The 55,714-nt window shown below is 64.5% G+C and carries 58 protein-coding genes and 1 tRNA gene (1 of these 59 cut by a window edge); 16 read left to right on the plus strand and 43 right to left on the minus strand.

The genetic code is table 11. From position 1 onward, the window contains the following. Positions 1–110 precede the first annotated feature (110 nt). The 4 genes from CT676_RS26580 to CT676_RS26590 form a co-directional block, all read right to left on the minus strand. A complete protein-coding gene (locus tag CT676_RS26580) occupies positions 111–452 on the minus strand; it encodes a hypothetical protein (RefSeq protein ID WP_135215683.1) in 342 nt (113 codons plus the stop codon). 802 nt (positions 453–1,254) lie between these two features. Further along, positions 1,255–1,587, minus strand: a complete 333-nt coding sequence (locus CT676_RS45390; protein WP_244623273.1) for a hypothetical protein — start codon at positions 1,585–1,587, stop codon at positions 1,255–1,257. Next, the gene (locus tag CT676_RS26585; protein ID WP_244623275.1) at positions 1,518–2,132 is read right to left on the minus strand and encodes an RNA ligase family protein; all 615 of its coding nucleotides are present in this window, start codon (positions 2,130–2,132) and stop codon (positions 1,518–1,520) included. The genes CT676_RS45390 and CT676_RS26585 overlap by 70 nt, the downstream gene beginning before the upstream one ends. Before the next feature lie 245 nt (positions 2,133–2,377). Next, the gene (locus tag CT676_RS26590) at positions 2,378–2,611 is read right to left on the minus strand and encodes a hypothetical protein (RefSeq protein ID WP_135215684.1); all 234 of its coding nucleotides are present in this window, start codon (positions 2,609–2,611) and stop codon (positions 2,378–2,380) included. A 332-nt stretch (positions 2,612–2,943) separates the two neighbouring features. Here CT676_RS26590 and CT676_RS26600 point away from each other — a divergent pair, with 332 nt between their 5' ends. The 3 genes from CT676_RS26600 (at position 2,944) to CT676_RS26610 (ending at position 4,041) form a co-directional block, all read left to right on the plus strand. Further along, on the plus strand, positions 2,944–3,216 hold the full coding sequence (locus CT676_RS26600; RefSeq protein ID WP_135215686.1) for a hypothetical protein: 273 nt from the start codon (positions 2,944–2,946) through the stop codon (positions 3,214–3,216). A 94-nt stretch (positions 3,217–3,310) separates the two neighbouring features. Beyond that, complete coding sequence (locus CT676_RS26605) at positions 3,311–3,688, plus strand: ester cyclase (RefSeq protein WP_135215687.1); 378 nt, start codon at positions 3,311–3,313, stop codon at positions 3,686–3,688. 122 nt (positions 3,689–3,810) lie between these two features. After that, the gene (locus CT676_RS26610; protein ID WP_135215688.1) at positions 3,811–4,041 is read left to right on the plus strand and encodes a hypothetical protein; all 231 of its coding nucleotides are present in this window, start codon (positions 3,811–3,813) and stop codon (positions 4,039–4,041) included. A 1,097-nt stretch (positions 4,042–5,138) separates the two neighbouring features. On the opposite strand, the gene CT676_RS26615 is transcribed toward CT676_RS26610, so the two are convergent. The 7 genes from CT676_RS26615 to CT676_RS26645 form a co-directional block, all read right to left on the minus strand. Next, positions 5,139–5,216, minus strand: a tRNA-Pro gene (locus tag CT676_RS26615). A gap of 110 nt (positions 5,217–5,326) precedes the next feature. Further along, on the minus strand, positions 5,327–5,911 hold the full coding sequence (locus CT676_RS26620) for a MerR family transcriptional regulator (RefSeq protein ID WP_071913245.1): 585 nt from the start codon (positions 5,909–5,911) through the stop codon (positions 5,327–5,329). 24 nt (positions 5,912–5,935) lie between these two features. Continuing rightward, the gene (locus tag CT676_RS26625) at positions 5,936–6,277 is read right to left on the minus strand and encodes an integration host factor subunit alpha (RefSeq protein ID WP_028152484.1); all 342 of its coding nucleotides are present in this window, start codon (positions 6,275–6,277) and stop codon (positions 5,936–5,938) included. Between the two features lie 134 nt (positions 6,278–6,411). Next, complete coding sequence (locus tag CT676_RS26630; RefSeq protein ID WP_038957963.1) at positions 6,412–7,392, minus strand: beta-ketoacyl-ACP synthase III; 981 nt, start codon at positions 7,390–7,392, stop codon at positions 6,412–6,414. Beyond that, positions 7,389–8,450, minus strand: coding sequence for a phosphate acyltransferase PlsX (gene plsX / locus CT676_RS26635; protein WP_063982863.1), 1,062 nt, complete (start codon positions 8,448–8,450; stop codon positions 7,389–7,391). Before plsX ends, CT676_RS26630 begins: the two co-directional genes overlap by 4 nt. Positions 8,451–8,748: 298 nt before the next feature. Next, positions 8,749–9,318, minus strand: coding sequence for a DUF177 domain-containing protein (locus CT676_RS26640; RefSeq protein WP_135215689.1), 570 nt, complete (start codon positions 9,316–9,318; stop codon positions 8,749–8,751). Continuing rightward, a complete protein-coding gene (locus tag CT676_RS26645; RefSeq protein WP_135215690.1) occupies positions 9,315–9,896 on the minus strand; it encodes a ubiquinol-cytochrome C chaperone family protein in 582 nt (193 codons plus the stop codon). The genes CT676_RS26640 and CT676_RS26645 overlap by 4 nt, the downstream gene beginning before the upstream one ends. 98 nt (positions 9,897–9,994) lie before the next feature. On the opposite strand from CT676_RS26645, the gene bamE reads away from it, so the two are divergent. Both bamE and CT676_RS26655 read left to right on the plus strand, forming a co-directional pair. Beyond that, entirely contained in the window at positions 9,995–10,480 is a 486-nt protein-coding gene (bamE, locus tag CT676_RS26650) for an outer membrane protein assembly factor BamE (RefSeq protein WP_028152489.1), read from the plus strand. A 117-nt stretch (positions 10,481–10,597) separates the two neighbouring features. Beyond that, entirely contained in the window at positions 10,598–11,599 is a 1,002-nt protein-coding gene (locus CT676_RS26655; protein ID WP_039147814.1) for a tripartite tricarboxylate transporter substrate binding protein, read from the plus strand. Positions 11,600–11,767: 168 nt separating this feature from the next. Here CT676_RS26655 and CT676_RS26660 read toward each other — a convergent pair whose 3' ends face one another. The 13 genes from CT676_RS26660 to CT676_RS26720 all read right to left on the minus strand — a co-directional run bounded on the left by CT676_RS26660 (position 11,768) and on the right by CT676_RS26720 (position 23,335). Then, positions 11,768–13,888, minus strand: coding sequence for a sodium-translocating pyrophosphatase (locus tag CT676_RS26660; protein ID WP_071913231.1), 2,121 nt, complete (start codon positions 13,886–13,888; stop codon positions 11,768–11,770). Between the two features lie 283 nt (positions 13,889–14,171). Beyond that, the gene (locus CT676_RS26665) at positions 14,172–14,780 is read right to left on the minus strand and encodes a hypothetical protein (RefSeq protein ID WP_135215692.1); all 609 of its coding nucleotides are present in this window, start codon (positions 14,778–14,780) and stop codon (positions 14,172–14,174) included. A gap of 121 nt (positions 14,781–14,901) precedes the next feature. Beyond that, positions 14,902–15,900, minus strand: coding sequence for a thiamine-phosphate kinase (gene thiL / locus CT676_RS26670; protein ID WP_135215693.1), 999 nt, complete (start codon positions 15,898–15,900; stop codon positions 14,902–14,904). 202 nt (positions 15,901–16,102) lie between these two features. Continuing rightward, positions 16,103–16,600, minus strand: coding sequence for a transcription antitermination factor NusB (gene nusB / locus CT676_RS26675; protein ID WP_063982855.1), 498 nt, complete (start codon positions 16,598–16,600; stop codon positions 16,103–16,105). A 2-nt stretch (positions 16,601–16,602) separates the two neighbouring features. Beyond that, positions 16,603–17,094, minus strand: a complete 492-nt coding sequence (ribH, locus tag CT676_RS26680) for a 6,7-dimethyl-8-ribityllumazine synthase (protein ID WP_135215694.1) — start codon at positions 17,092–17,094, stop codon at positions 16,603–16,605. Between the two features lie 186 nt (positions 17,095–17,280). Further along, positions 17,281–17,889 carry a riboflavin synthase gene (locus CT676_RS26685; protein ID WP_028152495.1) on the minus strand — a complete coding sequence of 203 codons (609 nt, stop codon included), beginning with the start codon at positions 17,887–17,889 and terminating at the stop codon, positions 17,281–17,283. Further along, a complete protein-coding gene (gene ribD / locus CT676_RS26690) occupies positions 17,889–19,037 on the minus strand; it encodes a bifunctional diaminohydroxyphosphoribosylaminopyrimidine deaminase/5-amino-6-(5-phosphoribosylamino)uracil reductase RibD (RefSeq protein WP_135215695.1) in 1,149 nt (382 codons plus the stop codon). The genes CT676_RS26685 and ribD overlap by 1 nt, the downstream gene beginning before the upstream one ends. Beyond that, entirely contained in the window at positions 19,034–19,516 is a 483-nt protein-coding gene (gene nrdR / locus CT676_RS26695) for a transcriptional regulator NrdR (protein WP_007603426.1), read from the minus strand. Before nrdR ends, ribD begins: the two co-directional genes overlap by 4 nt. A gap of 16 nt (positions 19,517–19,532) precedes the next feature. Continuing rightward, positions 19,533–20,831 (minus strand): serine hydroxymethyltransferase, encoded by a 1,299-nt coding sequence (gene glyA, locus CT676_RS26700; protein WP_028152497.1) that lies wholly within the window; start codon positions 20,829–20,831, stop codon positions 19,533–19,535. Between the two features lie 259 nt (positions 20,832–21,090). Then, positions 21,091–21,312: a hypothetical protein gene (locus CT676_RS26705; RefSeq protein ID WP_008131709.1), complete on the minus strand. Its 222-nt coding sequence runs from the start codon at positions 21,310–21,312 to the stop codon at positions 21,091–21,093. Between the two features lie 37 nt (positions 21,313–21,349). Further along, positions 21,350–21,586 (minus strand): hypothetical protein, encoded by a 237-nt coding sequence (locus CT676_RS26710; protein WP_028152498.1) that lies wholly within the window; start codon positions 21,584–21,586, stop codon positions 21,350–21,352. 199 nt (positions 21,587–21,785) lie between these two features. After that, positions 21,786–22,304 (minus strand): MarR family winged helix-turn-helix transcriptional regulator, encoded by a 519-nt coding sequence (locus CT676_RS26715; protein ID WP_011087797.1) that lies wholly within the window; start codon positions 22,302–22,304, stop codon positions 21,786–21,788. 527 nt (positions 22,305–22,831) lie between these two features. Continuing rightward, positions 22,832–23,335 carry a DUF6163 family protein gene (locus CT676_RS26720; RefSeq protein WP_028155097.1) on the minus strand — a complete coding sequence of 168 codons (504 nt, stop codon included), beginning with the start codon at positions 23,333–23,335 and terminating at the stop codon, positions 22,832–22,834. Positions 23,336–23,473: 138 nt separating this feature from the next. Between CT676_RS26720 and hemB the strand changes: the two genes are divergently transcribed. The 4 genes from hemB to CT676_RS26740 all read left to right on the plus strand — a co-directional run bounded on the left by hemB (position 23,474) and on the right by CT676_RS26740 (position 26,849). Beyond that, positions 23,474–24,535 carry a porphobilinogen synthase gene (hemB, locus tag CT676_RS26725; protein WP_063986325.1) on the plus strand — a complete coding sequence of 354 codons (1,062 nt, stop codon included), beginning with the start codon at positions 23,474–23,476 and terminating at the stop codon, positions 24,533–24,535. 275 nt (positions 24,536–24,810) lie between these two features. Beyond that, a complete protein-coding gene (locus CT676_RS26730) occupies positions 24,811–25,350 on the plus strand; it encodes an RDD family protein (RefSeq protein ID WP_135215696.1) in 540 nt (179 codons plus the stop codon). A 130-nt stretch (positions 25,351–25,480) separates the two neighbouring features. Beyond that, the gene (locus tag CT676_RS26735; RefSeq protein ID WP_014494765.1) at positions 25,481–26,257 is read left to right on the plus strand and encodes an arginyltransferase; all 777 of its coding nucleotides are present in this window, start codon (positions 25,481–25,483) and stop codon (positions 26,255–26,257) included. Between the two features lie 43 nt (positions 26,258–26,300). Beyond that, complete coding sequence (locus CT676_RS26740) at positions 26,301–26,849, plus strand: hypothetical protein (protein WP_135215697.1); 549 nt, start codon at positions 26,301–26,303, stop codon at positions 26,847–26,849. On the opposite strand, the gene CT676_RS26745 is transcribed toward CT676_RS26740, so the two are convergent. After that, entirely contained in the window at positions 26,800–28,152 is a 1,353-nt protein-coding gene (locus CT676_RS26745) for an Nramp family divalent metal transporter (RefSeq protein WP_135215698.1), read from the minus strand. The two genes, CT676_RS26740 and CT676_RS26745, sit on opposite strands and share 50 nt — an antisense overlap. A 167-nt stretch (positions 28,153–28,319) precedes the next feature. Between CT676_RS26745 and CT676_RS26750 the strand changes: the two genes are divergently transcribed. After that, complete coding sequence (locus CT676_RS26750) at positions 28,320–29,564, plus strand: MFS transporter (protein WP_135215699.1); 1,245 nt, start codon at positions 28,320–28,322, stop codon at positions 29,562–29,564. Here the strand turns inward: CT676_RS26750 and CT676_RS26755 are convergent. Continuing rightward, positions 29,561–31,045: a PLP-dependent aminotransferase family protein gene (locus CT676_RS26755; RefSeq protein ID WP_166097070.1), complete on the minus strand. Its 1,485-nt coding sequence runs from the start codon at positions 31,043–31,045 to the stop codon at positions 29,561–29,563. The genes CT676_RS26750 and CT676_RS26755 overlap by 4 nt on opposite strands. A 162-nt stretch (positions 31,046–31,207) precedes the next feature. On the opposite strand from CT676_RS26755, the gene CT676_RS26760 reads away from it, so the two are divergent. Then, on the plus strand, positions 31,208–31,771 hold the full coding sequence (locus CT676_RS26760) for a pyridoxamine 5'-phosphate oxidase family protein (protein WP_063982847.1): 564 nt from the start codon (positions 31,208–31,210) through the stop codon (positions 31,769–31,771). On the opposite strand, the gene CT676_RS26765 is transcribed toward CT676_RS26760, so the two are convergent. After that, the gene (locus CT676_RS26765) at positions 31,768–33,027 is read right to left on the minus strand and encodes an adenylate/guanylate cyclase domain-containing protein (protein ID WP_071913209.1); all 1,260 of its coding nucleotides are present in this window, start codon (positions 33,025–33,027) and stop codon (positions 31,768–31,770) included. The two genes, CT676_RS26760 and CT676_RS26765, sit on opposite strands and share 4 nt — an antisense overlap. 175 nt (positions 33,028–33,202) lie before the next feature. Between CT676_RS26765 and CT676_RS26770 the strand changes: the two genes are divergently transcribed. Both CT676_RS26770 and CT676_RS26775 read left to right on the plus strand, forming a co-directional pair. Further along, the gene (locus tag CT676_RS26770) at positions 33,203–34,360 is read left to right on the plus strand and encodes an MFS transporter (protein ID WP_135215701.1); all 1,158 of its coding nucleotides are present in this window, start codon (positions 33,203–33,205) and stop codon (positions 34,358–34,360) included. 31 nt (positions 34,361–34,391) lie between these two features. Further along, positions 34,392–34,583 carry a hypothetical protein gene (locus CT676_RS26775; RefSeq protein WP_014494760.1) on the plus strand — a complete coding sequence of 64 codons (192 nt, stop codon included), beginning with the start codon at positions 34,392–34,394 and terminating at the stop codon, positions 34,581–34,583. On the opposite strand, the gene CT676_RS26780 is transcribed toward CT676_RS26775, so the two are convergent. From CT676_RS26780 to dmeF, 3 genes are all read right to left on the minus strand, one after another. Next, on the minus strand, positions 34,580–35,458 hold the full coding sequence (locus CT676_RS26780; protein WP_135215702.1) for a DMT family transporter: 879 nt from the start codon (positions 35,456–35,458) through the stop codon (positions 34,580–34,582). The genes CT676_RS26775 and CT676_RS26780 overlap by 4 nt on opposite strands. A gap of 81 nt (positions 35,459–35,539) precedes the next feature. Further along, a complete protein-coding gene (locus CT676_RS26785; RefSeq protein WP_135215703.1) occupies positions 35,540–36,373 on the minus strand; it encodes an N-acyl homoserine lactonase family protein in 834 nt (277 codons plus the stop codon). 86 nt (positions 36,374–36,459) lie between these two features. After that, positions 36,460–37,422, minus strand: coding sequence for a CDF family Co(II)/Ni(II) efflux transporter DmeF (gene dmeF / locus CT676_RS26790; RefSeq protein WP_135215704.1), 963 nt, complete (start codon positions 37,420–37,422; stop codon positions 36,460–36,462). A gap of 194 nt (positions 37,423–37,616) precedes the next feature. On the opposite strand from dmeF, the gene CT676_RS26795 reads away from it, so the two are divergent. Beyond that, entirely contained in the window at positions 37,617–38,435 is an 819-nt protein-coding gene (locus CT676_RS26795; RefSeq protein WP_135215705.1) for a chromate resistance protein ChrB domain-containing protein, read from the plus strand. Continuing rightward, positions 38,435–39,820 (plus strand): chromate efflux transporter, encoded by a 1,386-nt coding sequence (chrA, locus tag CT676_RS26800; protein ID WP_135215739.1) that lies wholly within the window; start codon positions 38,435–38,437, stop codon positions 39,818–39,820. The genes CT676_RS26795 and chrA overlap by 1 nt, the downstream gene beginning before the upstream one ends. On the opposite strand, the gene CT676_RS26805 is transcribed toward chrA, so the two are convergent. Further along, positions 39,817–41,442 carry a hypothetical protein gene (locus CT676_RS26805; RefSeq protein WP_135215706.1) on the minus strand — a complete coding sequence of 542 codons (1,626 nt, stop codon included), beginning with the start codon at positions 41,440–41,442 and terminating at the stop codon, positions 39,817–39,819. The genes chrA and CT676_RS26805 overlap by 4 nt on opposite strands. A gap of 208 nt (positions 41,443–41,650) precedes the next feature. Between CT676_RS26805 and CT676_RS26810 the strand changes: the two genes are divergently transcribed. Next, the gene (locus CT676_RS26810; RefSeq protein WP_244623276.1) at positions 41,651–42,529 is read left to right on the plus strand and encodes an outer membrane beta-barrel protein; all 879 of its coding nucleotides are present in this window, start codon (positions 41,651–41,653) and stop codon (positions 42,527–42,529) included. Positions 42,530–42,531: 2 nt separating this feature from the next. Here CT676_RS26810 and CT676_RS26815 read toward each other — a convergent pair whose 3' ends face one another. The 12 genes from CT676_RS26815 to CT676_RS26870 all read right to left on the minus strand — a co-directional run. Next, entirely contained in the window at positions 42,532–44,076 is a 1,545-nt protein-coding gene (locus tag CT676_RS26815) for a GMC family oxidoreductase N-terminal domain-containing protein (protein ID WP_135215707.1), read from the minus strand. A gap of 4 nt (positions 44,077–44,080) precedes the next feature. Beyond that, the gene (locus CT676_RS26820) at positions 44,081–45,631 is read right to left on the minus strand and encodes an ABC transporter substrate-binding protein (protein WP_135215708.1); all 1,551 of its coding nucleotides are present in this window, start codon (positions 45,629–45,631) and stop codon (positions 44,081–44,083) included. Positions 45,632–45,926: 295 nt separating this feature from the next. Then, entirely contained in the window at positions 45,927–48,185 is a 2,259-nt protein-coding gene (gene parC, locus CT676_RS26825; RefSeq protein WP_135215709.1) for a DNA topoisomerase IV subunit A, read from the minus strand. A gap of 60 nt (positions 48,186–48,245) precedes the next feature. Beyond that, positions 48,246–48,524: a hypothetical protein gene (locus CT676_RS26830; protein WP_135215710.1), complete on the minus strand. Its 279-nt coding sequence runs from the start codon at positions 48,522–48,524 to the stop codon at positions 48,246–48,248. Between the two features lie 105 nt (positions 48,525–48,629). Beyond that, positions 48,630–49,382 carry a DNA repair protein RecO gene (gene recO, locus CT676_RS26835; RefSeq protein ID WP_063982836.1) on the minus strand — a complete coding sequence of 251 codons (753 nt, stop codon included), beginning with the start codon at positions 49,380–49,382 and terminating at the stop codon, positions 48,630–48,632. Positions 49,383–49,522: 140 nt separating this feature from the next. Then, complete coding sequence (locus CT676_RS26840; RefSeq protein ID WP_135215711.1) at positions 49,523–49,903, minus strand: hypothetical protein; 381 nt, start codon at positions 49,901–49,903, stop codon at positions 49,523–49,525. 21 nt (positions 49,904–49,924) lie between these two features. Further along, positions 49,925–50,851 carry a GTPase Era gene (gene era / locus CT676_RS26845; RefSeq protein WP_085399877.1) on the minus strand — a complete coding sequence of 309 codons (927 nt, stop codon included), beginning with the start codon at positions 50,849–50,851 and terminating at the stop codon, positions 49,925–49,927. Next, positions 50,841–51,707, minus strand: coding sequence for a ribonuclease III (gene rnc / locus CT676_RS26850; RefSeq protein WP_135215712.1), 867 nt, complete (start codon positions 51,705–51,707; stop codon positions 50,841–50,843). The genes era and rnc overlap by 11 nt, the downstream gene beginning before the upstream one ends. Then, positions 51,704–52,468, minus strand: a complete 765-nt coding sequence (lepB, locus tag CT676_RS26855; RefSeq protein ID WP_014494746.1) for a signal peptidase I — start codon at positions 52,466–52,468, stop codon at positions 51,704–51,706. Before lepB ends, rnc begins: the two co-directional genes overlap by 4 nt. 217 nt (positions 52,469–52,685) lie before the next feature. Then, positions 52,686–53,138, minus strand: a complete 453-nt coding sequence (acpS, locus tag CT676_RS26860) for a holo-ACP synthase (protein WP_135215713.1) — start codon at positions 53,136–53,138, stop codon at positions 52,686–52,688. Further along, positions 53,135–53,887 (minus strand): pyridoxine 5'-phosphate synthase, encoded by a 753-nt coding sequence (locus tag CT676_RS26865; RefSeq protein WP_135215714.1) that lies wholly within the window; start codon positions 53,885–53,887, stop codon positions 53,135–53,137. Before CT676_RS26865 ends, acpS begins: the two co-directional genes overlap by 4 nt. Before the next feature lie 45 nt (positions 53,888–53,932). Then, positions 53,933–55,714: the 3' portion of a bifunctional (p)ppGpp synthetase/guanosine-3',5'-bis(diphosphate) 3'-pyrophosphohydrolase gene (locus CT676_RS26870; RefSeq protein ID WP_071913178.1), read on the minus strand. It continues 504 nt past the right edge of the window; only the last 1,782 of its 2,286 coding nucleotides appear in the window; its start codon lies off the right edge, out of view; it ends in the stop codon at positions 53,933–53,935.

Genomic DNA, 55,714 nt, shown 5'->3' on the forward strand with positions numbered 1-55,714 from the left:
CGCCCCGGGCGACATCAAATCGGAAGGGTGGGCGAGATCATCTCGGAATCCTGGGCGAGATCAAATCGGTACACCCGGGCGAGATCATCGGAATCCGCACCGGTGTCACCTCAGTTCTCTACAACCAGTAGGCTTGTATGGTTGTCGGTGTGGCCAATGTACAAACGCGTCAGGCGCTCGATGCGCTTGTTCAATTGAATGATCGGCTTGGCGATGGCCAGTATCGCGGAGGTTCCGGCTAAAGCGCCCCACACCCAAGGACCGTATGGTTCGAACTTCCATATTGTGAAGGCGGAAATTCCGCTTCCGGCAGTTCCTACGGTGATCAAGATTTCAAGTACATCGTTTAGTCTCTGCGTCCTATGCAGCTCAGCGCCAAAGTACTCTTTGTTCATCGCACTGCGACAGAGCAGAGCGTAGATTTCTGCGATATACGCCTCTGTTTTACTCATTTTGTGGTGCAGTACGGTGGACAGAGCTAAAACGGGCTTTCTTCAATGAGCTGAGTGTCGCCACCGAAAGTTCCTGGGCAATTCCCGAGTCCACGATAACAGTCTGCTGGATCGGTCTGGGTAGGCCCCAGCGGCTGGGGAAGCTGCGGAAACGGCTGAGGTAACCGAGAGGGAAGTTGCTGAGGTAACGAAGGCTGCTCAGGCAACGGCGACGGCTGCGGCAGAAAGTTCTTCGGATCTACAAACGAGAAGCCGCCGACGGTCCCGCAACGACAGGACGTTCCGTTTGGCGCGGCAGGACCAAAAACGCACACCAAGAACTTGGAGTTTGACAGATTATGCGCACCTGTGCCTCTGCGACCGCAGGCATCAGCGAATGACTAAGACGATGAACCATCGTTTTCGAGCGCCAAAAACCAGGCCGCTGCAAAAGCATGCGAGACAAAAGGGACGCCGCAACATTGCCCCTCCAATCCGCGGGAGAGCCACGATCGGCAGTCCGCGCAGTCATAAATCCTTAAATGCAATCATACGTTAGATCTTGCTTGACCCACGCGCAAGCACCCCCTTGGATTGTCCGACCTTCCTGCCAATCTTCCTGCTCGGGCGAGGCTCGCGGTACTTTGCCCAACGCCTTTCCACCGCCCGAGCTTGCATTACTGCCGCTAGCAATCCGGCACTTCATTCACTTCCGCTCGAGACGTTTCTAAGAGTGTCTATTGAACTATGCTCCAACGCAGTAGACCGGCAGCTTCGCAAGAGTGGCCGGTCGTTCTTGCAACCTTTCCCGGTGCCGGCGTTCCTATTTGCGGGTCAGACCCTTGAATGAACTAGCGCGAAGCAGCCCTTCTGAAGTGATGTCCCGGTACTCGATCTCGGCAAAGTATCTTGGCACTACCCAGGTGGCCTTAGGCTTCTTGATGGGCTTGGTGAGCTTGGTTTTCAGGCTGACAACGGTCTCTAGCTTTTTGCGGATGTCACTGGAGACGGTCCGAGACCAGCCGGTCCTTACCTTACCTCTATAAACCAGATCCTTGCCCTCCTTCTTGCCGAGGTAAAGAGCGGCTACCCCGGTGGGTCTTTGACGAACCCGACCACGGGAAATTCCGTGCGCTGGACGGTCTTCATCTTCCACCAGGCTTCAGTCCGCTCCGATCGGTACGGAGCGTCAACACGCTTGGAGACGATGCCTTCGAAGTTCAACCGTGCAGCGGCCTCGAACAGCTCCTGCCCGTCACCCTCGGCGTGCTCGCTGTACAGAGCGGGCGGTTCTATGCCATGCGTGTCGAATAACTCCCTCAACAGCTCTTTCCTCGCAAGCTGGGAGGTCTTCCGAAGGTCCCGGCCATCCAGCCAAAGGAGATCAAAGGCGTAATACTGCAAACGATCCTGACGGCCCCCTGCGAGCTCGGCCTGCAATTCGGAAAAGTTGGTACGGCCTTCGTGAACGACTACGACCTCGCCGTCGATGATGGCCTGAGATGAAAGGTCAAACGCGCCGGCAATGACGGAGAAGCGCTCAATCCAATTGTGACCGTTGCAGGTGAAGGCCTTGCGAGTGTCACCGTCGATATGGAATTGAACGCGGTAACCGTCGTATTTAATTTCGTGAATCCAGTCCTCGCCCGAGGGAGCCTTCTTCTTGAGGGTGGCGAGCTGAGGCTTGATGAAGCCCGGCATCACCGGTCTGGTACGCCTTGCCACTTACGCAACTCACAGTAAAAAACCGCCGCCAGGGGCCGTGGGCGGGCAGTCTGCCTACCTTACTCGACGAGTCTGCAACTGGGGAAGCGGAGACGTGTTCCATGAGTGAATACACTCTGGCTCTCCTACAACCGCGAGTGCCTTTGCAGGTTGTATTTTTGAGAACGCTTCTCGAACAGCGGGCGAACGCGATGTGATAAAGAGAACGGCGCTCGGATCGTTTAGGGAATCTCACTCTTGCTTCGGCTCGGCCCGATGCTATGCGGCTTGTTCAAGAAGAACTCACGATTGCCCATTGCTGCCTCAGCATACTGGTCAATCGCAACCTGGATGGCTTCGATGTGCGCCCGGCACCATCCCTCGCGGCACGAGAGCCGGCGCGTCTCGTCGAGCGACTTCAGGAATTCCGGTGGGTCCTGCATGTCGGAAAAATACTTCGGTCGCTCAGCTACCACTTCCGGCCTCCTAACTCTTAAGTCCTAACTTCCCCTGGCTCGGACTTCTTCTTCTCGTCACGCTGGGCGCAGAGGTCATCGACCTTCGCCTGCATTCGGCTCAGGAGGGCTTCGGCTGAAGCTGTCGCTACCCCAGCCCGCCGTAACTGGAGGATCTCTTTGCGCTGGCGGCCTATTTGCACGCGCATGCGCTCGATCTCCGAGCGGATGTAGTTGAGGTCAGGCATGGGCATCCTGTGAAATGCCCACAAGAACAGAGCAGGAACATCGAGTCAATAGGAACATGATTTCAGCGCTCTCGTTGGCCCGTACAATCCAAACAGGAGTATTCGATGGAGAAGATCATTATCGCTGCCGCCGCCCTCGGTCTCATGTGCGGCTCCGCCTTCGCTCAGACTTCCGGCCCCGCTCCGCAGTCCGGCAGCATGCAGAAGCCTGGCATGCACAACACGGAGAAGGGTTCGATGACCAAGGGCACCACCGGCATGAGCAAGGACGGCATGGCCAAAGGCAGAATGGTGAAACCCGACGCGTCCGGCCAAGGCGGCTCCGGCCCCGGTAGCGACCAGGGCGGTACGAAGGTGGCGCCAGGCGACATGAAGTAAGCTCGGTTCCTGTAAGGTTTACTTCTCGGCCGCGTCGCTCCCCATAAGATGGCGCGGCCGTCCTCTGCGGTCTGGTTGCCAAAGGTTGCCAGTAATGGACTTAAAGCAGATTTATCGCGACTATATCGACTGCCTGAATGAGCAAGCTTGGTTGCGCTTGGGCACGTTCGTCGCCGACGACGTTATCCATAACGACAATCCCCTTGGCCTGTCCGGGTATCGTGAAATGCTGAAACGGGATTACGCGGCAATTCCCGACCTTCGCTTCAACGTGGAAATGATGATTAGCGATTATCCCTATCTGGGAAGTCGGCTCCGGTTCAATTGCTCTCCAATAGGCGTATTTCTCGGCTTGCCGGTGAACGGCAGGCGCGTTTCATTCCACGAGAACGTCTTCTACCAGTTCGGCAACAACAAGATCGTACGTGTTCGATGGATTATCGATAAGGCAGCCTTGGAGGCCCAACTGTAGACGGTTGGGGCAAACGGTTGGCGATCAAACCGGCGGGTCTCGAGCACGCCGTGCAGTCACCCCAAATATGAAATGTCCTTTGCACGAGAGGCCAGTTCACCCTCCACTTTGTCGATCTCAGCTTGGTTGCGCTCGATGAAAGCAGCGAGCTCGTACGCCAAGCTTATGAGGCTCTGGCACGGAGGAACCTGGCGCGCGGCGAGCAGCATCCCGACGGAACGCGCGATCTGCGGACACATGAGGCGCTTGCAGCCTTCCGCGAAGACACTGTGCTCGGCTTGTTGCGAGATTTCCCGAGTGCGAACACTTGTCCGCTTCATGAACTGCTGATGGCGGCTTTTCGATTTGCGTGACTTCAGCGGCTACAGCCGCAACGAGGCGCGCCGGGGCCTACACCTTCGCTGGGGCAGATTGAGGCCCTTATTCGCCTCGCCGGCCTCGCTCTACCCTCCCACAGGATATCCGACCGGCGGTTGGAGCGGTGACCGCCACGCCTGGGATGCGGTCGATTACGTTCGCGACCTGGGTCAATGGCCTGTCTGCGAACCCCACGCCGGCGGCCACCAACGCGCTGTCTCGTCTCGAGTCAGATGCCATCCTTGGCGCCTATCGGCCTGAATACAGCACGCGCTAGCAAACCAGCGCGCTCGCCGACGGGAGGCCGAATATGATCGTCCTGACTGGCCTCGAACTGTGCGCGCGCTCGACAACAAGCAGCCCGCCACCGTCGCGGACCTCCATGCGGTGCTCGTCAGCCATCTTGACGACCTGCGCAATCGCATCCGCACCGATACCACATATACCGCAGGTTCTGGAACCTCGACGGCCACGGGCGGTTCGTGTCACCGCGGCCCGAGGAGGCCTGCCGCGACGACCTAGTCACGCTCTTGCGGCTGCGCCTAGCGGCGCTAGGGATAAGCCTCGAATCTGAAAGGGCACATGGCGGGTGACCGCCGCGCCGATATTTCGGTGACGATGCCAGGTCGCAAGATTCTCTGCGAGATCAAGCGAGACTATCACTCCGATGTGGACGACGCCCGACGGTGGGCTGGAGAGGTTCTACGCCCACAATCCAGAGGCGCTCGGCGTCGGCATCTATGTCGTCTTTTGGTTCGCGGATGGTCGGCCCACGACGATTCCCCTCCCTCCGGACGCTCAGCCGCGCCTCACGTCGCCGACGAAATGGAAGCGGTGTTGCGTGCACGTCTTCCGACCGACCATGCGGCGCGAACCGTCGTTTTGGTGACCGACGTGACAAAGCCGGATTAGATCAGGTCCGATCAGGTCCGGCTCTCAAGGCAGCAAGCGCGGCCGCGGACTCAACATTAAATTAATCGTCGAGACAAAGGAGGTCTGACTGACATCACAGCGAAGGTTGGCAGAGTTTCCCCAAGGTTTCCCCAGGGTAAGAATTGCCCCTGCCCGCCCGAGAATAAGTCCTTGATTTTATTGGTCGGAGCGAGAGGATTTGAACCTCCGACCCCTAGTCTCCCAGACTAGTGCGCTAACCGGGCTGCGCCACGCTCCGAACGTCGTTCCATTAGCTAGGATCGCCGCTTTGCGCAAGGCGAGGTCGCAGCATTTTGGCGTCCGCGCCCACAGCCCCCGGAACTGCCGGCAAAGCTCGCAAAAAGTCCCCTAGCCGTCCTTCAGCGCCTGATCCAGCATCTCCCGGCACGCGACGAGGTCAGCGAGCACCCGTCCGAGCCGCTCCCGGTCGATGGCGCTGGGCCCGGCAGGTGCGGCGGGAGTGCCGCCCTTGCGGAAGGTGGTGAGGATGTCCTCGTCGTCGACCTCCGTGAAGCGGAAGTCGATGCCTTCCTCCTCGTCGCCCTGGTAGTCGTCTTCGTCGGCATCCGTGACGCCCTTGATGGGCGCCTCGTCGTCATCGTCGGGCTCCATCAGGCTGGCGCCGATGGCGTCCTCGATGGCCCCGAACGAGACCGCGGCCGCGCCGTCGGCGAGGCCCTGCACCGACTTGACGCCGTGCTCCTTGAGGATCCGCTGCACCCCGCGGATGGTGTAGCCCTCCCCGTAGAGCAGGCGGCGGATGCCCTTGAGCAGATCGACGTCGTCGGGGCGGTAGTAGCGGCGGCCGCCGCTGCGCTTCATCGGCTTGATCTGGGAGAATCGGGTCTCCCAGAACCGCAGCACGTGCTGCGGAATGTCGAGTTCCTGCGCTACTTCGCTGATGGTTCGGAACGCATCCGGCGCCTTGTCCAAATGCCAAATCCTTCGCGCAGGCGGTTAAGCCTCGGGTTGAGCCTTGCTGGCGTCGCCATTGCCGCGATGCTGGGTGTTGATCCGCTGCTTCAGGATAGCCGACGGCTTGAACACCATGACGCGGCGCGGCGAGATCGGCACCTCGGTGCCGGTCTTCGGATTGCGGCCGATACGCTGACCCTTCTTGCGGACCATGAAGGAGCCGAAAGAGGACAATTTCACCGTCTCGCCCTTCTCCAGGCAGTCGGTGATCTCCTTCAGGACGAGTTCCACGAACGCAGACGATTCCGTGCGCGACAGGCCCACCTTCTGGTAGACGGCCTCGCAGAGATCAACACGCGTTACGGTTTTGCTTTGGTCGGTCATCGCCCTGCCCCACATCACGGCGAACAATTGTTGTCTGAAATTATGAGGTTACGATACGCCGGTCAACAGCGCTCATCAATGCAGGCGCATCGATAATCGCGGCTAATTCCGGCAAAATTTTATCGAATGTGGCGCTACCAGCGCACCAGCGCGGAGCCCCAGGTGAAGCCGCCGCCCATCGCCTCCAGCAGAACCATGTCGCCGCGCTTGATGCGGCCGTCCTTGCGCGCCACCGACAGCGCCAGCGGGATCGAGGCCGCCGAGGTGTTGCCGTGGCGGTCCACCGTCAGCACCACCTTCTCCGGCGCGATGTGGAGCTTGTGGGCGGAGGCGTCGATGATTCGCTTGTTGGCCTGGTGCGGCACAAACCAGTCGATGCTGTCGGCATTGAGCCCGGTGGTCTGGAAGGCGTCGACGATCACGTCGGTGATCATGCCGACCGCGTGCTTGAAGACCTCGCGGCCCTCCATGCGCAGATGGCCGACGGTCTGGGTCGAGGACGGACCGCCGTCGACGAACAGCTTTGCCTTGTGGCGGCCGTCGGAGCGCAGGTGAGTGGTCACGACGCCGCGGTCGGTCGCGGCATTGCCCGGCTGCTCCTGTGCCTCCAGCACCACCGCGCCGGCACCGTCGCCGAACAGCACGCAGGTGCCGCGATCATTCCAGTCGAGGATGCGCGAGAAGGTCTCGGCGCCGATCACCAGCGCGCGCTTGAAGGCGCCGGTGCGCAGGAAATTGTCGGCGGTGGCGAGCGCGAACACGAAGCCCGAGCACACCGCCTGGAGATCGAACGCCGCGCCATGGTTGATGCCGAGCGCGTGTTGCACCGCGACCGCGGTTGCGGGGAAGGTGTTGTCAGGCGTCGAGGTCGCAAGCACGATCAGCTCGATCGACTGCGCGTCCACGCCGGCGTCGCTGAGCGCAGCCTGCGCCGCCTTGATCGCCAGATGCGAGGTGAACTCGCCCTCGGCCGCGATATGCCGCTCGCGAATGCCGGTGCGCTGCACGATCCATTCGTCGGACGTGTCGATGCGCGCCGCCAGCTGGGCGTTGGTCACCACCTGCTCCGGCAAATAAGAGCCGCAGCCCAGCACGACCGAACGAATTTGAGTCACGAAACAGCCTCCTGCGCGGTCTGCACGGAACTAAGTGCACCACCCTCGCGGTTGAGCATCTGATTGATCTTGTTCAGGAGATCGTAGTGAGCCATCTCATAGCCAACATCGATCGCATAGGCAAAGCCTTCGGAGCTGATTCCACCATGGCTCTTGACCACGATCCCGTTCAATCCAAGGAACACGCCGCCGTTGGACTTGTTCGGGTCCATCTTGTCCCGCAGGGCCTTGAAGGCGCTGCGCGCCAAGAGGTAGCCGAGCTTGGACAGCCAGCTCCGCTGCATCTCGTTGCGGAGTAATTCCGCCATCTGCCGTGCGGTTCCCTCGGCGGCCTTGAGCGCGATATTGCCGCTGAAGCCTTCGGTGACGATGACGTCGGCCAGCCCTTTGCCGATACCATCCCCCTCGACGAAGCCGAGATAATCGAGCTCCGGCAGGTTCACCGCACGCAGCCTGTCCCCGGCCTCGCGGATCTCCTCGTGCCCCTTGATCTCCTCGGTCCCGATATTGAGCAGGCCGACCGTGGGCCGGGGCTTGTCGAACAGGACGCTCGCCATCGCGGCGCCCATGACGGCGAGCGACACCAGATGGTGTGCGTCGCCACCGATGGCGGCACCGAGGTCGAGCACGACCGATTCGCCGCGCTTGGTCGGCCATACCCCGGCAATCGCCGGGCGGTCGATGCCCGGCAGCGTGCGCAGGTGGAAGCGCGACATCGCCATCAGCGCGCCGGTATTCCCGGCGGAGATCACGACATCCGCCTCGCCCTTCTTCACCGCGTCGATGGCGAGCCACATCGAGGATGTCTTGCGGCCGCGCCGCAGTGCCTGGCTCGGCTTATCATGCATGGCGACGGCGACGTCGGTATGGATGATCTTCGAAGCGGCCTTGAGGGCGGGATGCTTCTCGAGCTCGGGCTCGATCTTGGCGCGGTCCCCGACCAGCAGGAATTCGATCTCGCGATGCCTGTGAAGCGAGATGGCGGCGCCTGGAATGACCACGGCGGCGCCGACGTCGCCCCCCATGGCGTCAAGCGCGATGCGAACCTTGCTTGGCATAAAAGTCCTGGAAACCTGGTCTGGTGCGGTCTTGAACGAGCGGTGCCGCAAAATGGGTCCGCCATGGACATGGCGACCGGTCAGGCGCCACGCGGCGCCCGGACCGGGGCGCGACAATAGCGTTTTGTTATCCCGAAACAACCTCTTGCCCCCAGCCTTTTGCATTCGGGGCGACCCGCGGGCGGCGGCGAAAATTCACAATAAGCGCATTGAAATCAAACAGATATAAGCTCCTTTCAAAGCATCCGGACAGGCATCTCACGCTCCCCGCAAAGCGATCCCCACCGGGAATGCCCAGCTATTTGCCTTTCTTCTTGTCCTGGAGCGCCTTCAGCGCCGCGAACGGATGGTCCTCGGGGTCCAGCGCGGTGACCTCGGCCTCGAACTTGACGCCCGGCTTGCGCGGATAGGGATCGACCGCCAGGAACAGGGCATCGGTGGCAATCCGGCCGAGATCGATGATGCCGTTCACGATTGCCTCCGGCGGATCGATCACCTCCGGCGGCTCCGCGTCGTCCTGCCCCTCCTCGATCAGGTCGGCCATCTTCCGAACCTCGGCTTCCGGGGCAAACACCAGGTCGACGTCTTCCTCGATCTCGCTCTCGATCGGATCGAGGGTGACGACGCAGGTCTGGCCGATCCGGGCGCGGACGTGCCCCGTAACCTGGATCCGGCCGCCGCTCTTGGGGACGACCTCGAAAGCAGCCTGGGCGGAGAGCACCTCCCGCAAGCCGCCGACCTCGGCGATGGCCTGCAGTTCGGCGACTGAAGCCTCGAGCTTGCGGTGCAGGCCGGTGTCGGGGATCTGCGCGACGATGACGGGGGACCGCCAGGGATCGGGTCTGGATTCGGCGTTCGGTCGGCTCATCGGGTGATGTCCTCAGTGAGCGCTGGGGGATACTTGAAGGATGCGCACAGCAGCGTGGCCGCGTCGGTCCGGCCGAGATCGGCCTCGGTGGCCCGGGCGTAGGCCGCGAGCCGCCGCGCCTGGTCCATGCCGGTCCCATTCAGGATATTCTTGCAGATGGCGGCTGCCAGCGCCTCGCCGCCGCCTTCGATGGCCTGGTCATAGGCCTGGACGCGGCCGTAAAACGCCTCGCCGAAGGCCCGCATCCGCTTCGGCACGGTCTGGTCGCCTATCCCCATCTCGCGCAGATTGTCGTCCATATCCTCGCAGAAACGGTCGAACAGCGCCTGCGACAGCTCCGTGGCGCCTTGGCCCTGGTTGGCGCCTTGGTTGACGCTCTGGACCGTGCGCAGGCGTCGCAGCAGCAGCCAGAGATGCAGCAGCAACAGATCGAAACGCCCGTTAACCGTATCGGGCACGCCCAAGTCGCGGTAAAATATGGGTTCTCGCGCCTGCGTCACGATCATGCCATAGATGGCTTCAATGGTGCCGCGCGGGGCTTGCCGGGGTTTCCTGAAGTGATTGAACGGCCAAACCATTGTGGGTTCCGCAAGCGGGCGTGCGCGTGTTGCAATTGCAGTCTCCGCCCGGTACTTCAGCGCCTCGCGCGACGCAAGGGGACGGAATCAGTTCCACGATGACGATAACGAACCAGACCAGCCTGCGCGCCAACAAGCCGCGCGGCCTTCATGCACGCTGGCGCGGTTTGCGCATGCTCGCGGCCGTCGCCCTGGTCGGCGCCGCCCTTGCCGGCTGCACCGGCGAGCAGTTCCAGAAGGGTTACATCCTGCCGCCCGGCGCGCTGGAGCAGATTCCGATCGGCGCGAGCCAGGACCAGGTGCTGATCGTGATGGGCACCCCCTCCACGGTCGCAACCCTCGACGGCGAGGTGTTTTACTACATCTCGCAGCGCTCGGAGCGGATGGTCGCCTTCATGAACCAGAAGGTGGTCGACCAGCGCGTCATCGCGGTCTATTTCGACAAGAATCGGCGCGTGCGCCGGCTGGCGAATTACGGCCTTCAGGACGGCAAGATCTTCGACTTCATCAGCCGGACCACGGCGACGTCGGGTCAGGAGATGAACTACCTCACGCCGCTGTTCAAGCTGCTCAGCTTTAACTGAGTCTTCAGCCTGCGGCGTCGTGCCGCCCTCCGCGCGGCACTTGCCGTCGCGTGCGGCTTGCCGTTGCGCGCCCGGTTCCATACGCTCCCTGCAAAACAAGAAGCAGGGAGTGGATTCGTGCCCAAGACTTTGTTGTCCCGCCGTCGCGTGCTCGCCGGTGCTGCCGGCCTCTCGGCCGCAGCGATCCTGCCGCGATCGAGCCTGGCGGACTGGAAGCCCACTGAAAACGTCCGCATCATCGTGCCGGCCGCGGCCGGCGGCTCGACCGACGTCATGGGCCGGCTGCTGGCCGCGCATCTGCAGACCGCCTGGGGCCAGTCGGCGGTCGTGGAGAACCGCTCCGGCGGCGGCGGTACGATCGGCACGGCCGAGGCCGTCCGCGCCAAGCCTGACGGCCACACCATCCTGATCGGCAACCCCGGGCCGAACGCGATCGCCTACAGCATCTTCAAGAACCTCACCTACAAGCCGGACCAGCTCCAGCCGGTCTCCAACATGATCCGGATCCCGAACATCGTCTCAGCGCATCCGAAGACCGGCATCAAGTCGGTCGCCGAGCTGATCGCATATCTGAAGACCAACCCGGACAAGCTCAGCTACGCCTCGTCCGGCGTCGGCCAGAGCCCTCACCTCACCGGCGCCTGGTTTCTCCAGCTCACCGGACTGAAGATGACGCACATCCCGTTCCGCGGCGCGGGCCCCGCGCTCCAGGCCGCGCTGGCCGGCGACATCCAGATCCTGTTCGACAATCTCTATCCGAGCCTGCCGCAGGTGCAGAACGGCACCCTCACCGGCCTCTGCGTCACCACGACCGACCGTAGCGACCTCGCGCCGAACCTGCCGACCATGCGCGAGAGCGCGCCGGAGCTGGCCAATTTCGACGTGTCGTCGTGGTTCTCGGTGTTCCTGCCGAAGGGTGTGCAGCCCGCCGTGCTGGAAGCGCTCAATCTTCAAGTCAAGGCGATGCTGGAGCGCGACGACATCAAGAAGAACATCGCCGCCATGGGCGCCCGCGCCGACTACGGCACGCCGCAGCAGTTCGCCGACTTCGTGGACGCCGAGACGAAGAAGTTCGCCGGCATCATCCAGAAGGAAGGCCTGCAGATGGACGTGCAGTAGGCACCACATCCGTCATTGCGAGCGCAGCGAAGCAATCCAGACTTTCGCCGCGGGAAGATTCTGGATTGCTTCGCTACGCTCGCAATGACGTGGTGAGAGCCTCCAGCCCATCAAACAAAAACCCCGCGGCTCGCGCCGCGGGGTTTTGTCGTGTGTCGCTTGCGCCGTTCAGTGCGCGAGGATCGCCAGCAGCAGCAAGGCCACGATGTTGGTGATCTTGATCATCGGGTTCACGGCCGGTCCCGCCGTGTCCTTGTAGGGATCGCCGACGGTGTCGCCGGTCACCGCCGACTTGTGGGCATCACTGCCCTTGCCGCCGAAGTGACCGTCCTCGATGTACTTCTTGGCGTTGTCCCAGGCGCCGCCGCCCGAGGTCATGGAGATCGCGACGAACAGGCCCGTCACGATCACGCCGAGCAACATCGCGCCCACCGCGGAGAACGCAGCCGACTTGCCGGCCGGGCCGCCACCCGCGATCGCATAGATCACGAAGTAGACGAAGATCGGCGACAGCACCGGCAGCAGCGAGGGGATGATCATCTCCTTGATCGCCGCTTTGGTCAGCAGGTCGACCGCCTTGCCGTAATCCGGCTTGTCGGTGCCCTGCATGATGCCCGGCTTTTCGCGGAACTGCCGGCGCACCTCCTCGACGATCGCGCTTGCCGCGCGACCGACCGCAGTCATGCCCATCGCGCCGAACAGATACGGCAAGAGGCCGCCGAACAGCAGGCCGACAACCACGTAGGGGTTGTTGAGCGAGAAGTCCGGATTGACGCCGGCGAAGTACGGATGGTGCGCGGAGTCCGCAACGAAGAACTTGAGGTCCTGGTTGTAGGCCGCGAACAGCACGAGGGCACCGAGACCGGCGGAACCGATCGCGTAGCCCTTCGTCACCGCCTTGGTGGTGTTGCCGACCGCATCGAGCGCGTCGGTCGACTTGCGCACCTCCTTCGGCAGGCCCGCCATCTCGGCGATGCCGCCGGCGTTGTCGGTGACCGGGCCGAAGGCGTCGAGGGCGACGACCATGCCGGCCAGCGCCAGCATGGTGGCCGTCGCGATCGCGATGCCGAACAGGCCCGCCAGGCTGTAGGTGACCAGGATGCCGGCGATGATGACGATCGCGGGCAGCGCGGTCGCTTCCATCGAGACGGCGAGACCCTGGATCACGTTGGTGCCGTGACCGGTCACCGACGCCTGGGCGATCGACTTCACCGGCCGATAGTCGGTGCCGGTGTAGTATTCGGTGATCCAGATGATCAGCGCGGTGACGACGAGGCCGACGATGCCGCATTGGAACAGCGACATGCCGGTGTAGTCGACGCCGTCGAGCTTGCCGAAGCCGATCAGATAGTAGATCACGCCAGCGATTCCGATCAGCGACAGGATGCCGGTTGCGATCAGGCCCTTGTAGAGGGCGCCCATGATCGACTGGCTCGGCCCGAGCTTCACGAAGAAGGTGCCGATGATCGAGGTGATGATGCAGATGCCGCCGATGGCGAGCGGCAGCGTCATCATGTTCATGAGGATCGGCGTCTTGGCGAAGAAAATCGCCGCGAGCACCATGGTGGCGACCGCAGTCACCGCATAGGTCTCGAACAGGTCGGCGGCCATGCCGGCGCAGTCGCCGACGTTGTCACCGACGTTGTCGGCGATGGTGGCCGGGTTGCGCGGATCGTCCTCGGGGATGCCGGCCTCGACCTTGCCGACGAGGTCGCCGCCGACGTCCGCACCCTTGGTGAAGATGCCGCCGCCGAGACGGGCGAAGATCGAGATCAGCGAGGCACCGAAGCCGAGCGCCACCAGGGCGTCGACCACGAGACGGCTATCAGGCGCCAGTTTCAGCGAGTGCACCAGGAAGCCGAAATAGAGGGTCACGCCGAGCAGCGCGAGACCCGCCACCAGCATGCCCGTGATGGCGCCTGCCTTGAAGGCGAGCTCGAGGCCGCCGGCAAGCGACGTGGTCGCTGCCTGGGCGGTGCGCACATTGGCGCGAACCGAGACGTTCATGCCGATGAAGCCGGCCGCCCCCGACAGGACGGCGCCGATCAAGAAGCCGATGCCGACGTAGAGACCAAGGAAATAGACAAGCAGGACGAAGATGACGACGCCGACAATACCGATCGTCGTATACTGGCGCCGCAGATACGCCTGCGCGCCTTCAGCGACTGCGCCTGCAATTTCCTGCATGCGCGGTGACCCCGCATCCGCACTCAACACCGAAGACGTCGCCCAGATCGCGTAGACGATGGAAAGCACTCCGCAGAGCACTATCAACCATAATGCTGTCATGTGATTTTTGCCTCAGATCCTTGATGTACGTACCCCCGGCGCCTTTTGTTTTTCCGTCATGCGGTGGGCGCCCTTATGTTGAACAGGGCCGCCCCTTGCACGAAGGTGTGGCCCTGGTCGGTCACAAGCTTGCCAAAATCAAATTGAGGGTGCAACGCCGGATGAGGTCGAAAAAGCCGATCTCGGCAAGTATTTAGGCCAATTCTGGTGCGTTTGACCGACGGCTTGACGCAACTCCGCGAGGCGCCTCTCCGAAACCGGCGAGGCTTGGCCGCGGCCACGCCTATGCGGCCGACCTCACGGGATGGCGAGACGCTGCCGCCAGTTCCAAGGTCTGCCCGTCGGCTGTCGTGCGTCGGTTGAAGATCTTGACGTCGTAGACGCTGCCATTGGGGCCAGCCTCCAGCGTCACCGAAACGGCCTGCTCGGGCTTGAGGACGCCGAGCGGCACATCCTGGTCGGGCAGGATGAGCGTCGCCTGCTCATTGACCAACACCACGACAAGATGGCCTTTCGCCATGTTGGCCTTCGACAACCCGCGCAACTGGCCGTGATAAGGCTCCCGGGTCCAGGCCGATGGCAGGCCGGGATCGACCACGACATGGATGTTGTTAGTCCCGGGATGCAAGGTGAGCACCATCTTCGACTGATCCGGCTTCCATTGCATGGACATCGACGGCATGGTTTTCCAGAGACAATTGAACGCGGCGCACTCGTCCGGCAGATTGTCGTGGATCGTGCAACCCCGGCCGGGCTTGCAATGCGAGCACCATTTGCCAGCGGCCTTGCCGAGCTCGACCACGTTGTAGACCTTGCAACAGAGCGTGCAGCTTCCGCACTCCCTCCCGGGAACAATCTGCGCCTCGTTCAAACCCGCAACGGCCGCCGTCATCGAATCAAATCCATTGGCTGCATTCGCACCAACGGTTCGGATACATCTACTTGCTTTCGTCGGGGTTGCGGCAAGCGGCGACCGGCAAATCCGGACAGATCGGGCTTGAGGCGAGTCGAATTCAGAAGTGGCTGTAGGACAGGCGCTTCAAGGTCAGTTCCTGACCCTGCCCGTCCAGGAAGCGCGGCTGCTCGCGGCCCGCGACGATCGTGCCGATTGCTGTGACGGCCACGCCTGCCGCCCGCCCCGCGGAGATCAGCGCATCGCTCTCGGCTGGTGGTACCGTGCACAGCACCTCGTAATCGTCGCCGCCGGCAAGCAGCGTCTCAACGCAAATAGCGTTGCGCGCGATCAGGCCGGCCGCAGCAGCCGAGAGCGGCACGTTCGCGACGTCAACCGTGGCCGAGACGCGCGACGCTGCACAGAGTTTCGCCAGATCGCCGGCGAGCCCGTCGGAGACATCCATCGCGGCCGTCGCGTGGTCACGCACGGCCTGCGCCAGCACATTGCGCGGCTGCGGCACGCGATAGCGTGAGACCAGCACCTCCTTCGCTTGCGGTTCGGACGCGAGCGCCCCGGCCGCGGCGCCGCCTGTGAGCACGTCGAGGCCGAGCGCGGCGTCGCCGATCGTTCCCGTTACCAGGATGCGGTCGCCCGGCCGCGCGCCGGTACGGCCGACCATCCGTCCCTTCGGCACGCGGCCAAAGGCGGTGATCGAGATCATCTGCGGCCCCGGCGTCGACACCGTGTCGCCGCCAAGCAGCGGGCACGCGAAAGCCCTGCTGTCCTCGCCGAGCGCATCGGCGAACGGCCTGAGCCAGGCATCCTCCTTGCTGCGCAGCGCCAGCGTCAGCATGAAGCCGGCGGGCGCCGCGCCCTTGGCGGCGAGATCCGACAGGTTCACCCGCAGCGCCTTGCGCGCGATGGTGTCGGGCGGATCGGTGGCGAGATAATGCACGCCTTCGACGACGGCGTCGGTGGTGACGACGATGTCGTCGCCGGACGAGGACAGCACCGCGGCATCATCGACCAGCCCGAACGCGCCGGGGTCAGTCGCCAGCGGCTTGAAATAGCGCGCGATGAGGGAGTCTTCGGCGGAGGGGTTTTGAGAGTCTGCCATCGGCCTTAGCCACACCCAATGCTGTCATCGCCCGGCAAAAGCGCGAAGCGTGTCTTCAAAGAAGACACCGGGCGATCCAGTATTCCAGAGACGGTCGTGTCAAATCGATAGGCCGCGGCGTACTGGATCACCCGCCTTCGCGGGTGATGGCAGCGGAGTATGGGGCAGCCGCATCGCATCTCTTCACCGCCCTCGTGGATAACTACCCCCGCCCGAACTCGTCGCCGCGGAACTGGCGGCCGATCTGGTCGAGCACGGCGTTGACCATGCCGGTCTCCTCGCGGTCGACGAATGCATTCGCAACGTCGACATATTCTGACACGACGACGCGGCCCGGCACGTCCTTGCGATGCTGGAGCTCATAGGCCCCTGCCCGCAGCACCGCGCGCAGGATGGCCTCGATCCGCTTCAGCGGCCAGCCCTTCGACAGCGCCTCGTCGATCAGGGGATCGAGCATCTTCTGGTCGCGCACGACGCCGGAGACCACGTCGCGAAAGAAGGCCGCTTCGGCCGGCAGGTAAGTATCGCCCTCGACCTCGTTGCCGAGCCAGTGGCTCTCGAACTCCGCAAAGATGTCGTTGATGCCGGCGCCGGCGATGTCCATCTGATACAGGGCCTGGACGGCCGCGAGCCGCGCCGCACCGCGCCGGTTCGCTTTCTTCTCGGTGCCGGCCGGCGGCTTTTTGCTGTGATCGGCCATGATCAAGCCCGCGCCAGCCGGCGCTTGATGCGCAGCATCGCAAGCGCGGCGCGCGCGGCATCGCCGCCCTTGTTGAGCTCGCTGGCGCGCGCCCGCGCCCAGGCCTGCGCCTCGGTGTTAACGGTAAGGATGCCGTTGCCCAGCGGCAGCTTTCGCAAAACCGCAAGATCCATCAGCGCGCGCGAGGATTCCTGCGAGACGATCTCGAAATGGATGGTGTCGCCACGGATCACGCAGCCGAGCGCGATCACCGCGTCATAGGGCTTGCCGTTCGCCGCCGCGGCATCGATCGCGATGGCGACCGCCGCCGGGATTTCCAGCGCGCCGGGAACCGTGATGACGTCATGCGTCAGACCGGCCGCCTTCAGCTCGGTCACCGCGCCGTCCAGAAGCGCATCCTGGAGATCGTCATAGAACCGCGCCTCGACAATCAGCGCGCGTGCGCCGGAAATGTCGGTCTGGTTCTTCAGGGGTGCGCGTCGCGCGTCTGCCATCGTCTAAATCCGTTCTACAGAGGTCGGCGCTATGTAGTCGCCGGACGCATGTAAGCCAAGTTCAAAAGACACTGTCATTCCGGGGGCGATGCGAAGCATCAAGCCCGGAATCTCGAGATTCCCCGGCGCGCAATTGCGCACCTGTGGTCTGGTCCTTCGGACCATCCCGGAATGACGGCTCAGCCGTCACTTCATTTCCGTCAGCCGCGCGGCATAGCGGGCCATCAGGTCGACCTCGATATTGACCTCGGCGCCCGCTTTCCAGCCGCCGATCGTCGTGACCGTCAGCGTATGCGGGATGATCAGCACCGAAAAGGTCACGTCTCTCACCGTATTGACCGTCAGGGACACGCCGTCGAGCGTGATCGAGCCCTTGGTGGCGATGAAGCGCGCGAGCTCCCGCGTGGTCGAGAGCTCGAACCGCGCCATATCAGGCAGGTCCTCGCGACTGACGAGGGTGGCGACACCGTCGGCGTGGCCGGCGACGATATGGCCGCCGAGCTCGTCGCCTATCTTGAGCGCGCGCTCGAGATTGAGCCTCGTGCCGACCTTCCAGTGCCTTGCAGTCGTCAGCGCCAGCGTCTCGGCGGCGGCATCGACGTCGAACCAGGTTCTGCCGCCTTCGACGCCGGAAGCAACCACCGTCAGGCAGACGCCGTTGCAGGCGATCGAGGCGCCGTCGGCGATGGTGGTCTGATCGTAGCGGCAAGCGATGCGCAGCCTGTGCAACTGGCCCTGCGCTGTCGGCGTAAAGCCGACGATCTCGCCGATATCGGTGACAATGCCAGTGAACATTACGCGCGCTCGTAGATGGTGAGAGTATCCTTGCCGAATGTCTCGCTAGCATGAACCTTATAGGCCTGCGACTGCGTGATTTTCGACAGGGGCAATGCATCGAGCGCATCGACGCCGCCCGGGCCGACCCCTTCCGCTCCGCGGAACAGCCAGATCTCGTCGGCGAGGTCGGCCGCGACGAAGGACGCCGCGACACGGCTGCCGCCCTCGACCATCAGCCGCGTGATGCCTTTCTCCGCCAGCACATGCAGCACGGCCGAAAGATCAAGCCCGGAAGCGTTTCCTGGTGGTACGCGGATGATCTGAGCGCCGGCCGCTCCGAGCCGCGTGGCGGCGGCGGCTTCCGCAAGCTCGGAGCCGATCACCCAGAGCGGCGTCTCCCGCGCGGAACGACCAAGCTGGCTCGCGGCCGAAATGCGCAGATTCTGGTCGAGCACGACGCGTATGGGAGAACGCGCTTCCATGCCCGGCAGGCGACAGTTGAGCTGCGGATCATCCGCCAGCACCGTGCCGATGCCGACCAGGATGGCGTCGCTCTGTGCGCGGAGCAGATGCACGCGATTGCGCACGGCCTCGCCCGTGATCGCAAGCGGCTTGCCGCCAGCCGCACCGATCTTGCCGTCAGGCGAGACCGCGAGCTTCAGGATCACATGCGGGCGCTTGTCACGGATTCGGCGAAAATGCCCGGCGTGGTCGAACGCGGCCTCTGCCGCGCACAGACCCACCTCCACCGCGATGCCGGCCGCGCGCAAGCGCGCATGACCCTGGCCCGCGACTTCCGGATTGGGATCCTCGATCGCCGCGACCACCCGCGTGATGCCGGCGGCGATCACCGCGTCTGCGCAAGGCGGCGACTTGCCGAAATGCGAGCACGGCTCCAGCGTGACATAGAGGGTGGCGCCTCGCGCGGCCTCGCCGGCCCGCCGCAGCGCTTCGGGCTCGCCATGCGGTCGCCCGCCTGGCTGCGTCCAGCCGCGGCCGATGATGACCCCGTCTTTCACGATGACAGCGCCCACGGCAGGATTGGGCCAGGTGCGCCCCTGCCCGCGCTTGCCGAGCGCCAGCGCCAGCTGCATGAAGCGGCGATCAGCGTCCTTGGACTCGCGGGCCTTCTGCGCGAACTGATCCTCCAGGATCCGGAAGATCATTTGCGGATCGCGGCGAGCCGCGCTTCCTCCTCACCGGAGAGCTCGCCGAGCACGTCGGCGAAATCCTTGGCCTCGCGGAAATTGCGATAGACCGAGGCAAAGCGCACATAGGCGACGTCGTCGAGCGTGCGCAGATGCTCCATCACGGTCTCACCGATCACCTCGGAGGAGATCTCGGCCTCGCCGCCGGTCTCGAGTTCGCGGACGATGGTGGAGACCATCTTCTCGACCCGCTCCGGCTCGACCTGCCGCTTGCGCAAGGAGATCGACACCGAGCGCATCAGCTTGTCGCGGTCGAACGGCACGCGGCGGCCGTTGCGCTTGATCACCGTGAGCTCGCGCAACTGCACGCGCTCGAAGGTGGTGAAGCGGAAATTGCAGGCGACACACACGCGCCGCCTGCGGATCACGGAAGAATCCTCGGTCGGACGCGAGTCCTTTACCTGCGTATCGAGACTGTTGCAGTTCGGGCAGCGCATCCGTTTACCCTAGACCTTACTGATAGATCGGGAACCGATCGGTGAGCGCCTTGACCCGTTCCTTGATCGCGGCTTCGACCAGCGGCGCCTTGCCGTCGTCGGACTGCGCGATCGCGTTGAGGACCTCGGCGATCATGCCGCCGACCTGCTGGAACTCGGCGACGCCGAAACCACGGGTCGTCGCCGCCGGGGTGCCGAGACGCAGGCCCGAGGTGACGAAGGGCTTTTCGGGGTCGAACGGAATGCCGTTCTTGTTGCAGGTGATGGCGGCGCGGACCAGCGCCTTCTCCGAGACGTTGCCCTTCAGGCCCTTCGGCCTGAGGTCGACCAGCATCAGATGGTTATCGGTGCCGCCGGAGACAATATCGAACCCGTGGCTCTTCATCGCCTCGGCCAGCGCCTTGGCGTTCTCGACGACGTTCTTCGCATAGATCTTGAAGTCCGGACGCAGCGCCTCGCCGAAGGCGACCGCCTTCGCCGCGATCACATGCATCAGGGGGCCACCCTGCAGGCCCGGGAAGATCGCCGAGTTGAGCTTCTTGGCGAGCGCCTCGTCGTTCGAGAGGATCAGGCCGCCGCGCGGACCGCGCAGCGACTTGTGCGTGGTGGTGGTGGTGACGTGGGCATACGGCACGGGCGAGGCATGCACGCCGCCGGCGACGAGACCGGCGAAGTGCGCCATGTCGACCAGGAGGTACGCGCCGACGCTGTCCGCGATCTCGCGAAAACGCTTGAAGTCCCAGGCGCGCGAATAGGCCGAGCCGCCGGCGACGATCAGCTTGGGCTTGACCTCTTCGGCCTGCTTGGCGACCGCGTCCATGTCGATGATCTGGTCCTCGCGGCGCACGGTGTAGTGCGCCGCTTTGAACCACTTGCCGCTCATGTTGACGGGCGAGCCGTGTGTGAGATGGCCACCGGCCGCGAGGTCGAGGCCCATGAAGGTATCGCCGGGCTGCAGCAGCGCCAGAAACACCGCCTGGTTCATCTGGCTGCCGGAGTTCGGCTGCACATTGGCGAAGTTGGCGCCGAACAGCTTCTTGGCGCGATCAATCGCGAGGTTCTCGGCGACGTCGACCCACTCACAACCGCCATAGTAGCGCGCGCCCGGATAACCCTCTGCGTACTTGTTGGTCATCACCGAACCCTGCGCTTCCAGCACGGCACGGCTGACGATGTTCTCGGAGGCGATCAGCTCGACCTCATGGCGCTGCCGGCCGAGCTCGCCCTTGATGGCGGCGGCGATTTCCGGGTCGGCCTGGTCGAGCGAGGCGGTGAAAAACGAGTCGGGCGCGGAGGCGGTTCTGGCTGAGGTCATCTTGCGAATATCTCCACCGCCGCAGCCTTTTGGCGGGCTACGGGCGGTCTGGTGTGGCGATCGGAAGCGGCGAGCGCGATCTACCACATCACCCGCCCCCGGCCAAGTATTTGCGGGTCGAGAGCGAGAATTATGCCAGATATGGTGGGGATTGAAGGATCCGGGCGAGAGGACGGCTGCTTGAACCGTCCGCCCCGGTCAGTCCTGAAGGGTCCGATTTGGACCTTAAAATCCGTGCCGATGCGGGCCGGACCTGCCCCTACAGCCCGGTATACCCCGCCTTCACGGGATCGACGCTGCCGTCGAGCTGGCGCAGATAGGTCAGTCCGCACACCGTCAACCTGTGGGTGTCCTTCTCGCCGGCTTCCATCAACGTATTGAGGTAGTTCGTGACCTTGGCCCGTGCCTCCGCGCTCGCCGCGGACGTGCGGTTCGCGAGCAGGTCATAAGTCTGCATGATCCGGTCGATGGCAGCTTCCATATCACCCTCTGGTTCTGTCGAATTTTGGGAGTTTTGATCAGGCAACCGCGCGGGCCCCGGACTGGGCCTCGAACCGGCCAATGGCCTTGTTGGCGAGCCTGATCTTGTTCAATTCGCCGTGCTGGAGCAGCTTGATGATGATCTCGAGCAGGCTTTCGTTGGTGACCAGCGTGTCGGGAATCGCGCCGGAGCGGCGGAGGTAGTTGGCTGCGATGGCATAGGCGTCGCTCACGAGTTCGACGTTCATTGCCTGAAGCCCGCGCTCGACCAGCATCGCATCCTCCGATCCGCAGTAACAACTGCGGTGCGGGGAACTGGTTCCGCCTGGCCGGCAATTATTTCGCAGTCGCGAAACGACAAAACGCACCGGTCCGGGGCAGAGCCGGGCCGGCGCGCTTGGGGAGGTCAGGCACGTTCGGGAGGCTTGCCGGTCTTGTTATGGGCCGGCTTGGCCAAGTCCCGTCGCAAAGAACTCAGAGACGATACAGGATCTGGTCGGTCCAGAACCGCTCGAGGCGGTGCAGCGACTTGTTGAGGGTCGAGAACTCCTCGCCCGAGATGCCGCCGACCTGCTCCACCGTCTTGACGTGCTTCTGGTAGAGGGAGTCGACGATGCGGCGGACTTCCTGGCCCTGCGGGGTCAGGCGGATGCGCACCGAGCGGCGATCGACGCGCGAGCGCTGATGATCGAGGAAGCCGAGCTCGACGAGCTTCTTCAGATTGTAGGAGACGTTGGAGCCGAGATAGTAACCGCGCGTGCGCAGCTCGCCCGCGGTCAGCTCCTTGTCGCCGATGTTGTAGAGCAGGAGCGCCTGGACCGAGTTGATGTCCGCACGGCCGCGGCGATCGAATTCATCCTTGATGACGTCGAGGAGCCGGCGATGCAGCCGCTCCACCAGAGTCAAAGCTTCCAGATAGAGCGACTGCACCGAACCCTGCTGGCCGGAGACGCGCTCTGCGGTATCTGCCGCAGTTGCGACGGCTTTCATCATGACACTTCCCCTGTTGTCGTTTTTATCGACACTCATTCGACGAAACTTTTGCTCCGTCTGATAGGTGCAACTTAAGGGGGGCGTTTGAAGATCGGCTTAAATAAGAGAATAAAGAGATCATGAATTTAAGACAGTGAATTGCGGATTAAGCCTGTGTCACAAGGGCTTTTCGCAACCGTCTGTTGACCCTCGCAAGGTCCTGTTCACCCTCCGTCCGCCACCTCTGTCGCATTCCAGTACAGGGCCGCCCCGTTTCGAAACGGGCGCGTAAGAGCTGTGGCGGAACGCACGGAGTCAATGAAAAGTTACCTCGAATTTTAGGCAACCAACGGTCAACCAAGCCACGACTTTGGAAATGCCGCTCTCGTGTCCCGGACAAGCGCAGCGAAGCGGAGCGCAGAGCCGGGACCCAGAAGCCGCAAACGAGATCGTGGAGAGCTGGGCCCCGGCTCAGCAGCGCATCACTGCGTGCTGCGCTGCGTCCGGGGCACGAGAGAGTGTGAGTGTGCGTTGAAATCGCAAGCGCGCTACGGCGGCCGCTCGCGCGCGGCCATCCAGGCGAGCGCGAGATAGGCGGCGAGCATGAAGGCTTCGACACCGACGACGATCAGGCTGCCGCCGTAGATGCCCGGGAACATCAGTTCGATCACCGCCATCGACACCACGGTCGTCAGCCACACCACCGCGCCCCAGGGCGTCGCAAGCCAGAGGCCGACCGCGGCAACGAGCTCGATCACGGCGAAATAGACCGTGGCGGCCTGCCAGGCCATCGACTGGTTCTCGAACGCCTCGTCCTCACCGCCGACGAAGCCGGTGACCTGGGCCCAGTGATAGAGGCCCTTCAGAATCGACAGCAGCGCCATCACGCGCAGGAACAGCACGAGCCGGCGCGTCCAGACATTGTCGTCGGACTCGGGGCGCTCCGACGAGATCGCCGCCACCGACATCGCGTTGTCTCTGGCGTTGTCTCTGGCGGCGTCCCTGGCACTGGCGCCGTCGCGGGCCGCATCGCGGGTGGAGATTTCGGACATGGTCCCCTTCTGGCTGCTTCGCCCCGCAAAATCAATCGGCTGCCCGATTGACCTCAATTTTGCCTTGCGGCAGGTCAAGCCGCGGTGACGGGAACCATGCGAGCTGGTATAAGAATAATTCCAGCCGGAGGAAGAATGATGGCGATCAAATACGGACGTCCGATCGAATTGCGCGAGGTTTCGCGCCGGGATGGCGCCAGTGCCTCCCCTGCCCTCGATCTGGCCGTCCGCCCGCGCCGCAACCGCAAGGCCGAATGGGCCCGGCGCATGGTGCGCGAGAACGTGCTGACCACCGACGATCTGATCTGGCCGCTGTTCCTGATCGACGGCAACAACAAGCGCGAGCAGATCGCCTCGATGCCGGGCGTCGACCGCCTCAGCGTCGACCAGGCCGTGCGCGAGGCCGAGCGCGCCATGAAGCTCACCATCCCCTGCCTCGCGCTGTTTCCCTACACCGACCCGTCCCTGCGCGACGAGGAAGGCTCCGAGGCGACCAATCCGAACAACCTGGTCTGCCAGGCGGTGCGCGCGATCAAGAAGGAGTTTCCTGACATCGGCATCCTCTGCGACGTCGCGCTCGATCCCTTCACCAGCCACGGCCATGACGGCCTGATCTCCGACGGCAAGATTTTGAACGACGAGACGGTCGCGGTGCTGGTGCGTCAGGCGCTGGTCCAGGCCGAAGCCGGCTGCGACATCATCGCGCCCTCCGACATGATGGACGGCCGCGTCGCCGCGATCCGCGAGGGGCTGGACCGCTCTGGCCTGCTCGACGTGCAGATCATGGCCTATGCGGCCAAATACGCCTCCGCCTTCTACGGCCCGTTCCGCGACGCCATCGGTTCGGCCAAGACGCTGACCGGCGACAAGCGCACCTACCAGATGGACAGCGCCAACACCGACGAGGCGCTGCGCGAGGTCGATCTCGACATCTCCGAGGGCGCCGACATGGTGATGGTGAAGCCCGGCATGCCCTATCTCGACGTGGTCCGGCGCGTGAAGGACACCTTTGCGATGCCGACCTTCGCCTACCAGGTCTCCGGCGAATACGCGATGATCGCAGCCGCCGCCAACAATGGCTGGCTCGACGGCGAGCGCGCAATGATGGAGAGCCTGTTGGCGTTCAAGCGTGCCGGCGCCGACGGCGTGCTCAGCTATTTTGCGCCGAAGGTGGCGGAGAAGCTGCGGAGCCAAACGTAAGGTATCGCGGGGTGGGCCAAGCGGCTTGTCCGCCGTAGCTCGAAGAGCGAAGGCGGAAGCGTGCCCACCATGCCAGCTAGCGATCGCGGAACGATGGTGGGCACGGCGCTAACGCGCCTTTGCCCACCCTACGACGCCTTCCCTGAACGACAGCGGTAACAGCCCCGCCCCCGAATTGCCGGAATATTTCGGCTTGTTGACGCCCGCACGCCCTTGGCACGGGGATGACTTGCTCCCATGTCCTGCCACGGGAGTTTCCCTTGGGAGAACGGACTATGTCGTATTCGGACTCGCGCAATGCCTGGCGCAATGACGGCGCCATGCAACCGCACGCCTTCGATCCCTATCTGCACCCGGAATTGTTCCGTGGCGTGGCAACGCGGCGGGCGTTCGCGTTCCTGATCGACATGGTCGTGATCTCCGTTCCCGTGATCCTCGGCTACATCTTCATCGCGCTGTTCGGCATCGTCACGCTCGGCATCGGCTGGGCGCTGTTCTGGCTGGCCTGGCCGGCCTCCGTTGTTTGGGCGATCGTCTATTACGGTGCCTGCATCGGCGGTCCGTCGTCCGCGACGATCGGCATGCGCCTGATGGATCTGGAGTTGCGCACCTGGTACGGCGCGCCCGGCTATTTCGTGCTCGGCGCCACCCATGCCGTGCTGTTCTGGGTGACGGTCTCGTTCCTGACACCTTTCGTGGTGCTGGTTGGGCTGTTCAACGGCCGCCGGCGCCTGCTGCATGATGTCGTGCTGGGAACGGTCGTGATCAACAATTCCGTCCGCGCGCCTGTGCCGCAGGCGGCAAGGACCTACTGAGAGCCTGATGATCAAGAACCTATCAACCAGGACCGACTAAACTGACTGATCTGACCTGCCGAGTAGACCGATTGACCGGGGGCCTTCGTAGCGCGATGTTAATGCCCACTTTGGAGGCCCACGACGTCCCTTGACCCAGCACTCGCGCGACACCCCCCAATTTTACCTCACGGCGCCCTCTCCCTGCCCGTATCTGCCGGGCCGGCATGAGCGCAAGGTGTTTACGCACCTCGTGGGGGAGCGCGCAGGTGACCTCAACGACCTCCTGACCCATGGCGGGTTCCGCCGCAGCCAGTCGATCGCCTACCGGCCGGCCTGTGACCAGTGCCGCGCCTGCGTCTCCGTCCGGGTGGTCGCCAACGAATTCCGCCCCTCCCGGAACTTCCGCAAGGTGATCGCGCGCAACGCCGACATCATCGGCGAGCAGCGCAGTGCGGTGCCGACCTCCGAGCAATATTCGGTGTTCCGCGCCTATCTCGACTCCCGCCACCGCCATGGCGGCATGGCCGACATGACCGTGCTCGACTACGCCATGATGGTCGAGGACAGCCATGTCGAGACCCGCATCATCGAGTACCGCAAGCGCGGCCCCGACAGCGGCATCACCGGCCGCGGTGAGGAGCTGATCGCGGTGGCGCTGACCGATGTGCTCAGCGACGGCCTGTCGATGGTCTATTCGTTCTTCGAGCCGAGCCAGGTCAGCCGGTCGATGGGCACCTTCATGATCCTCGACCATATCGCACGGGCGCGACGTCAGGGCCTGCCCTACGTCTACCTCGGCTACTGGATCGAAGGCTCCAAGAAGATGGACTACAAGGCCCGCTTCCTGCCGCAGCAGCGCCTCGCGCCGTCAGGCTGGCTGCGCATCGATGCGCAAGGTGACGCGACGTCAGAGCCGCAGGATTAAGGGAGCGGTGGTTCGACGTCCCGCGGCGAGAATAGGCCCGTGCTTGCGGTCTGCAATTTCCGTCCTGTTCGCACTGTCGTTGATCATCCCGTCGAGCATCGACGCCCATGCCTGTGACGCCGGCCACAAGGACTATTTTGGCCGCTGTATCGCGGTGACACCTCTGCCCCCGAAGCTTCGCGCGTTCCTCAAGGACTACGGCCAGCCGATCGGCAAGGCTGGCGAGGTCGCTGATCTCTTCGCGCCAGACCTTCCCTTGTTCGACAAGCCCGAGCCTGGCCGCAAAATCATTCACACGTGGCGGCGCCCGAACGCCAACGTCGAATCCGAAGCCCGGATCGAGGACGTTCTTCCCGACTTCTATGTCGTGACAGTGAGCGTGTACGAAGGCCCGACATCATGCGGGATCGAGGAGTTCAAGCAGAAGGGACCGAAGACGCTGCGGGGTTACGGTCCCGAAGACCAGCCCGCAAGGACTGCCCTCGCTCTGGAAGTTCAAGCATATGAGTGGACTCTGCTAGCGGCCATAACCGCAAGCGCACTCACCCGAACAGCGTATCCACCAGCAACTTCACGTTCAAAATCACGATGATGCCCGCGACGATCCACGCGATCGCGGCGACGTATGGCGGTATCGCGAACTTGCCCATCTTGCGCCGATCCGAGACGAAGCGGACCAGCGGGATCACGGCGAAGGGCAACTGCATCGACAGCACGACCTGGCTGAACACCAGGAGATCCGCCGTGCCGCGCTCGCCATAGATCGCGGTGACGACGATCACCGGCACGATAGCGATGCCGCGCGTCAGCAATCGCCGCGCCCAGCTCGGCAGGCGCAGGTCGAGAAAGCCCTCCATCACGATCTGGCCGGCGAGCGTCGCCGTCACCGTCGAGTTCAGGCCCGAGGCGAGCAGCGCAATCGCAAACAGCGTCGAGGCGATACCGAGGCCGAGCAGCGGCGACAACAGCTCGAAGGCCTGGCCGATTTCGGCGACGTCGGAATGGCCGCTCTTGTGGAAGGTCGCGGCTGCCACGACAAGGATCGCTGCATTGATGAACAGTGCCAGCATCAGGGCGATGGTCGAGTCCGTCGTCGCCCATTTGATCGCCTCGCGCCGGCCGGTGTCGTTGCGCTCATAGGCGCGCGTCTGCACGATCGAGGAGTGCAGATAGAGATTATGCGGCATCACGGTTGCGCCGATGATGCCGATCCCGATGTAGAGCATTTCCGGGTTGGTGAAGATTTCGGTCTTCGGCATAAAGCCGTGCAGGACTTCCGCCATCGGCGGCGCGGCGGCCACGATCTGGACCAGGAAGCAGACCGCGATCACGACAAGCATCGCGATGACGAACGCTTCGAGGAAGCGAAAGCCGCGGTTCATCAGGAGCAGCAGCAGGAACGCATCGAGCGCAGCAAGCAGCGCGCCGCCGATCAGGGGAATGCCGAACAGCAGTTTGAGCGCGATCGCTGTGCCGATGACCTCGGCGAGATCGCAGGCGATGATCGCCGCCTCGCAGGCGAGCCAGAGCAGGAAGTTCACCGCCGGCGAATAGGTCGCGCGGCAGGCCTGCGCGAGGTCGCGGTCGGTGACGATGCCGAGCCGCGCCGCCAGCGACTGGAGCAGGATCGCCATCAAATTCGAGAGCAGGATGACCGAAAGCAGCGTGTAGCCGAACTTCGACCCTCCGGCGAGGTCGGTCGCCCAGTTGCCGGGGTCCATGTAGCCGACCGAGACCAGATAGCCGGGGCCGACAAAGGCGAGGAATCGCCGCCACCACACCCCCGCCGTGGGGATGGCAATCGTGGCGTTCACCTCGGCGAGGCTCTTGGTAGCAGGCGCATCAGTGCGCCAGCCGGCGGCATCTTGGGTCAAATCGGGGGAGCGGGCATCCATATCAGCACAATACCGAAGTCGAAGCTTATTGCAACTCATTTGCAACTGCATCTAGCCGCATGAGTTCCCGGCGCGGCGGTTATTGGCCGCCCTGTCGGGAAGCGGGTGGGTTTGGCCGTCCTCGGGGGCGGATACTGGCGGCAACACGACTTTGCAGGAAATGCGCCATGTCAAACCCGCTTCGCCTCCCAGACACCTTCAACCGCCTCGCCTGGTCCAACCTGGCGGCGCAATCGGCCGAGCAGATCGCGCTGGCCGCGGCCCCCATCGTCGCCGTGCTCACGCTGGGTGTTGCGGAAGGCCAGACCGGCCTGCTCCAGACCGCCCTCACCCTGCCCTTTGTCCTGTTCGCCATTCCGGCCGGCCTACTCGCCGACCGCATCTCCCGCCGCTCGCTGATGGCGGGTGCCGAAGCGCTGCGCGCGGTCGCGCTGGCGGCCATCGTGCTGCTGCTCACACTTGGCGCGCTCAATTTGCCGCTGCTCGCTCTGCTCGGCTTTGCCGCCGTATGCGGCACGGTCGTCTACAGCGTGGCGGCGCCGGCCCTGGTGCCCTCGCTGGTGAGCGCGGAGCTGTTGCCGTCGGCAAATGCCCGCATCGAGCTCGCCCGCACCATCGCCTTTGCAAGCGGGCCTGCGCTCGGCGGCGCACTGGTCGGCTGGTGGGGCGCGAGCCCGGCCTTCGGCTTCGCCGCAGCGCTTTCGGCCATCGCCGTCGTGCTGCTCTCCGGCATCTACGAGCCCACCCGGACGCCCTCGCCGCGGCGCCATCCGTTCCAGGACATCCGGGAGGGCGCGGCCTTCGTGTTCCACCATCCGCTGCTGCGGCCGGTGTTCATCACCCAGTTCATCTTCAACACCGGCTGGTTCCTCCAGATCGCCGTGTTCGTGCCCTATGCGGTACGCCATCTCGGCCTGACCGCCGCAGGCGTCGGCACCGTGCTGACGATGTACGGCGTCGGCATGGTGATCGGCGCGCTGTTCGCCACGCGCGTGATGAAGCGCATCGCCTTCGGCACGGTGGTCGGCCTTGGCCCGGTCACAGGTTTCGTCGCTGCGGTGGTGATGGCGCTGACGGTGCTGGTCCCCTCCCCCTGGCTCGCAGCCTTGAGCTTCTTCCTGCTCGGGGTCGGGCCGATCCTGTGGGTGATTTCGACCACGACCCTGCGGCAGTCCGTGACGCCGCCGCGCCTGCTCGGACGCGTCTCCGCCATCAACATCATGAGCTACGGCGCCCGCCCGCTCGGCTCGGCGCTGGGCGCGATCGTCGGCGGCCTCTGGAGCGCGGAAGCCTGCCTGTATCTCGCAGCCGCCGTGTTCGGCGTGCAGGCGCTGGTAATCTGGCTCTCTCCCGCCGTGGCGCTGGATCGGCAGCCCGCCATGGTGGGGGACGAAGTGCCGGCGCGGTGCTAGTCCGGTACGCAATCAGTGGCGATGGCCCGCGCCAGTCGGGCAACCGCCGGCGCAATGGTCTGCTGCGGGTAGCCGCTGAAGCCCAGCATCAGCGCCGACTGCGCCGGGGCCTCGATATAGTGGCGGCTCATCGCGCGAACGGTGACGCCGTGGTCGCGAGCGGCCCGTTCGATCTTCACGTCGGACAGTCCCCGTCGCGTGTAGGCAACCAGGTGCATGCCCTGGTCCGGCGGCTCGACCGACAAATGGTCGCCCAGGCGCCGCCTCAGTGCCGCAACGAGGGTATCGCGCTGGCGGCGATACACTTCCCGCATTCTGCGGATGTGGGCTGCGAAATGCCCCTCCTCCATGAAGGCCGCAGCAACGGACTGGCAGAGGCTCGACGGTTGACGGTCGATCAGATAGCGCGCGGCAACGAAATTCCGCACCAGCGGGTGTGGCAGCACGGCGTAGCCAAGCCGCAGTCCGGGGAAGAGCGCCTTGTTGAGAGTTCCGACGTAAATGACACGGCCGGCCTCATCCAGGCCCTGAAGCGAAGCGAGGGGACGGCCGCCGTAGCGGAATTCGCTGGCGTAATCGTCCTCGATGATCCAGGCGCCGGACTCGCGGGCCCAGGCGAGAAGTTCGAGGCGGCGCGCCATCGACAGGGGAACGCCTGTCGGAAACTGGTGCGAGGCCGTTATGAAAACTGCGCGCGCCTTCGGGGCGCGGCGGATCCCTTCCGTGACGTTGACGCCGTGCTGGTCAACCGGGATGGCGCAAACCTTCGCGCCTGACGCAGCGAGCGTAAGACGGGTCAGGGTATAGCCGGGGTCTTCGATCCAGACCTCCTTGTCCGGCCCGGGCATGACACGTGCGGCGATGTCCACGGCTTGCTGCGTGCCGGCGGTGATCACGATCTGATCGACCTCGCAGCGCACGCCGCGTGCGGCCCGAAGATAGTCGCAAACCGACTTGCGCAGCTCCAGCAAGCCACGCGGATCGCCGTAGCCGAGATGATGTCGCTCAAACGATCGCAGCGTGCGCGCCGTGAGTTTGCGCCACAATTCGGCGCTACGTGCATCCAACAGCGTGCGACCCAGGTTGAAGGGACGCTCGTCATTCTGCGTCGTCACATCGACGAAATCGCCGAGGCCGTGAAAGGAGGCCGCGCCTGCCGCGGCCGGTGCCGCCCGCGTCTTGCGGCCATGAGGCGCGGCAAACGGTTCAGGCAGATCGGACGCAACGTAAGTCCCCGCCCCCTTCCTGCCGAAGGCATAACCTTCGGCCAGCAGCTGCTCGAAAGCCGAAACAACTGCGGTACGCGAGACGCCGAGCTGCGCCGCAAGGTCGCGCGTCGAGGGCAACTTGGCCGCCGGACGAAGCGCTCCGGACAGAATTGCCGATCGTAGCTCGAGGTAGATTTGGCGGAATACCGGCGCCTCCGCCGTGCGGTCGACGCTGAAGGAATAGAGTTCTGCCCAGCTCTGCCTGCTCTTCACGGGTCCTCGTCCGACAGGGTGAGCCGCACGTCGGGAAGTGGTATGCTGCAATAGGGCCAAGTGGACCTTTGCTCAAGACCACTATTTTTCTATCCTGTTTCGGATAACAAGGAAACCTGAAATGTCCGCTCATTCGGATGGCGGCGCGGAGCGTCTTGCACCATGAGTTCACCGCAAATCCGTCGCGAGGACCGCGCCATGTCGCAGGAGCGGATCCTGGAGATGCTGGCACGCGGATATGCTGGCCATCTTGCGACAGTCAGCGAGGACGGCTTTCCCTACTGTATCCCGCTCCTCTATCTCTGGCTCGACGGTGAGGTGTATCTGCACACGACAGCCGCCCGGGGACATCTGCGCGCAAACATCGAGCGAGATCCCCGCGTCTGCATCGAGATCGATGAGCACGAAGGTGTCTTCGACTATGGCCGGTTCGAATGCGATTCCGGTCTCGCCTATCGAAGCATATGCCTGTTCGGCCGCATCAGGGTCGTGGGCGACACGGGCATCAAGCAGCGGTTCTGCGAAACGTTGATGGCCAAATACGGCAAGCCGGATACGACGCGACCGAAGGGGTTCTTCCCGCGGCTCGACATCATCACCGTCTACGCCGTCGCCATTGAGCGCATGACCGGCAAGGAGACTTCGATGCCGCCGCTTTCCGAACAATGGCCCGCCAAGGATCGAACGAAAACGCCCAATGTCTCGGCCCCTGCGATCCGCCGCTAATTCGCCAGATATCGCTCGTAGCTCCCGGTCACCGGCTCGCTCGTATCGACCTCAGGATCGAGCGTGTAGAGGTCCTGCGCGCGGCCGATGCCGCGCAGCGCGTAGCGCCCGGTGGAGACGAGGTAGCGACGGCCGGTGGCGTCCAGGCCCTTGTAGAACTCGGCCGAGGCCAGCAGCTCGCGGTCGACCGAGCGGCTCATCGAGGCGATGCGACTAACCTCGTTGACGGTGGGGCCGACGACGGTGAAGTCGAGCCGGTCCGCGCTGCCGATATTGCCGTAAAAGACCTCGCCGACATGCAGGCCGATATAGGCCGACGTCGTGGGACGGCCATCGGCCTCCCGCCGCTTGTTCAGCGCAGCGACGTTCTTGCGGAACAGATGCTCGGCGCGTAGCGCAGCGCGCCGCGCGTCCGACATGTCTTCCCCCCAGAACATCGCGAGCACGCCATCGCCGATCAGCTTCAGGACGTCGCCGCCGGCATCGTGGATCGCGTCGATCACGGCCTGGGCATAGTCGTTGAGGAACGGGATGATCTCGTCGGGGCCGATGCTCTCGCTGATCCCGGTCGAGCCGCGCAAATCCGAATACCACAGCACGGCATTGATGCGCTCGGTGACGCCGCGTGTGATGCGCCCGCCCAGCACCTGCGCGGAGGCATCGCGGCCGAGATAGACGCGGCCGAGGGTTCGCGCGATGTCGACCTGCTGCGCCGACTTGATCGCGAGCCCCAGCACCGGCACGAGATCGCGCAGAGCTTCGAGCTCGGGTTCGGAGAAGCCGCTGTCGCGGCGCGTGGTCCAGCAGGAATAGAGGCAATCCATCAGGCCGAGCGCGCCGTTCTCGCCGAAGCGATGCACGAAGGCGAGATAGTGCTTGTGGCCTTTTTCCGCGAGCTCGCCGATCTGTGAGAAATCCATCGACGGCGCGTCGGCAAGGTCGATCACCCTCTCGTCCTCGCCGTGCTCGAGCATGTGGAAGAACACCGAGCGGCGCCAGCTCTTGGCGGCATCGCCTTCGGCGGTCGAACCATATTCGAACACATCGCTCTCGTTGCTCTGCCGGTCGCTCCACCGGAAGCCGCGGCCCTCATAGATCGGATGCAGCGTGTCGATCACGACGAGCCCGCGCGAGAGTTCCAGCCCTTCGGCGCGGCAGCGCTCGCAGAAGCCGCGGAGCAGCTCGTTTTCGGGCAGGCCCGTCAGCCCTTGGCCCGTCAGCCAGTTCATCAGCGCGAGGCGCGAGGTCAATTGCATGCGCCATTATGGCGTGCATTCGTGACGAGCGAAAGGCCACGCGCGAACCGTGCGCAACCAAGGCTCCCGTCCGCAGCAGATCGAATATGCCGCGGACGCTGTTGACGCGCTCTCGCCACGGGCCGCAAATGCAGCCGATGGCACCGCCGCAAACCGAGACCAGAATCGCACCGAGATGAGCCAGCGCCAGCTTCCGATCATCCTGGCGCTCGGCACCACGCAGACCCTGGCCTGGGCTTCCAGCTACTATCTGCCGGCGCTTCTCGCCGATCCCATGGCGCGCGACCTCGGCGTCTCCTCCAACTGGATCTTTGGCGCGTTCTCGGCCTCACTGGTGATCTCGGCGATGCTCGGCCCGCGCATCGGGCGGCAGATCGATCTGTTCGGGGGCCGGCAGGTGCTGTCGGTCTCGAACCTGACGATGGCCGCGGGTCTCGTCCTGCTCGGCCTCTCGCACTCATTGGCGGTGATGGCGTTCGCCTGGCTCGTGCTCGGCATCGGCATGGCGATGGGGCTCTATGACGCCGCCTTCGCCGCGCTGAGCCGCATCTACGGCACCGAGGCGCGCAGGCCAATCACCGGCATCACGCTGATGGCAGGCTTCGCCTCCACCGTCGGCTGGCCCCTCACCGCCTGGGGCCTGTCCCATATCGGCTGGCGCGAGACCTGTTTTGCCTGGGCGGCCGCCAATCTCCTGATCGGCCTGCCCCTGAACTTCTTCATGCTGCCGGCGATCAAGGGCGCCGGGCAGGCCGCGGCGACGGCCGAGAAGCCGCATTTGCCGCTCGACCGAACCATGGTGCTGCTCGCCTTCGTGTTCGCGGCGGTCTGGACCGTCACCGGCGCAATGGCCGTCCATTTCCCGCGCCTGCTGGAGGCCACAGGTGCGACGCATGTCGAGGCCATCGCGGCCGGCGCGCTGATCGGCCCGGCACAGGTGGCCGCGCGCATTCTCGAAGCGGGCTTTCTGAGCCGCTTCCATCCGCTGTGGTCGACGCGCCTTGCCTGCGTCACCCACCCGCTCGGCGCCGCAATCCTCGCCATCTTCGGCGCCCCCGCCGCAAGCGCGTTTGCACTGCTCCACGGCTCGGGCAACGGCATTCTCACGATCGCGCGCGGCACGCTGCCGCTGTCGATCTTCGGCCCGAAAGATTTCGGCTACCGCCTCGGCATCATCGGCGCGCCGGCACGGATGGCGCAGGCCGTGGCGCCGCTGGCCTTCGGCCTGCTCATCGACGTCATGGGCGCCAAGGTGCTGATGGTCTCCTCCGCGCTCAGCCTCTCGGCGCTGGCCGCGCTGTTCCTGATCCGCGCCGAACGGCGCCCGGATTGACCGCGCAGCCCCTTTCGCGCACAAGCGGGCCATGAGCGAAGACAACAGCCCGCCCCGCACCTTCAAAGGCCTGCTGCGCTGGGCAACCACGCCGCCACAGGCCTGGGGCGTCTATCTCCTCGCCATCATCCTGGTGTGGCTGCTCTCGTTCTACGCCGGCACGCTCAAGCCGAAGAAAACGCCGGACGCCAGCCCGCCCCCGGTCACGGCACCGCGCAGCTAGGCCGGCTTCGCCTGGCTGGTCGCGATCCAGATGCCGGCGAACACAGCAACCAGCCCGATCAGAAGGTTTGCGGTGATCGGCTCGCCGACGAGCAGCGCCGCCAGCAAGGTCGCGGCAATCGGATTGACAGTCATGGTATTGGCGACGCGGGTCGGCGTCGCCCGCGCCAGCGCCATCACCCAGAGGATGAAGGCGAGCGCGCCGCCGCCGATGCCGAGATAGATGCCGGCAATCCACTGCCCCGTCGTGAAGTGATCGAGCGCCGCAAAGCTGCCCTTCACGAACCCCGCCAGCACCAGCAGGGCGGCGCCCGCGCCCATACCGACGGTGAGAAAGCCAAGCGCGCTGGAGCGCTGCATCAGCGGGCGCGACAGCACGTTGTAGAACGCCATGCAGAACACGGCACCGGTCATGATCAGTTCGCCGCGCCAGGCGCCGGGCGGGCTCTGGGCGAGCCCCGCGGCCAGCGCGGCTGCCACACCGAGCACGGCGATGCCGACGCCGATAATCTTGCGCGCCGTCAGCCGCTCGACGCCGAGGATCGCACCGACGACCATGGTGTGGAGCGGCAGCGTCGCCAGCGCGAGACTGGCGCGCGCGGCGGTCGTGTAGGACACCGCGATATTGTAGAGGATGAAGAACAGGCCGAAGAAGCAGATGCCGAGCAGGGCCACCGCCGGCCAGTCGGGCCGCTGCGGCCAGCGCACGCCAAGCAGCAGCGCGCAAGGCAACAGGCAGAGAAAGCCGATCCCCCAGCGCAGGATCGCCAGCAGAACCGGATCGGCGCCGCCGACGAGATAGCGGGTGATCGCCGCGGCGGTGCCGCCGAGGCTGCTGGACGCCAGCGCGATCGCAACCCCGGCCCACTCTCCCACGATCATCTCCTGTCGCGGAGCTTTCCTGGGCCGTAGCACGCTGCTGCTGCCAGCGTCATGGCAGCAGCCTCGGCGCAAACGTTAGTCGTAAAACTCAGGCGCCATCTTCTGGCTGTCGCGCTGGGCCTTGTCGTGGTTGATCCAGAGCTGCGCCTTCTCCTTGACGAGCGTGTCGGCGATCTTCTGCATCGACGCCGCGCTCTGGTCCTTGTTGGCGTTCATGCTGGGGACGCGGCGGTTGTCCCAATTGTCCTTGAAGTGGACGGCGTCGCCCGACAGCACCACCGCGCCGGTTTTCGGCAGTTTCACCAGCAGCGACTGGTGTCCCGGCGTGTGGCCGGGCGTCGACAGGATGGTCACGCTGCCGTCGCCGAACACGTCCTTATCCCCCGCGAGCAACTCGACCGGATGCGAGGGCTTGAAGCGCGGCTCGTTGTTGGCGCCGGGCCAGTCATATTCGGCCTTCTGCACGTAGAGCGTGGCCTGCGGGAACAGCTCGACATTGCCGGTGTGATCAGGATGCGTATGCGACACCGCCATCGCCTTGACGTCATCCGGCTTGAGGCCGAGCTGTTCGAGCTGGGCGGCCAACGTCTTCGGCCGGCGCCAGGTGACGGCCTTGGGATCGGCGGGGACAAGGCCATTCGGCATGGCGGCGACGGCATCGGCGATGCCTGTGTCCCACAGGAACCAGCCCTTGCTGCTGTGCTTGATGAGATAGCAGCTGTCGACGAAATCCATCGCCTTGCCCTCGTTCAGGCCGGGCGTCCAGCGCGAGATGTCCCCGGCGGTGCCCTCCCCGCAATTGAGGACGTAGAGCTTTTCGACGCCCGATTTCTCTGACTGCGCAACGGCCGCGTGGCCGGACAGAGCCAGCGCGGCGACGGCGAGAGCAAACTTCATCCTGGGCATCATCCTTGGTCCCTCTTGCAGAGCCGTGTATGGCTGCGACCGAGGATCAACCCCGGCCGCGCCGCCGAATTCCGTTTCGGCAGATCACATCAATGCGGGCAGGTCTCGACCTCGACCGTGACGTGGCTCAGGCCCTTCAGCCCAGCGAGCCGCTTCTTATAGACGGCCGGCTGCTTCGGCTTGTCCGACACCAACGAGACCAGCACGGCGCAATGGCCGGGGCCGACCTGCCAGAGATGCAAGTCGGTGACGCGGTCCTCGCCGACTTCCATCCGCGCGCGGATGGTGCGTTCGAGCTTCTCGTCGGCGCGCACGTCGAGCAGCACCGCGCCGGATGACTTGACCAGGCCGAACGCCCAGCTCGCGATCACGGCGCTGCCGATCAGGCCGACGGCCGGATCGGCCCAGACCCATCCCGAATACATCGCGACCACCAGCGCTGCGATCGCCAGCACCGAGGTCGCCGCATCGGCCATGACGTGGACATAGGCCGCACGAAGATTGTTGTCGTGATGATGGTGGTGATGACCGTGATCGTCGTGATCATCATGCGCATGCCCATGGCCGTGGTCATGGCCGTGATGATGGTGATCATGGCTGTCGCGCAGCAGCCACGCGCTGGCGAGGTTGACGCAGAGGCCGAGGGCGGCGACCGCGATGGCCTCGCCATAGACGATCGGCACCGGCGTGAACAGCCGCAGCACGCTCTCATAGGCGATCTCGACCGCGATCAGGCCCAGGATGATCGCGCTGGAGAAGGCCGCGAGGTCGCCGAACTTGCCCGTGCCGAAGGTGAAATGCGCATTCCCCAGGTGCCGGCGCGCGAAACGGTAGGCGAAAGCAGCAATGCCAAGCGCGGCCGCATGCGTGCCCATGTGCCAGCCGTCGGCCAAAAGCGCCATCGAGCCGAACAGCGAGCCGGCAACGATCTCGCCGACCATCATGACCAGGGTCAGGACGACCACGAGCCAGGTGCGCCGCTCGTTCTCATCGTGCTTCTCGCCCAGAAAGACGTGGTCATGGGTCCATTGCTCGGTCGAATGGGAATGCATCGAAAAGTCTCCGAAAGGTCCGGTCCGTTGACCCGCAATATAGACCTGCGGAATGTCCGGGCAAAATCAAGTCAACGAGCCGATTGACAGCCCGGGGCGGTTTCGTTGTAATGACGCTCATGGGGACTGAGCGATCTCCCCACGAGGCGACAAGCCCAAGTATCGCGTCCCGTTTGTTTCTACGAGGGCGCATCATGTCTTCCTACACAACGATATCATCTGACAAATTGGCACGGCTGATCGGCACGGCGAACGCCCCTGCCCTGATTGACGTGCGCACGGACGAGGATTTTGCCGCAGACCCGCGACTGATCCCCGGCTCGATCAAGTTCAGCCACAGCAACGTTCCGGACTGGGGCGGCGAATTCTCCGGCCGTTCCGCCATCGTCGCCTGCCTGCGCGGCGAAAAGCTCGCACAGGGCACGGCCGCCTGGCTGCGCCAGCTCGGCGTGCAGGCCGAGACGCTGGAAGGCGGTTTCGAGGGCTGGAAGAACGCAAAGCTGCCGCTGGTCGATGCTGCAAAACTGCCGCCGCGCGACGCCAAGGGCCGCACCGTCTGGGTGACGCGGGCCCGGCCGAAGGTCGACCGCATCGCCTGCCCCTGGTTGATCCGCCGCTTCGTCGATCCCAACGCGGTGTTCCTGTTCGTCGCGCCCTCTGAAGTGGTCGCCGTGGGCGAGCGTTTCAACGCGGCGCCGTTCGACATCGAGAACGTGTTCTGGAGTCACCGCGGCGAGCTCTGCACCTTCGACGTGATGATCGAGGAGTTCGGGATCGCAACACCGCCCCTGCTGCGGCTCGCCACGCTGGTCCGTGGCGCCGACACCGCGCGGCCCGACCTCGCGCCGGAAGCCCCCGGCCTGCTCGCGGCCTCGCTCGGGCTGTCGCGAATGTACGACGACGATCTTGAACAGCTCGAAGCCGGCATGACGCTCTACGACGCCTTCTACCGCTGGTGCCGCGACGCGACGGCCGAGACCCACAACTGGCCGACCAACAAGGTGAAGGCGTGATGGACACCCGCGCCAATCAAACGGGAGCTGATGCCGGTCACGGCATCAGCTTCAGTGAAGCCTTCCGAGTCTGGCTTCGCGTCGCCTGCCTGAGCTTTGGCGGGCCCGCGGGCCAGATCGCGGTCATGCATCGCATCCTGGTCGAGGAGAAGAACTGGATCTCCGAAGGCCGATTCCTGCATGCGCTGAACTACTGCATGCTCTTGCCGGGACCGGAGGCGCAGCAGCTGGCCACCTATGTCGGCTGGCTGATGCATCGCACCGCCGGCGGCCTGATGGCGGGCGGGCTCTTCATCCTGCCCGGCATCATCGCCATCATGGGCCTCAGCTACATCTACGCGGCTTTCGGCAATGTCAGCTTCGTCGAGGCGCTGTTCTTCGGGCTGAAGGCGGCCGTGCTGACCATCGTCCTCGAAGCCGTGGTGCGCGTCGGCAAGCGCGCGCTGAAGAACCGCATCATGATTGCACTCGCCGCAATCGCCTTCGTCGCGATCTTCTTCTTCGCGGTCCCCTTCCCGATCATCATCATCGCCGCCGGCGTGATCGGATATGTCGGCGCGCGGGCCGGCCGTCCGGAGTTTGCCCCGGCGGCTCACGGTCCCGGCGGCAGCACCGCGGTGATCGACAGCATGCTCGGCGAAGCCGTTCCCGAGCATGTGCGCCCCAACACCGCGCGCGCGATCCGCGTCGGTGCGCTCTGGCTCGCGCTCTGGCTGGTGCCGGTGATTGCGTTGCTTTTGATCCTCGGGCAGGCCAGCATGTTCAGCCAGATCGCGCTGTTCTTCTCGAAGATGGCGCTGGTCACGTTCGGCGGCGCTTATGCCGTGCTGGCCTATGTGGCCCAGCAGGCGGTCGAGCATTATCACTGGCTGAAGCCGCACGAGATGCTCGACGGTCTCGGCATGGCCGAGACCACGCCGGGTCCGCTGATCATGGTGCTTCAGTTCGTCGGCTTCATGGCCGCCTATCGCGATCCAAGCGGCCTGTCGCCGATGCTTGCAGCGACGCTCGGCGGATTGCTGGCGACCTGGGTCACGTTCACCCCCTGCTTCCTCTGGATCTTCGTCGGCGCCCCCTACATCGAGCGCCTGCGCGGCAATACGGGCCTCGCCGGCGCACTCGGCGCGATCACCGCCGCCGTCGTCGGCGTGATCCTCAACCTCTCGATCTGGTTCGCGCTGCACACGCTGTTCCGCGAGACCGTTCCGGTGCACGCTTTCCCGTTCGCATTCGACAGGCCGGTGCTGACGAGCGTTGACGTCCCGGCGCTGCTGCTGTCGATCGCGGCCGCGACCGCGATCTTCCGCTTCAAGCTCGGCATGCTCACCGTGCTCGCCGGCAGCTGCGCCGCGGGCGTGGTGCTAAGGCTGGTGGGCCTGATCTAGGCCGCGGCAGCCGCACGACCGGGGTCGAACTCTCCGTCGCGCGGCTCGAGCAGGCGCGACGGTTGCTCCGCGCCCGGCTGCGCCGAGGGACGCTGCGCGGCATCGCAGGTGCCGCGCCACTGCTCGATCAGATCGAGATTCGAATTGGTGCGGAGCGAGTCCTCCAGCGCCGGCATCGCGCTGGCGCCATCGGCCCCCTGCAAAATCCGATCGAACTCCTCGGACCTTCCCTGGAGTCGCGCCTGCCACGAAGCCCACAGCAGCGAGCTCGCCGTGCGGATACCGTGCGTGCGTAGCTTTTCGCGTGCGCTGCCTCCTTCCTTCGGCTTGGGCTGCGGCCCAAGCTGCGTGTAGAGGATGGCCTGGTCGGTCCAGTCGATGATCCGCTCCGGCGGAAGGCGCGTGTTGAGCAGGAGCTCGACGATGTCGGCAGTCGCCATATTCGGGACGTTCTCGATGTCCTCCTCCTCGAGCCTGACCTCGTGCCAGACGGTGAGACCATCGAGATCGCTGATCGGCAATTGCGAGACCATGCTCGGCAAGATGAGGCCCGCCGCCTTCTTGAACATCTGCTCCACGACCTGCCAGAGCACGCGCGGGAATACGCCGAAGACGAAGCCGGCGAGCAGAAGCAGATGGTCGTTCGCGCTAGACACAGCCGTGAAGGTCCAGATCCCGATGACGGCCAGAATGATGCGCAGCGACACCGCGACATAGGCGCTGCCACCGAGATCCTCCAGGACGTAGCGGCGAAACAGCATCTGGAGCGAGAAGAAATAGGCGCCGAGGAACGCGAGCTGGACCGGCGTGCCCGACGGCGTCAGTGCCTGCACGCCCGGACTCACGGTGAAGACAACGTCGGCCTGATACGGCGGCAGCGTGACAAACCAGCCGAGCGAAATCAGCACCGTGGCGAGCAAGACCGGGACCGTCGCAGTCGAGAGTGTCGTCACGCCGCCGGTATCCGCCCTTGAATATTTGCCGAGACGGCCGCTCAGCACATCCGCATAGACGTTCGGCGCAAGCTCGCCATAGATGGCTTCGAACTTCTGAAGATACCCCTGAACGCGACGTCCCCGGATCGCCGCATCCTCGTTCCGCACCTGGCGCAACAGCCCCAGACGATCGAGATTGACCAGGTATTCGTTCAGCAGGCTCGCCTTGCGCGTTCCGACGAAGAGATACCACATTGCGCCGGGCAGCAGGCACACCACGGCCGAGAACACGCCGCGCAGCACCGTGTACTGGTAGAATTTGCCGAGCGAGGCAACAATGGCCACGATCGACACCAGCACTAGCATGAAGAATATGAAGAGCCCCGCACGTGTGGACGCCTTGCTCTCTCTCAGCCATCGCTGCCCGATCGGCATCAGCAAGATCGTCGGGATGACGACAGCGGCGAACACCACGATCGGGATGATCACCTGGCGTGAGTCCCAGATGAAATTGCGGAGCGGCTCCACGCTGAGGACCACGATGAAAACGCCGCCAAGAAATGGAATCACCTCGAAGAACGATTCCAGCCGTTTGGCGAATCCGGATGCGGGCGCCGGAGCTTCAGAATCTGCAAGGTCCGCCTGAGCCGACTCGTCGGCGGGCACGGGTTTTGGAGTGTCGCTCATTGCCAGACCTCCCTTCATTGCGGGAACGGCGTCTGAAAATGCGAACCGCCAGCGCTTATCGGGCATGGCGTAATTTGAGCCGAACTCCGGCCATGGTGCTGGGTCAGCCAGCGCTGTCGAATGCTAGCACGACCCCGCTGTGACCGCTGTGAAGTGGTTCACCTTCGATGGCACCAGGTAAAATCAGCATCGACGTCAACGAGCCGTCATGCTCGCCGCGTGCATCGGATCCGAGCGTGACATTTGCGCCACGGCTCTACCCCAAATTGTGCACATCATGCGAATTGCACTTTCCCGAGCAGCGGCATTTCTGGCAGACAGTGCCAAGTTGTCGCAGGCGGGAATGGGGACTGACATCGGGCGTTTCGCGGTCGCTTGGGTGGGCGGGCTTTTGGCATTGGGATTTTCCAGCGCGGCCTTGGCGGCTGATCTGGCGGTGGAGGCACCTCCCCTCGCGCCCATCCCCTTCACCTGGACCGGTTGCTACGTCGGCGCACACGTCGGCGGTGTCGTCAGCGACGACCGGACCACCAACTCGCTTGGAAACTCTGTCTCCTTCAGTTCAACAGGCTTCGTTGGGGGCGGACAGGTCGGCTGCGACTATCAATTTGCGACCAGATGGGTCGTGGGTGCCGAAGGCCGTGCGGCCTGGAGCAGCCTCCGCAACTCGCACGCCGGCACCGTCAGAAACCTCGTGACCGGCGTCGTCGTCCCCAGCCAGTTCACGATGAGCAACGACTTCCTGGCCTCGGCCACCGCGCGGCTCGGCTACGCGTTCGCTGATCGCTGGCTGGTGTTCGTCCGGGGCGGCGGCGCCTGGACGCGTGAAAAGCTTGACGATGCCTTCACGCCCGCTGGTGGCGTCCCCGTCAATCCCAGCGGAGCCAGCACCCGAACCGGCTGGACCGCCGGCACCGGCGTCGACTGGGCGTTCGCTCCGCATTGGTCCGCGGTTTTCGAGTACGACTATTACGACTTCGGCGACCACAGCGCGTTGCTGAGCAATGGGGCCGGCACGACCGTCAACATCTTCAGCCTGAAGGATCGCATTCACGCCGTGACGGCAGGCGTGAACTATCACTTCTAGCGCTACCGCATCATCATCCGCGCAATCGCCTCGCCGATCACCACCGTCGTGAAGTGGGTGTTGGCGCGGCAGTCGGACGGCATGATCGAGGCGTCGGCCACGCGCAGGCCGCTTATGCCTTTCACCGTACCATCAGGGTTGACCACGCCGTCAGCGTCGTTAACGCCGCTCATGCGGCAACTGCCGGCGGCATGCTGGATGTCTCCGGTCTCACGGCGCAGCAGCGCATCGAGTTCGTGATCCGGCAACGCCGCAGCTTGCGGAAGCGTCAGATCGGTGTCGGTCAGCCTGATCCAGTCGGCAATACCTGAAAGCGCCGGCTGGGAGGTGATCACGGCCAGTCGTTTCACCGCGTCCATCATGCGCAGCATGTCGCGGGGATCGGCGAGCATGTTCTCCTCGACGATGGGATCGATCGCCGGATCGGTCGAAGCCAGCTTGAGCGTGCCGCGCGAATAGGCGTTGAACAGGCCGGCGCCGATCGCTCCGGGCACGCCGATGCCGCGGTGGTTGAACGCGATCAGGATCATGTCGCGCTTGCCGCCATCGGCGAGGCCGGAGGAATAGGTCACGCAGCAATTGGTGTGGCGGGTGTCCGGATCGGTCGGCCGCAGGTTTTCGTGGAGCTGGATCGTCGCGCGAAACAGCGGGTGGTCGAAGAAGTGGCGGCCGACCGGCAGATCGCGCTCGACCGCAATCCCCATCGCATTCAGCTCATCCGCCGGTCCGATGCCCGAACGCAGCAGGATCGCCGGACTGTGGATGGCGCCGGCGCAGAGCACGATCTGGCGCGCGCTGATCTCGTGGCTGCCCTGCCCTTCGATGTGAACCCGAAGGCCGGTCGCCCGGCCGTCGCTGATCAGCACGCGATCGACCAGCGCGTGCCCGCGAATCTCGAGATTGGCCCGGCCGCGCGCCGGCTCGAGATATCCCTCGTTGGTCGTGATGCGGCGGCTGTCGCGGCTGTTGATGGGATAGCAGGCGACGCCCTCGCCATCAGGACCGTTGAGGTCGGCGCACCAGGGATAGCCGCTCGCCAGCGCCGCATCGCGCAGGCCGCGATCGATCGGGCCCCACTTCTCGGGCGGAGCGCGATAGACCGGCAGCGGTCCGCCGCGTCCATGGCCGGGGGCGTCACCAAATTCCAAATCATCCTCGATCACCGAGAACAGCGGCATCACGTCCTTGGCCGACCAGCCGGTGCAGCCACCGGCGGCCCATTCGTCGAACGCGTCGGCGACGCCGCGGATGGCAATCTGGCCGTTCATCATCGATGAGCCGCCAAGCCCCTTGCCGCGCCAGTAGAAGCGCGGCTCCTGCCCAGCCACCCGGCGCGTCAAAAGATCGGGCCATTGCCATTTCTCCTGGTACTCGCGCCTGTGGATGATCGGGATCGGATTGGGCGTCATCACCTCCCAGGGCGCCTCGTCGGCGCGCCAGTCCAGCCCCGCCTCGAGCAGCAGGACACGCCGTGCGGGATCCTCGGAAAGCCGTGCCGCAACAGCGGCGCCGGCGGAGCCGCCGCCGACAACAATGACATCGTACATCGCGTTACTTCTCAACGTTCCAGAACACCGGGATGGCGGACGGTATCAGACCACGCAGCGTGGCGCGATAGGCCGCCGGCTGCGCGAACTGGCCCCACGGGATCGCGGGCGCCTGATCGTACATGACGCTCTGAATCTCGCCGGCGATCTTCTTGCGATCCTCCTCGGCAGGCGCCTTGGCGAAGGCCTCCATCAAGGGTGTGATGCGCGCATCGCATTGCCAGCCGGTGAAGTCGGCGCAGTTGAAGGCGACCATGACGTTGGTCAGCGGCGAGCCCAGATCAAAACCGCCGGCGTGGACGCCATAGACGCTCCAGCCCTCCTTCTTGGCGCGGCGCGCCAGCACGCTCGCCCAGTCCATCACCTGGAGATCGACGTTGAACCCGGCCTGCTTCAGCCGCTCAGCTAGCACCTGCGCCGAGACGCGCGGGGCTTCGAGGTCGTTGGCTTCCATGACGACAACGGGCTCGCCGGCATATTTGGTCGCCTTCAACGCGGCTTTCGCCGCTTCAATCGACGTCTTCACGGCCGCTTCCGTGCCCGCCTTGCTCTCATAGGTGGTGCCGCAGGTGAAGAACGTCGCGCAGGGAGCGGCGTATTTGGCATCGAGCCCGAGTGCATCCAGCACCTCGCGCTGGTCGACCAGCTTCCACAGCACGCGGCGAATTTCCGGATCATCAAACGGCTTCGATGCGGCGTTGAGACGATAGGCGCCGGCGAACATGTTGCCGCCGGTGAAATTGACCAGCTTGACGCGGGAATTCTTTTCCAGCTGCGGCAACAGATCGAACGGCGCATATTGCATGAAGTCGACCTCGCCCGCCTGCAGCGCGGACGCGGCGGTCGCACCATCCGGGATGACACGGATCTCGAGCGTGTCGATGCCGACGCGCTTGCCGCCGGCGAGGAAATCGGCGGGCTCGGGGCGCGGCACATAGTCGGCGAATTTCTTCAGGATCATGCGATCGCCGGTGCGGTGATCGCCCTTGCTGTAGACGAACGGGCCGGAGCCGATGATCTCCGTGATGCGCTGGTCGCCGGGTGTTTTCGCGATGCGCTCGGGCATCATGAAGGCGACGGGGCTGACGGGATTGCCGAGCGCATCGATCACGAGGCCGGACGGCTCCTTCAGCGTCAGCACGAAGGTTTTCGCATCCGTCGGCTCGAGCGAGGCCGTGATCGCGAAGATGCGACGGCCGAGCGCGCTGCGGGTGCCCCAGCGGCGCAGCGACGCCACGCAGTCGGCCGCCGTGACCGGCTGGCCGTCATGCCATTTCAGGCCATCGCGCAGCGTGAACGTATAGGTCAATCCGTCGGATGAGACTTTCCAGTCCTGCACCATCTGCGGCTTGATGTCGCCCTTGGAGTCTTTCGCAAAGAGCGTGTCGAACACCATGTAGCCAAACGTGCGCGAAATGTAGGCCGTGGAAAAATGCGGATCGAGCGTGACGATCTCCGCCTCGAGCACTGCAACGAGATTGCCCGCCGCATGCGCGGGCGCCGCGACCAGCGCGAACCCGAACAGCGCGGGGATGAAAGCCTTCAGTTTGAACATTGTGCCTTTTGCTTCTTCTTGAGAGTTCATTTGCAGGCAAAGAAAAAGCAATGTTCGTGCCCGATCAACGCAGGCACTCATGCGCTCACGCCTATCTGCCACGCGTTTGCGCCACACTCGCTGTCATCGCCCGCGACGGCGGGCGATCCAGTATTCCAGAGAGGGGCGTGATGAAACCGAGAAGCCGCGGCGTATTGGATGCCCCGGTCAAGCCGGGGCACGACATCTGTGTTGTGGCGTCCCGGCTCTGCGCAGCAGCGTTTCACGCTGCAGCGCGTCCGGGACACGAGCCTGCTTACCCGATCACCTTGCCGAACTTGTTCGACTTCGGGAAACCCTTCGGCGGCATGCGGCCGGCATCCGCACGGGTACCTTGCCACTCAGCGAGCTCCTTCATGGTCGCGGAGAATTCGCGGCCGGCGGAGTCCTTCCAGGTCAGGCCCGCCTTGGCCTCGAACACGGCGACATCGGACAAGCCGCCGTCCTTGTACTTCTGCAGGCGCACGCCGCGACCGCGGGCCATCTCCGGCACCTGGTCGAGCGGGAAGATCAGCATCTTGCGGTTCTCGCCGATGACCGCGACTGTGTCCCCGATCACCTCGGTGACCGTGCGCGCCTCGTTCGGCATGTCGACGTTGAGGACCTGCTTGCCCTTCTTGGTCGTGCCGACGCAATCGTCTTCGTTGACGACGAAGCCCTGGCCCTCGTGGCTCGCGACCAGGAATTTACGCCCGCCCTTGTTGACGAACAGCGCAACGGGAGCGGCCTCCTGCTCGAGGTCGATGAACAGACGGATCGGCTCCCCGTGACCGCGACCGCCCGGAAGCTTTGCGACATCGAGCGAGTAGAATTTGCCGTTGGTGGCGAACAGCAGCAGCTTCGAGGTCGTCTCCGCAAAGAAGGCAAAACCGAGCTTGTCGTCCTGCTTGAAGGCCAGCCCCGAGAGATCCTCGACATGGCCCTTCATGGTGCGGATCCAGCCCTTGTCGGAGACCACGACCGTCACCGGCTCGCGCTCGACGAGGGCTTCTTCCATTGCGGCGAGGTCGTGCTCGGGCGCATCCGCAAAGGTGGTGCGACGCTTGCCGAGGGGCGTCTTCGGTCCAAACATGTCGCGGACCTTGCCGACCTGCTCGCCGACCTTCTTCCACTGCTCCGGCTCCGAGGCGAGCACCGCGTTGATGCCCTTGAGCTCGGCGCGGAGGTTCTTGTCCTCGGTGCGGATCTCCATTTCCTCGAGCTTGCGCAAGCTGCGCAGGCGCATGTTGAGGATGGCTTCGGCCTGCACCTCGGTGAGCTTGAACGCCTTGATCAGCGCCGGCTTCGGCTCGTCCACGGTGCGGATGATCCTGATCACCTCATCGAGGTTCAAGTACGCGATCAACAAACCGCCCAGAACTTCGAGCCGGTGCTCGATCTGCGTCTTGCGGAAGTTGGTCCGGCGGATCAGGACGTCGCGCAGATGGTCGAGCCATTCGCGCAAGCACTCCGCGAGCCCCACGACCTTGGGGATGCGGCCCTTGATCAGCACGTTGAGGTTCAGCGGAATCTTGTTTTCGAGCTCGGTCAGCCGGAACAACGATTCCATCATCAGGGCGGGATCGACGTTCTTCGACTTCGGCTCGATCACGATGCGGACGTCTTCGGCCGACTCGTCCCTGATGTCGCCGACCAGCGGCAGCTTCTTCTGGTCCAGCAGCTCGGCGACCTTCTCGATCAGGCGCGACTTCTGCACCAGGAAGGGGATCTCGGTGACGACGACGACCCAGGTGCCGCGCGTACCCTCTTCCTGCTCCCATCGAGCGCGAACACGGAACGAGCCGCGACCGGTCGCATAGGCTTCAGCGATCGCCTGCTTGGAATCGACGCAGATGCCGCCGGTCGGGAAATCCGGGCCCTTCACCCACTTCAGCAACGCCTTGGATTTCGCGTCGGGCTTCTCGATCAGGTGCAGCGCGGCGTCGCAGAGCTCGGCCGCGTTGTGCGGCGGGATCGAGGTCGCCATGCCGACCGCGATGCCTTGCGCGCCGTTGGCAAGCAGGTTCGGAAAGCCGCCGGGCAGCACGACCGGCTCTTTCGACTGGCCGTCGTAGTTGGGCCGGAACTCGACGCCGTCCTCGTCGATGCCCTCGAGCAGAAGCCGCGCGACGTCGGTCATGCGCGCTTCGGTGTAGCGATAAGCAGCCGGGTTATCGCCGTCGATATTGCCAAAATTGCCTTGGCCGTCGACCAGCGGGTAGCGCGAGGAGAAATCCTGCGCGAGGCGTACCATGGCGTCGTAGATCGCCTGGTCGCCATGCGGATGGAACGAGCCCATCACGTCGCCGACGATCTTGGCGGATTTCTTGAACGCCGTGCCGGGGTCGAGCCGGAGCAAGCGCATGCCGTAGAGGATGCGCCGGTGCACCGGCTTCAGACCGTCGCGCGCATCCGGCAGCGCACGGTGCATGATGGTGGAGAGCGCATAGGCGAGATAGCGCTCTTCCAGCGCCTCACGCAGCGGCACCTCGTGAATTTCGGCCGGTTCCTCCGGCGGAATCAATCGTTTTCCCATGCCGCCCGGTTAAACCGTGGAAGCGAATCGGGCAAGGATCGATTGGTTCCCTCTGGGCGGCTATTGCCCTGCCCAGCCGGCGGTCACTGGCTGCTGGGTCTTGGCTTGCGCGGTGACCGGCGCATTGGTCAGGCAACGCCGGGCGACCTCGATTTCGGCCTCCGTTGCCCCCTTGGACCGCGCCCAACTCTCTGCGGCCGCAGCGGAATATTTCGCCACGTAATACCGGATCACGGTGCAGGATGCCCGGCGAAAGACACCCGGTTGCGGCTCGCCAGCCGCGGCGTCAGGCGCGAACGCAAGCAACGCCGCCGACACGGCGAATCCCTTGATCAACATTTTTTGGCTGTCCCCGTTGTGGAACCCTGCGAGGGCCAATTCAGCCAGGGGGATTTCGTTCCGGGGAAATATCATGCCCGCGGGCAAGGCAGAGGCGCCCTCAGGTCATGGCGCCGGAATAGCCGCCTTCGCCTGCTGCCGCGTCAGCGCATTGATGAAGCCGGCGCGCGCGTCGGAATGGCCCTGGCCGCGGGGCTCCAGCACATGGCGCAGCAGGAACAGGCCGGTGAGCCGGAAGCCGTCCTGGAGATCCTGGTCGGTGAGGTCGCTCGCGGCCTCGCCACGACGCAGGAACGGCGGCAGGCGCAACAGCCGGTCGCGCCACGGTTCGCCGGCCCCGCGCGACACCGCGCCGCCGGATTTCGGCGAAACATAGATCAGGTCCGTGGTCTCGCCGGTCACCGCGCAGTTTTCCAGCGCGAGCCCGAATCCGAGCTCGGCGAGCATCGCCAGCTCGAAATGGATGAGGTGCACAGCGGCACTGCCGATATCGTCGAAATCATCGAGCGAGTGTTCGAGCATCGCAAAGATGTCTTCGTGCGGATCGCGCTCCGGCAGCAGCCGCGCAATCGAGGCGAGATGGGTGACGCCATAGACGCCGTGGGAGGATCCCAGCAGCGTCGCCGCGCGCAGCTTGAGGCCCTCAATCGCATAGGTGCCGAGATGCTCGTCGAGCCGCGCCCGCCACACCACACCGACGCTGTTGCCGGGCTGCAAGAGCGGCCGCATCCGCGAACCGGCGCCACCGCGCACGAGGCCGAGATGCCGGCCGTGCGCACGCGTCAGCAGCTCGACGATGGCGCTGCTCTCGCCATGCCGCCGCACGCCCAGCACGATGCCTTCGTCGGTCCATTCCATGGAACGGAGCTTATCGCATTTCAGGTGAGTGTAGGACGGGCAAAGCGAAGCGTGCCCACCAATTTGATCCGCAGCGCGATTATGGTGGGCACGGCGCGCAAGGGCGCGCCTTTGCCCACCCTACGGCATCGCGCAAGACGTTAGGCGTTGAACCAGCCCTGGGCGTCGCCGCTGAACGAGAAATACAGCCCCATCGCGGTCAGCACGCAGGAGACGATCTCGATGACGCTGTCGAGCTCCAGGCCCTTCTCGCCGATGATCTGGCCGAGCGAGATCACGGACAGTACGAGGGCCGCCGCCAGCACCCAGCGCGGCCAGTTCTTGCGCCAACGCGCAGCCAACCAGACGAAATAGACCAGCAGCAGGATCATGCCGCCGGCGAGCAGGGTCGCCATCATGATCATCGGCTCGGTCATCTCGGCACTGGGCGTGCGGTCCTGCACCGCGACCGACAGGGCATCCAGCATCAATGACGCATAGAGCAGCGCTTCGAAGCGCCGGACGTTGCTGGGTACGCTCATCGGTGACCGATCTTTTCTTGGTTATTCTTTGGGAAATTCCAGGCCCATCTCGCGATAGCGATCGGGATCGTCGCCCCAGTTTTCGCGCACCTTGACGAACAGGAACAGGTGCACCGGCACGCCCAGGATCTCGCCGATCTCCTTGCGCGAGTCCGCGCCGATCGACTTGATGGTGGCGCCGCCTGCGCCCAGCACGATCTTGCGCTGGCTCTCGCGCTCGACGAAGATCGTCTGCTCGATGCGCACCGACTTGTCCTTGCGCTCTTCCCACTTGTCGGTCTCGACCGTGGATTGGTAGGGCAATTCCTGGTGCAGCTTGCGATAGATCTTCTCGCGCGTGATCTCGGCCGCAAGCTGCCGCATCGGCGCGTCCGACATCTGGTCTTCGGGGTAGAGGAACGGGCCCGGCGGCACGATTTCGGCCAGCGTATGCCTGAGGTCGTCGACGCCGTCGCCCGAGATCGCCGCGATCATGAAGGTCTTTGCAAAGGCCATGCGCTCGTTGGCGGCCTGCGCGAGCGCCAGCAGCTTCTCGCGCTGGACCAGATCGACCTTGTTGATGACCAGGATCTTCTCGTGCTTGACGCTGGCGACCTTGGTGAGGATCGCCTCGGCCTCTTCATCAATCCCGGCCTTGGCGTCGAGCAGCACGCAGACGAGGTCGGCGTCGTGGGCCCCGCTCCAGGCCGTCGAGACCATGGCACGGTCGAGCCTGCGCTTGGGCAGGAAGATGCCGGGCGTGTCGACCAGGATGATCTGCGCGTTGTCCTCGATGACGATGCCGCGGATCAGCGCGCGCGTGGTCTGCACCTTGCGCGAGACGATCGTGACCTTGGCCCCGACCAGCGCATTGACCAGTGTGGATTTTCCGACATTCGGCGCGCCGATCAGCGCAACGAAGCCGCAGCGCGTTGCGGAGGGCGCTTCGCCGCTTGCTTCAGCCGTCATTGCCGCCGCCAACACCTTCACGTTCGATCATCACTGAGGCCGCCACCTTCTCCGCTGCACGCTTGCTGCCACCGATGCCTTCGGCCGACGCCAATCCCGGCAGATCCACCGCGACGCGGAACTGCGGATCGTGATGCGGGCCGGTGCGCTCGACCTCGCGGTAGACAGGCGTCGGCAGCCCCTTCCCCTGCGCCCATTCCTGCAGCACGGTCTTGGGATCGCGCAAGGGACGCCGCGGCTTGTGCATCCGTTCGGTCCAGTTGCGCCTGACGAATTCCGCCGCCGCCGCGTAGCCACCGTCGAGGAAGACGGCGCCGATCACGGCCTCGCAGATGTCGCCGAGCACGCTCTTGCGCAGGCGGGCATCGGCGCTCGGCCCGACCGAACCGAGCTTGACGTCGTCGAGCAGACCGAGCGACTTGGCAACGTCGGCGCAGCTCTCCTTGCGCACCAGTTCGGCAAGTCGCTTGGACAGCTCGCCCTCATCAGCATTCGGGAAGGCGTGATAGAGCATGTCGGAGACGACGAGCCCCAGCACATGGTCGCCCAGGAATTCCAGCCGCTGATAGCTGTCGCCGCGCTTGCGCCCCGACTTCAGCGCCGAGACATGCGTGATCGCCTGCATCAGCAGATTCGGATCGGCAAAGCTGTGGCCGATGCGCGCCTCGAGCGCCGCGTTCGCATCCGAGGCCTTGGCCTTGCTGCTCCGCACCCGCTTCTTCTTTGCAGGCGTCTTGCTTTCAGGTCTCTTGGCTTCAGGCGTCTTGGTCGCAAGCGTCTTGGTCGCAGCTTCGCCGTCGGCGCCCGCCGCGGGCTCGGTCGATTGGATCGGGATGTCCTTGGCTTCGTCTTTCATCGGACGATTTTGAAGAAACGGTTCCAGCGCACCGCCCAAGGCCAGCGCCAGAACATCCAGGCATGTTCGCCTTCGGCGATGGAGAAGAAGATCATCTGGGCGCGGCCGATCAAATTCTCCTGCGGCACGTAGCCGACCTGGCCGAGGAAACGGCTGTCGGTGGAGTTGTCACGGTTGTCGCCCATCATGAAGAAATGGCCCGGCGGCACGTTGTAGACGTTGGTGTTGTCCATGTAGCCGTTGTCGGCGCAGTCCAGCGTCTCATAGGACACGCCGTTCGGCAGCGTTTCCTTCCAGCGCTTCACCCGCGAGATGCCCCCGCCCTCGGAGCCGCAAGGATCCTCGCCGACAAATTCGCTCATGCGCTGCCGCTCGACCGGAGTGTCGTTGATGTAGAGCAGCCCATCCTTCATCTGGATGCGGTCGCCGGGAAGGCCGATGACGCGCTTGATGTAATCGGTGGAGTCGTCCTTCGGCAGGCGGAACACGACGATGTCGCCGCGGTTCGGGTCCGAGCCCCAGATCCGCCCCGAGAACAGCGGCGGCGAGAACGGGATCGAGTAGTGGCTATAACCGTAGGAATATTTCGAGACGAACAGATAGTCGCCGACCAGCAGCGTCGCCTTCATCGAACCGGACGGGATGTTGAACGGCTGGAACAGGAACGTGCGGATCACGAGCGCGATCAGGAGAGCATGGATCACGACGCGGATCGTTTCGCCGACGCCGCTTTCAGTTTTCGTTCCCGAAGTCACGCTCATTGCTCTCTCAATTCCGGCCGGCGGTCACAGAGCGCCCTCCTTCCGCGAACAGCCCATCGCTTCGCGGCCCAAGGAGATTGTCCTGATTCTGATAATGAGGGCCAATTCCGGCGTAAAGCCGAATTCGCCCAGGCTGATTTGCGTCCGCGGACTTTTAGACGGTTGTCAGGGGCCACGCAATCAAGGATCGCATCAAAACTGAATAAGACATTGATTCTTAATGAGAATTATAAAAACAGCCCGCTGCCGGTCTGGGCTTGGCCAGCGGCACGGCGGAAATGATGACGAAGGCCTGCGCCAGCGGCCAGTCGTCGGTGATCGACAGGTCGATTTTCGCCTCGAACCCCTCGGGCGTCAGGGCCTGGAGCCGGGCCAGCGCCCCGCCCGTCAACTGCATGGTCGGTCGCCCTCCCGGCAAGTTGACCACCCCCATGTCGCGCCACCAGACACCGTTCCGGATGCCGGTGCCGAGCGCCTTCGAGCAGGCCTCCTTGGCCGCGAAGCGCTTGGCGTAGGTTGCAACCACCATCTTCTCGCTCTTGGCGCGCCGCTCCGCCTTGGCCCGCTCGGCCGCGGTGAAGATGCGGTCGAGGAAACGCTCGCCATGGCGCTCGATCACCTTGCCGACGCGGGTGATGTCGATCAGGTCGGAGCCGATGCCGATGATCATGCCCGGCTCCGGCCGCGGTCCATCGCCGCGCGCATGCTGCGCACCGTCTCGGCGAGCCCGACGAACAGCGCCTCGCCGATCATGTAGTAGCCGATGTTGAGCTCCATGATCTCCGGCAGCGCCGCGATCGTCTCCGCCGTCGCGTAGTCGAGCCCGTGGCCGGCATGGATTTCGAGCCCGGCTTGCTTCGCCAGCTTCACCCCCGCCACGATCCGCTTCCACTCCGCCTCGGCCTTGTCGGTATGACCGTCGACGACGGCGTCGCACCAGGCGCCGGTGTGGATCTCGATCACGGGCGCCTTCAGCCGCGCCGCCATCTCGATCTGCGCGGGATCGGCGGCGATGAACAGCGAGACCCGGATGCCCGCATCGTTCAGCCGTGCGATGTAGGGCGCGAGCGCATTGTGCTGGCCGACCACGTCGAGGCCGCCTTCGGTCGTCACCTCCTGGCGGCGCTCCGGCACGAGGCACACCGCGTGCGGCTTGGTCGCGAGCGAGATCCGCATCATGTCGTCGGTCGCCGCCATCTCGAAATTGAGCGGCTTGGAGATCTCGGCCTTCAGCCGCGCCATGTCCTCGTCGCGGATGTGGCGGCGATCCTCGCGCAAGTGAGCGGTGATGCCGTCGGCGCCGGCCTCGATCGCCAGCAGCGCGGCACGCACCGGATCGGGATGGCGGCCGCCGCGCGCGTTACGCACGGTTGCGACGTGGTCGATATTGACGCCGAGGCGGAGCGGAGAAGCGGACATTTCAGGACTCACGAAATCAGGGAGACGGACGCATGCGAGAGGCGTCTATCCATTAACACGTTCGACACGGGCCACGACTGCCTTGGCGCGCAACTGGGCGAGGATCGCGCTCAGATGCTTGAGATCGTAGACCTCGAGGTCGATCGTCGTCTCGGTGAAGTCGGGCGAGCGGCGCTGCATGCTGATGTTGTCGATGTTACCGTCGTGCTCGGCGATCACGGTCGCGATCTGTGCCAGCGCGCCGGGCTCGTTGACGTTCTCGACCTTGATGCGGGCCGGGAAGCGCTGCGGCGCGGAATCCTCGATGTCCCAGCGCACGTCGAGCCAGCGCTCCGGCTCCTCCTCGAAATCCTTCAGGGCCGGCGCCTGGATCGGGTAGATCGTGATCCCCTCGCCCGGCGTGACGATGCCGACGATGCGGTCCCCGGGCACGGCGCCGCCGTTCGGCGCGAACTTCACCGGCAGGTCGGAATTGATGCCGCGGATCGGGATCGCGACCGGGCTGCGCGGCGGCTCCGACGACTTCTCCCTGAGCTTGGCGGCGAGCCCCTTCTTGACGCCGTAGCGCGCGATGCGCTCCTCCTTGTAGTCGGGATACATCGCACGCGCGACGTGGGAGGCCTTGATCTCGCCGCGGCCGACCGCCGCCATGACGTCCTCGATCGAGGTGCGCGCCAGCCGCGGCAGCGCGCCCTTGAGCTTGTCGTCGGCGTATTCGATCTTGGCGCGCTCGAACAGGCGCTCGACGATGCGCCGGCCGAGACCGACATATTGGTCGCGCACCGCCGTCCTGGTGGCGCGGCGGATCGCGGCGCGCGCCTTGCCGGTGACCGCGAGCGTTTCCCAGGCCGAGGGCGGCGCCGCTTGCGCCTCCGAGGTCAGCACCTCGACCTCGTCGCCATTCTGGAGCTCCGAGGACAGCGGCGCGAACTGGCCGTTGATCTTGCAGCCGACGGCGCTGTTGCCGACGTCGGTGTGCACGGCATAGGCGAAGTCGATCACATTGGCATGGCGCGGCAGCGCGATCAGCTTGCCCTTCGGGGTGAAGCAGAACACCTGGTCGTGGAACAGCTCGAGCTTGGTGTGCTCGAGGAATTCCTCGGGGTTGGCGCTCTCCGAGAGGATGCCGATGGTGTGGCGCAACCAGGCGAACGCATTGGACTCGCGCTTGAGAAACTCGGTCGGCGAGCCCACGTCTTCCTTGTAGAACACGTGTGCGGCGATGCCGCGCTCGGCGATCTGGTCCATTGCCTCGGTACGGATCTGGAGCTCGACGCGCTGGTTGCCGGGGCCGATCACCGTGGTGTGGATCGAGCGGTAGTCGTTCTGCTTCGGCGTCGAGATGTAGTCCTTGAACCGCCCGGGCACGACCGGCCAGTTGGTGTGGACGATGCCGAGCGCGCGATAGCAGGCTTCGATGTCGTTGACGACGAGGCGGAAGCCGAAGATGTCGGACAATTGCTCGAAGCCGACCGACTTGCGTTCCATCTTGGTCCAGATCGAGAACGGCTTCTTGCGGCGGCCATAGACCCGCGCGCCCAGCCCCCGGTGGCGCAGATTGTTGGAGAGCTGGTCCTCGATCTCGCCGATCAGGTTGCGGTTGCGCTCGGCGAGCGCGTCGAGCCGCTGCATCACCACCGAATAGGCTTCTGGATCGAGGGTGCGGAAGGACAAATCCTCCAGCTCCTCGCGCATTTCCTGCATGCCCATGCGGCCGGCCAGCGGCGCATAGATGTCGAGCGTCTCCTCGGCGATGCGCCGTCGCGACTCCGGCGGCACGAAGTCCAGCGTACGCATGTTGTGCAGGCGGTCGGCGAGCTTGACCAG

It is taken from the genome of Bradyrhizobium sp. MOS001, assembly GCF_004634465.1.
Classification (GTDB): Bacteria; Pseudomonadota; Alphaproteobacteria; order Rhizobiales; family Xanthobacteraceae; genus Bradyrhizobium; species Bradyrhizobium barranii.

Excerpts from the sequence above, each read along its gene's own strand:
- CT676_RS26580 (WP_135215683.1), bottom strand. The coding sequence starts at position 452 with ATGAGTAAAACAGAGGCGTATATCGCAGAAATCTACGCTCTGCTCTGT.
- CT676_RS26585 (WP_244623275.1), bottom strand. The coding sequence starts at position 2,132 with ATGCCGGGCTTCATCAAGCCTCAGCTCGCCACCCTCAAGAAGAAGGCT.
- CT676_RS26600 (WP_135215686.1), top strand. The coding sequence starts at position 2,944 with ATGGAGAAGATCATTATCGCTGCCGCCGCCCTCGGTCTCATGTGCGGC.
- CT676_RS26605 (WP_135215687.1), top strand. The coding sequence starts at position 3,311 with ATGGACTTAAAGCAGATTTATCGCGACTATATCGACTGCCTGAATGAG.
- CT676_RS26625 (WP_028152484.1), bottom strand. The coding sequence starts at position 6,277 with ATGACCGACCAAAGCAAAACCGTAACGCGTGTTGATCTCTGCGAGGCC.
- plsX (WP_063982863.1), bottom strand. The coding sequence starts at position 8,450 with ATGCCAAGCAAGGTTCGCATCGCGCTTGACGCCATGGGGGGCGACGTC.
- CT676_RS26640 (WP_135215689.1), bottom strand. The coding sequence starts at position 9,318 with ATGAGCCGACCGAACGCCGAATCCAGACCCGATCCCTGGCGGTCCCCC.
- CT676_RS26645 (WP_135215690.1), bottom strand. The coding sequence starts at position 9,896 with ATGGTTTGGCCGTTCAATCACTTCAGGAAACCCCGGCAAGCCCCGCGC.
- bamE (WP_028152489.1), top strand. The coding sequence starts at position 9,995 with ATGACGATAACGAACCAGACCAGCCTGCGCGCCAACAAGCCGCGCGGC.
- CT676_RS26660 (WP_071913231.1), bottom strand. The coding sequence starts at position 13,888 with ATGACAGCATTATGGTTGATAGTGCTCTGCGGAGTGCTTTCCATCGTC.
- CT676_RS26665 (WP_135215692.1), bottom strand. The coding sequence starts at position 14,780 with ATGACGGCGGCCGTTGCGGGTTTGAACGAGGCGCAGATTGTTCCCGGG.
- thiL (WP_135215693.1), bottom strand. The coding sequence starts at position 15,900 with ATGGCAGACTCTCAAAACCCCTCCGCCGAAGACTCCCTCATCGCGCGC.
- nusB (WP_063982855.1), bottom strand. The coding sequence starts at position 16,600 with ATGGCCGATCACAGCAAAAAGCCGCCGGCCGGCACCGAGAAGAAAGCG.
- ribH (WP_135215694.1), bottom strand. The coding sequence starts at position 17,094 with ATGGCAGACGCGCGACGCGCACCCCTGAAGAACCAGACCGACATTTCC.
- CT676_RS26685 (WP_028152495.1), bottom strand. The coding sequence starts at position 17,889 with ATGTTCACTGGCATTGTCACCGATATCGGCGAGATCGTCGGCTTTACG.
- ribD (WP_135215695.1), bottom strand. The coding sequence starts at position 19,037 with ATGATCTTCCGGATCCTGGAGGATCAGTTCGCGCAGAAGGCCCGCGAG.
- nrdR (WP_007603426.1), bottom strand. The coding sequence starts at position 19,516 with ATGCGCTGCCCGAACTGCAACAGTCTCGATACGCAGGTAAAGGACTCG.
- glyA (WP_028152497.1), bottom strand. The coding sequence starts at position 20,831 with ATGACCTCAGCCAGAACCGCCTCCGCGCCCGACTCGTTTTTCACCGCC.
- CT676_RS26705 (WP_008131709.1), bottom strand. The coding sequence starts at position 21,312 with ATGGAAGCTGCCATCGACCGGATCATGCAGACTTATGACCTGCTCGCG.
- CT676_RS26710 (WP_028152498.1), bottom strand. The coding sequence starts at position 21,586 with ATGCTGGTCGAGCGCGGGCTTCAGGCAATGAACGTCGAACTCGTGAGC.
- CT676_RS26715 (WP_011087797.1), bottom strand. The coding sequence starts at position 22,304 with ATGATGAAAGCCGTCGCAACTGCGGCAGATACCGCAGAGCGCGTCTCC.
- CT676_RS26720 (WP_028155097.1), bottom strand. The coding sequence starts at position 23,335 with ATGTCCGAAATCTCCACCCGCGATGCGGCCCGCGACGGCGCCAGTGCC.
- hemB (WP_063986325.1), top strand. The coding sequence starts at position 23,474 with ATGGCGATCAAATACGGACGTCCGATCGAATTGCGCGAGGTTTCGCGC.
- CT676_RS26730 (WP_135215696.1), top strand. The coding sequence starts at position 24,811 with ATGTCGTATTCGGACTCGCGCAATGCCTGGCGCAATGACGGCGCCATG.
- CT676_RS26745 (WP_135215698.1), bottom strand. The coding sequence starts at position 28,152 with ATGGATGCCCGCTCCCCCGATTTGACCCAAGATGCCGCCGGCTGGCGC.
- CT676_RS26750 (WP_135215699.1), top strand. The coding sequence starts at position 28,320 with ATGTCAAACCCGCTTCGCCTCCCAGACACCTTCAACCGCCTCGCCTGG.
- CT676_RS26760 (WP_063982847.1), top strand. The coding sequence starts at position 31,208 with ATGAGTTCACCGCAAATCCGTCGCGAGGACCGCGCCATGTCGCAGGAG.
- CT676_RS26765 (WP_071913209.1), bottom strand. The coding sequence starts at position 33,027 with ATGCAATTGACCTCGCGCCTCGCGCTGATGAACTGGCTGACGGGCCAA.
- CT676_RS26770 (WP_135215701.1), top strand. The coding sequence starts at position 33,203 with ATGAGCCAGCGCCAGCTTCCGATCATCCTGGCGCTCGGCACCACGCAG.
- CT676_RS26775 (WP_014494760.1), top strand. The coding sequence starts at position 34,392 with ATGAGCGAAGACAACAGCCCGCCCCGCACCTTCAAAGGCCTGCTGCGC.
- CT676_RS26785 (WP_135215703.1), bottom strand. The coding sequence starts at position 36,373 with ATGATGCCCAGGATGAAGTTTGCTCTCGCCGTCGCCGCGCTGGCTCTG.
- dmeF (WP_135215704.1), bottom strand. The coding sequence starts at position 37,422 with ATGCATTCCCATTCGACCGAGCAATGGACCCATGACCACGTCTTTCTG.
- CT676_RS26795 (WP_135215705.1), top strand. The coding sequence starts at position 37,617 with ATGTCTTCCTACACAACGATATCATCTGACAAATTGGCACGGCTGATC.
- chrA (WP_135215739.1), top strand. The coding sequence starts at position 38,435 with ATGGACACCCGCGCCAATCAAACGGGAGCTGATGCCGGTCACGGCATC.
- CT676_RS26805 (WP_135215706.1), bottom strand. The coding sequence starts at position 41,442 with ATGAGCGACACTCCAAAACCCGTGCCCGCCGACGAGTCGGCTCAGGCG.
- CT676_RS26810 (WP_244623276.1), top strand. The coding sequence starts at position 41,651 with ATGCTCGCCGCGTGCATCGGATCCGAGCGTGACATTTGCGCCACGGCT.
- CT676_RS26815 (WP_135215707.1), bottom strand. The coding sequence starts at position 44,076 with ATGTACGATGTCATTGTTGTCGGCGGCGGCTCCGCCGGCGCCGCTGTT.
- CT676_RS26820 (WP_135215708.1), bottom strand. The coding sequence starts at position 45,631 with ATGTTCAAACTGAAGGCTTTCATCCCCGCGCTGTTCGGGTTCGCGCTG.
- parC (WP_135215709.1), bottom strand. The coding sequence starts at position 48,185 with ATGGGAAAACGATTGATTCCGCCGGAGGAACCGGCCGAAATTCACGAG.
- CT676_RS26830 (WP_135215710.1), bottom strand. The coding sequence starts at position 48,524 with ATGTTGATCAAGGGATTCGCCGTGTCGGCGGCGTTGCTTGCGTTCGCG.
- recO (WP_063982836.1), bottom strand. The coding sequence starts at position 49,382 with ATGGAATGGACCGACGAAGGCATCGTGCTGGGCGTGCGGCGGCATGGC.
- CT676_RS26840 (WP_135215711.1), bottom strand. The coding sequence starts at position 49,903 with ATGAGCGTACCCAGCAACGTCCGGCGCTTCGAAGCGCTGCTCTATGCG.
- era (WP_085399877.1), bottom strand. The coding sequence starts at position 50,851 with ATGACGGCTGAAGCAAGCGGCGAAGCGCCCTCCGCAACGCGCTGCGGC.
- rnc (WP_135215712.1), bottom strand. The coding sequence starts at position 51,707 with ATGAAAGACGAAGCCAAGGACATCCCGATCCAATCGACCGAGCCCGCG.
- lepB (WP_014494746.1), bottom strand. The coding sequence starts at position 52,468 with ATGAGCGTGACTTCGGGAACGAAAACTGAAAGCGGCGTCGGCGAAACG.
- acpS (WP_135215713.1), bottom strand. The coding sequence starts at position 53,138 with ATGATCATCGGCATCGGCTCCGACCTGATCGACATCACCCGCGTCGGC.
- CT676_RS26865 (WP_135215714.1), bottom strand. The coding sequence starts at position 53,887 with ATGTCCGCTTCTCCGCTCCGCCTCGGCGTCAATATCGACCACGTCGCA.